The organism is Streptomyces sp. NPDC045026 (assembly GCF_056432625.1).
Map to the genome: position 1 here is coordinate 392,147 of NZ_JBWKIS010000005.1, position 57,671 is coordinate 449,817.

Annotated in this window: 45 protein-coding genes, 1 tRNA gene, 1 pseudogene and 1 riboswitch (1 of these 48 cut by a window edge); of the genes and pseudogenes, 27 read left to right on the plus strand and 20 right to left on the minus strand. The window is 70.7% G+C overall.

Features of this window, described 5'->3' with window-relative positions:
- Positions 1–73 precede the first annotated feature (73 nt).
- The 3 genes from AC07EJ_RS14920 (at position 74) to AC07EJ_RS14930 (ending at position 4,794) form a co-directional block, all read left to right on the plus strand.
- Positions 74–1,873, plus strand: a complete 1,800-nt coding sequence (locus tag AC07EJ_RS14920) for an outer membrane protein assembly factor BamB family protein (RefSeq protein WP_478884354.1) — start codon at positions 74–76, stop codon at positions 1,871–1,873.
- A 73-nt stretch (positions 1,874–1,946) separates the two neighbouring features.
- Positions 1,947–3,845 (plus strand): outer membrane protein assembly factor BamB family protein, encoded by a 1,899-nt coding sequence (locus tag AC07EJ_RS14925; RefSeq protein WP_393583716.1) that lies wholly within the window; start codon positions 1,947–1,949, stop codon positions 3,843–3,845.
- A gap of 247 nt (positions 3,846–4,092) precedes the next feature.
- Positions 4,093–4,794, plus strand: a complete 702-nt coding sequence (locus AC07EJ_RS14930; RefSeq protein ID WP_389477690.1) for a helix-turn-helix transcriptional regulator — start codon at positions 4,093–4,095, stop codon at positions 4,792–4,794.
- A 242-nt stretch (positions 4,795–5,036) separates the two neighbouring features.
- Here the strand turns inward: AC07EJ_RS14930 and AC07EJ_RS14935 are convergent, their stop codons facing one another.
- Positions 5,037–5,318, minus strand: a complete 282-nt coding sequence (locus AC07EJ_RS14935) for a hypothetical protein (RefSeq protein WP_389477688.1) — start codon at positions 5,316–5,318, stop codon at positions 5,037–5,039.
- A gap of 18 nt (positions 5,319–5,336) precedes the next feature.
- Entirely contained in the window at positions 5,337–7,019 is a 1,683-nt protein-coding gene (locus tag AC07EJ_RS14940; protein WP_389477686.1) for a sodium:solute symporter family protein, read from the minus strand.
- Between the two features lie 209 nt (positions 7,020–7,228).
- Here AC07EJ_RS14940 and galT point away from each other — a divergent pair, with 209 nt between their 5' ends.
- The 3 genes from galT to galK are packed head-to-tail and all read left to right on the plus strand — an operon-like array spanning position 7,229 to position 10,428.
- A complete protein-coding gene (gene galT, locus AC07EJ_RS14945) occupies positions 7,229–8,290 on the plus strand; it encodes a galactose-1-phosphate uridylyltransferase (protein ID WP_389477684.1) in 1,062 nt (353 codons plus the stop codon).
- Positions 8,287–9,252, plus strand: coding sequence for a UDP-glucose 4-epimerase GalE (galE, locus tag AC07EJ_RS14950; RefSeq protein WP_389477681.1), 966 nt, complete (start codon positions 8,287–8,289; stop codon positions 9,250–9,252). Before galT ends, galE begins: the two co-directional genes overlap by 4 nt.
- A gap of 3 nt (positions 9,253–9,255) precedes the next feature.
- Positions 9,256–10,428, plus strand: a complete 1,173-nt coding sequence (gene galK / locus AC07EJ_RS14955; RefSeq protein ID WP_389477679.1) for a galactokinase — start codon at positions 9,256–9,258, stop codon at positions 10,426–10,428.
- 88 nt (positions 10,429–10,516) lie between these two features.
- On the opposite strand, the gene AC07EJ_RS14960 is transcribed toward galK, so the two are convergent.
- Entirely contained in the window at positions 10,517–10,972 is a 456-nt protein-coding gene (locus AC07EJ_RS14960; protein ID WP_478884355.1) for a GNAT family N-acetyltransferase, read from the minus strand.
- Positions 10,973–11,237: 265 nt separating this feature from the next.
- On the opposite strand from AC07EJ_RS14960, the gene AC07EJ_RS14965 reads away from it, so the two are divergent.
- Positions 11,238–11,987 carry a LuxR C-terminal-related transcriptional regulator gene (locus AC07EJ_RS14965; protein ID WP_389477675.1) on the plus strand — a complete coding sequence of 250 codons (750 nt, stop codon included), beginning with the start codon at positions 11,238–11,240 and terminating at the stop codon, positions 11,985–11,987.
- Between the two features lie 25 nt (positions 11,988–12,012).
- Here AC07EJ_RS14965 and AC07EJ_RS14970 read toward each other — a convergent pair whose 3' ends face one another.
- On the minus strand, positions 12,013–12,510 hold the full coding sequence (locus AC07EJ_RS14970) for a MarR family winged helix-turn-helix transcriptional regulator (protein WP_389477672.1): 498 nt from the start codon (positions 12,508–12,510) through the stop codon (positions 12,013–12,015).
- An 89-nt stretch (positions 12,511–12,599) separates the two neighbouring features.
- On the opposite strand from AC07EJ_RS14970, the gene AC07EJ_RS14975 reads away from it, so the two are divergent.
- From AC07EJ_RS14975 to AC07EJ_RS14985, 3 genes are all read left to right on the plus strand, one after another.
- Positions 12,600–13,391, plus strand: coding sequence for a trans-aconitate 2-methyltransferase (locus AC07EJ_RS14975; RefSeq protein WP_389477670.1), 792 nt, complete (start codon positions 12,600–12,602; stop codon positions 13,389–13,391).
- Complete coding sequence (locus AC07EJ_RS14980; protein ID WP_389477668.1) at positions 13,391–13,756, plus strand: VOC family protein; 366 nt, start codon at positions 13,391–13,393, stop codon at positions 13,754–13,756. Before AC07EJ_RS14975 ends, AC07EJ_RS14980 begins: the two co-directional genes overlap by 1 nt.
- A gap of 105 nt (positions 13,757–13,861) precedes the next feature.
- On the plus strand, positions 13,862–15,538 hold the full coding sequence (locus AC07EJ_RS14985) for a multicopper oxidase family protein (protein WP_389477666.1): 1,677 nt from the start codon (positions 13,862–13,864) through the stop codon (positions 15,536–15,538).
- 27 nt (positions 15,539–15,565) lie between these two features.
- Here AC07EJ_RS14985 and AC07EJ_RS14990 read toward each other — a convergent pair whose 3' ends face one another.
- Positions 15,566–16,258 carry a TetR family transcriptional regulator gene (locus AC07EJ_RS14990; protein WP_389477664.1) on the minus strand — a complete coding sequence of 231 codons (693 nt, stop codon included), beginning with the start codon at positions 16,256–16,258 and terminating at the stop codon, positions 15,566–15,568.
- Positions 16,255–17,250 carry an acyl-CoA desaturase gene (locus AC07EJ_RS14995; RefSeq protein WP_389477662.1) on the minus strand — a complete coding sequence of 332 codons (996 nt, stop codon included), beginning with the start codon at positions 17,248–17,250 and terminating at the stop codon, positions 16,255–16,257. Before AC07EJ_RS14995 ends, AC07EJ_RS14990 begins: the two co-directional genes overlap by 4 nt.
- A gap of 273 nt (positions 17,251–17,523) precedes the next feature.
- On the opposite strand from AC07EJ_RS14995, the gene ppc reads away from it, so the two are divergent.
- Complete coding sequence (gene ppc / locus AC07EJ_RS15000) at positions 17,524–20,262, plus strand: phosphoenolpyruvate carboxylase (protein WP_389477660.1); 2,739 nt, start codon at positions 17,524–17,526, stop codon at positions 20,260–20,262.
- Positions 20,263–20,288: 26 nt separating this feature from the next.
- On the opposite strand, the gene AC07EJ_RS15005 is transcribed toward ppc, so the two are convergent.
- From AC07EJ_RS15005 to AC07EJ_RS15035, 7 genes are all read right to left on the minus strand, one after another.
- Positions 20,289–20,744 (minus strand): hypothetical protein, encoded by a 456-nt coding sequence (locus AC07EJ_RS15005; RefSeq protein ID WP_389477658.1) that lies wholly within the window; start codon positions 20,742–20,744, stop codon positions 20,289–20,291.
- Positions 20,745–20,850: 106 nt separating this feature from the next.
- A complete protein-coding gene (gene pth / locus AC07EJ_RS15010) occupies positions 20,851–21,447 on the minus strand; it encodes an aminoacyl-tRNA hydrolase (RefSeq protein ID WP_362897688.1) in 597 nt (198 codons plus the stop codon).
- Positions 21,448–21,547: 100 nt separating this feature from the next.
- Positions 21,548–22,132, minus strand: coding sequence for a 50S ribosomal protein L25/general stress protein Ctc (locus AC07EJ_RS15015; RefSeq protein WP_389477656.1), 585 nt, complete (start codon positions 22,130–22,132; stop codon positions 21,548–21,550).
- A gap of 241 nt (positions 22,133–22,373) precedes the next feature.
- Positions 22,374–23,351: a ribose-phosphate diphosphokinase gene (locus AC07EJ_RS15020; protein ID WP_389477654.1), complete on the minus strand. Its 978-nt coding sequence runs from the start codon at positions 23,349–23,351 to the stop codon at positions 22,374–22,376.
- A 119-nt stretch (positions 23,352–23,470) separates the two neighbouring features.
- Positions 23,471–24,967 carry a bifunctional UDP-N-acetylglucosamine diphosphorylase/glucosamine-1-phosphate N-acetyltransferase GlmU gene (gene glmU, locus AC07EJ_RS15025; protein WP_389477651.1) on the minus strand — a complete coding sequence of 499 codons (1,497 nt, stop codon included), beginning with the start codon at positions 24,965–24,967 and terminating at the stop codon, positions 23,471–23,473.
- A gap of 77 nt (positions 24,968–25,044) precedes the next feature.
- A tRNA-Gln gene (locus tag AC07EJ_RS15030) sits at positions 25,045–25,116 on the minus strand.
- 27 nt (positions 25,117–25,143) lie between these two features.
- On the minus strand, positions 25,144–26,001 hold the full coding sequence (locus AC07EJ_RS15035) for a transposase (protein ID WP_478884356.1): 858 nt from the start codon (positions 25,999–26,001) through the stop codon (positions 25,144–25,146).
- 167 nt (positions 26,002–26,168) lie between these two features.
- Here AC07EJ_RS15035 and AC07EJ_RS15040 point away from each other — a divergent pair, with 167 nt between their 5' ends.
- Complete coding sequence (locus AC07EJ_RS15040; RefSeq protein ID WP_478884357.1) at positions 26,169–27,506, plus strand: sensor histidine kinase; 1,338 nt, start codon at positions 26,169–26,171, stop codon at positions 27,504–27,506.
- 356 nt (positions 27,507–27,862) lie between these two features.
- Here AC07EJ_RS15040 and AC07EJ_RS15045 read toward each other — a convergent pair whose 3' ends face one another.
- On the minus strand, positions 27,863–28,348 hold the full coding sequence (locus AC07EJ_RS15045) for an SUKH-3 domain-containing protein (protein WP_389477644.1): 486 nt from the start codon (positions 28,346–28,348) through the stop codon (positions 27,863–27,865).
- Between the two features lie 64 nt (positions 28,349–28,412).
- Positions 28,413–28,985, minus strand: a complete 573-nt coding sequence (locus tag AC07EJ_RS15050) for a YwqJ-related putative deaminase (protein ID WP_389477642.1) — start codon at positions 28,983–28,985, stop codon at positions 28,413–28,415.
- A 222-nt stretch (positions 28,986–29,207) separates the two neighbouring features.
- Here AC07EJ_RS15050 and AC07EJ_RS15055 point away from each other — a divergent pair, with 222 nt between their 5' ends.
- The 3 genes from AC07EJ_RS15055 to AC07EJ_RS15065 all read left to right on the plus strand — a co-directional run bounded on the left by AC07EJ_RS15055 (position 29,208) and on the right by AC07EJ_RS15065 (position 34,367).
- Positions 29,208–30,233 (plus strand): SMI1/KNR4 family protein, encoded by a 1,026-nt coding sequence (locus tag AC07EJ_RS15055; RefSeq protein ID WP_389478074.1) that lies wholly within the window; start codon positions 29,208–29,210, stop codon positions 30,231–30,233.
- A 7-nt stretch (positions 30,234–30,240) separates the two neighbouring features.
- Positions 30,241–33,087: an SUKH-4 family immunity protein gene (locus tag AC07EJ_RS15060; RefSeq protein ID WP_478884358.1), complete on the plus strand. Its 2,847-nt coding sequence runs from the start codon at positions 30,241–30,243 to the stop codon at positions 33,085–33,087.
- A 380-nt stretch (positions 33,088–33,467) separates the two neighbouring features.
- Positions 33,468–34,367, plus strand: a complete 900-nt coding sequence (locus AC07EJ_RS15065; protein ID WP_478884359.1) for a cellulose-binding protein — start codon at positions 33,468–33,470, stop codon at positions 34,365–34,367.
- A 51-nt stretch (positions 34,368–34,418) separates the two neighbouring features.
- On the opposite strand, the gene AC07EJ_RS15070 is transcribed toward AC07EJ_RS15065, so the two are convergent.
- The 3 genes and pseudogenes from AC07EJ_RS15070 to AC07EJ_RS15080 form a co-directional block, all read right to left on the minus strand.
- Complete coding sequence (locus AC07EJ_RS15070) at positions 34,419–36,047, minus strand: sodium/solute symporter (protein ID WP_389477635.1); 1,629 nt, start codon at positions 36,045–36,047, stop codon at positions 34,419–34,421.
- Positions 36,044–36,484 (minus strand): annotated as a pseudogene (locus tag AC07EJ_RS15075) (DUF485 domain-containing protein); the annotation flags it as partial. The pseudogene AC07EJ_RS15075 and the gene AC07EJ_RS15070, both read right to left, overlap by 4 nt.
- A 301-nt stretch (positions 36,485–36,785) precedes the next feature.
- On the minus strand, positions 36,786–38,375 hold the full coding sequence (locus AC07EJ_RS15080) for an MFS transporter (protein ID WP_478884372.1): 1,590 nt from the start codon (positions 38,373–38,375) through the stop codon (positions 36,786–36,788).
- Between the two features lie 370 nt (positions 38,376–38,745).
- Between AC07EJ_RS15080 and AC07EJ_RS15085 the strand changes: the two genes are divergently transcribed.
- The 4 genes from AC07EJ_RS15085 (at position 38,746) to AC07EJ_RS15100 (ending at position 46,684) form a co-directional block, all read left to right on the plus strand.
- Positions 38,746–39,534, plus strand: coding sequence for an ABC transporter ATP-binding protein (locus tag AC07EJ_RS15085; RefSeq protein ID WP_389477633.1), 789 nt, complete (start codon positions 38,746–38,748; stop codon positions 39,532–39,534).
- A complete protein-coding gene (locus tag AC07EJ_RS15090) occupies positions 39,531–42,110 on the plus strand; it encodes an ABC transporter permease (RefSeq protein ID WP_393586817.1) in 2,580 nt (859 codons plus the stop codon). The genes AC07EJ_RS15085 and AC07EJ_RS15090 overlap by 4 nt, the downstream gene beginning before the upstream one ends.
- 224 nt (positions 42,111–42,334) lie before the next feature.
- Positions 42,335–45,865: a transcription-repair coupling factor gene (mfd, locus tag AC07EJ_RS15095; RefSeq protein WP_478884360.1), complete on the plus strand. Its 3,531-nt coding sequence runs from the start codon at positions 42,335–42,337 to the stop codon at positions 45,863–45,865.
- A gap of 105 nt (positions 45,866–45,970) precedes the next feature.
- The gene (locus AC07EJ_RS15100; RefSeq protein WP_389477626.1) at positions 45,971–46,684 is read left to right on the plus strand and encodes an HNH endonuclease family protein; all 714 of its coding nucleotides are present in this window, start codon (positions 45,971–45,973) and stop codon (positions 46,682–46,684) included.
- An 18-nt stretch (positions 46,685–46,702) separates the two neighbouring features.
- Here AC07EJ_RS15100 and AC07EJ_RS15105 read toward each other — a convergent pair whose 3' ends face one another.
- Both AC07EJ_RS15105 and AC07EJ_RS15110 read right to left on the minus strand, forming a co-directional pair.
- Complete coding sequence (locus AC07EJ_RS15105) at positions 46,703–47,467, minus strand: hypothetical protein (RefSeq protein ID WP_389477623.1); 765 nt, start codon at positions 47,465–47,467, stop codon at positions 46,703–46,705.
- A 56-nt stretch (positions 47,468–47,523) separates the two neighbouring features.
- Positions 47,524–48,015, minus strand: a complete 492-nt coding sequence (locus AC07EJ_RS15110) for a hypothetical protein (RefSeq protein ID WP_478884361.1) — start codon at positions 48,013–48,015, stop codon at positions 47,524–47,526.
- A 198-nt stretch (positions 48,016–48,213) separates the two neighbouring features.
- Here AC07EJ_RS15110 and AC07EJ_RS15115 point away from each other — a divergent pair, with 198 nt between their 5' ends.
- From AC07EJ_RS15115 to AC07EJ_RS15150, 8 genes are all read left to right on the plus strand, one after another.
- A complete protein-coding gene (locus AC07EJ_RS15115) occupies positions 48,214–50,307 on the plus strand; it encodes an N-6 DNA methylase (protein ID WP_389477619.1) in 2,094 nt (697 codons plus the stop codon).
- A 112-nt stretch (positions 50,308–50,419) separates the two neighbouring features.
- Positions 50,420–51,079 (plus strand): hypothetical protein, encoded by a 660-nt coding sequence (locus tag AC07EJ_RS15120; RefSeq protein ID WP_389477617.1) that lies wholly within the window; start codon positions 50,420–50,422, stop codon positions 51,077–51,079.
- A 50-nt stretch (positions 51,080–51,129) separates the two neighbouring features.
- The gene (locus AC07EJ_RS15125; protein WP_389478071.1) at positions 51,130–52,614 is read left to right on the plus strand and encodes a serine/threonine-protein kinase; all 1,485 of its coding nucleotides are present in this window, start codon (positions 51,130–51,132) and stop codon (positions 52,612–52,614) included.
- 148 nt (positions 52,615–52,762) lie between these two features.
- Complete coding sequence (locus AC07EJ_RS15130) at positions 52,763–53,443, plus strand: SurA N-terminal domain-containing protein (RefSeq protein ID WP_389477614.1); 681 nt, start codon at positions 52,763–52,765, stop codon at positions 53,441–53,443.
- 47 nt (positions 53,444–53,490) lie between these two features.
- Positions 53,491–54,528 (plus strand): nucleoside triphosphate pyrophosphohydrolase, encoded by a 1,038-nt coding sequence (locus AC07EJ_RS15135; RefSeq protein WP_478884362.1) that lies wholly within the window; start codon positions 53,491–53,493, stop codon positions 54,526–54,528.
- 58 nt (positions 54,529–54,586) lie between these two features.
- On the plus strand, positions 54,587–55,864 hold the full coding sequence (locus AC07EJ_RS15140) for a cytochrome P450 family protein (protein ID WP_478884363.1): 1,278 nt from the start codon (positions 54,587–54,589) through the stop codon (positions 55,862–55,864).
- 139 nt (positions 55,865–56,003) lie between these two features.
- Positions 56,004–56,975, plus strand: a complete 972-nt coding sequence (locus AC07EJ_RS15145; RefSeq protein WP_478884364.1) for a transglycosylase family protein — start codon at positions 56,004–56,006, stop codon at positions 56,973–56,975.
- A gap of 169 nt (positions 56,976–57,144) precedes the next feature.
- Positions 57,145–57,316, plus strand: a riboswitch (cyclic di-AMP (ydaO/yuaA leader).
- A gap of 4 nt (positions 57,317–57,320) precedes the next feature.
- On the plus strand, positions 57,321–57,671 hold the 5' portion of the coding sequence (locus tag AC07EJ_RS15150; RefSeq protein ID WP_389477605.1) for a transglycosylase family protein. The gene runs 339 nt beyond the window's last position; only the first 351 of its 690 coding nucleotides appear in the window; the start codon lies at positions 57,321–57,323; the stop codon falls past the right edge of the window.

Below are 57,671 nucleotides of genomic sequence, written 5' to 3' on the forward strand. Positions count from 1 at the left end.
ATCGACCGGGCGAGATCGATCAGGCGAGATCGACCAGGCGAGCAGACACATCAGTGAAGAGGGGGGAGCGCTGATGACTCAGCCGCCCAACCAGCCGCCGCAAGGCGGCTTCGGAGCACCACAGGATCCGCAGCAGCCTCCGGCGCAGCCGCCGCAGCCTCCGGCCCAGCCGCCGCAGACGCCGCAGCCCGGATACGGCTACCCGCAGCAGCCGGGCCCGTACGGCCAGCCCCCGCAGGGCGGCCCCTACGGTCAGCCCCAGCAGCCGGGTCCCTACGGCCAGCCGCAGCAGCAGCCCGGCCCCTACGGCCAGCCCCCGCAGCAGCCCGGCCCGTACGGCGCGCAGCAGCCCGGTCCCTACGGGCAGCAGCCCCAGTACGGCTACCCGCCGCAGCAGCAGCCCCCGTTCCCCGGTGGCCCCGCGGCCCCGGGCGGCGGCAAGAACTTCTTCAAGGGCCGGACCGGGATCATCGTGGCCGCCGCCGTGGCCGTCGTCGTGATCGCAGGCGGTGTGGTCTGGGCGGTCGTGGGCGGCGGTGACGACAAGAAGAAGGACCCCGTCGCCGACAAGAGCCAGGACCCCAAGCCCACCGGCTCCGCGCCGGTCGACCCGGGTGACGGCTCCGGTGACGGACGCGACGGCAAGGAGGACCTCAACGCGGGCCGCCAGGCCGGTGAGTCGAAGGTCCTCTGGTACAAGACGGCCCCCAAGGCCCCCGGTGACGGCGCGGACGCTCCCGGCATGTGGATCACCGACAGCATCGCGGTGAAGGCGGTCTACAACGAGCTCGTCGCGTACGACATCTCGGGCGGCAAGCCGAGTTGGCCGACCATCAAGCTCCCGCAGAAGATCTGCGGCGCCAGCGTGCAGAAGTCGGACGACGACAAGGTCGCCATCGCGTACATGAGCGGCGTCACCGACCGCGCCAAGTGCAACCAGGTGCAGCAGATCGACCTGAAGACCGGCAAGAAGGACTGGGAGAAGAAGATCCCCGAGGGGGACCTCTTCGACGGCACCGGCACCGGCGTCGAACTGACCTACGCGGGCAGCACGTTGATGGTCGGCCGCCAGATGTCCGGCCTCGGCCTGAGCGTCAGCGACGGCAAGCAGCTCTTCGAGAAGAAGAAGTACGGCGCGGCCTGCTTCCCCGGCGCCTTCGCCGGCGGCGAGCGTCTCCTGGCCGTGTCCTCCTGCGGCGCCTCCACGGACAAGGAGCACGACGAGATCCAGGAGCTGGACCCGGCGACGGGCAAGGCGAAGTGGACCAAGCCGTTCCCCAAGGGGTGGAAGGTCGCCCGCGCCTACTCCGTCTCGCCGGTCGTCCTCTACCTCACCAACGAGGACAAGAAGCAGTGGAACATCACCACGCTGAAGAACGGCAGCAGCGCGGTGCGTTCCGAGGTCTCGGTCGACGAGGACTTCGCCCCCGAGTGCGGCTGGGCCATCCTCGACCGTGACCTCCAGGGCTGCACGGGCGTCGCGGCCGACACCAACACGCTCTACCTGCCGACCAAGGCCACCAGCGGCACCGCCAACGAGGTCGTCGCGATCAGCCTGGAGAACGGCAAGGAGCGCTGGCGCGTGAAGTCGCCGGTGGCGCAGAACATGCTGCCGCTGAAGACCGAGGGCGGCGCCGTGATCGCCTACGTCAACGCCTCGTACGACGCCGGTGGCCGGGTCGTGTCGATCGCGACGGCGGGCTCGCACACGCCGAAGACCCTGCTGCAGAACCCGGCTGGAACCGCGCAGATCGAGAACGGCTTCTACTCCAAGGCGGTCGACTACGTCGACGGGCGCTTCTACATCTCCACGACGCGCCTGTCCGGCACTGCCAAGGGCGAGGAGAAACTGATGCTGGCGTACGGCAAGTGACCGCCGCAGCCCCAGTGGCCGCCCACCGCACCGCCGCCCGCTCCTTCTCCCCGTCACCCGAGGAACAGACGTCATGACGCAGCCGCCCCAGCCGCCCAACGAGCCGCCGCAGGGCCCGCCGCCGGTGGGCTTCGGCAAGCCGCAGGACCCCCCGTCCGGAGGTTTCGGCGCCCCGCAGGACCCCCCGCCCGGAGGTTTCGGCGCGCCCCAGGACCCGCCGCCCGGAGGTTTCGGCGCGCCCACGCCCCCGCCCCCGCAGCAGCCCGGCTACGGCTACCCGCAGGCGCCCCAGACCCCGCCCCCGGCGCAGCCGCCCGCCCAGCCGCCGACGCCCCCGCAGGGCCAGCCCGACTACGGCTACCCGCAGCAGCCCCCGGCCCCCAACTACGGCTACCCGCAGGCCCCCCAGGGCCAGCCGCCGACGCCCCCGCAGGGCTACGGCTACCCGGGCCAGCAGCCCCCGCAGTACGGCGCCTACCCGCCGCCGGGCACCGTGCCCATGCAGACGGCGGGCGGTGGCGTCGGCAAGAAGATCAGCTCCCAGATGATGATCATCATCGGCGCTGTCGTCGCGGTCGCGCTCATCATCGGTGGCGGTGTCTGGTACTCCTCGTCGTCCGGTGACGACAAGACGGACGCCAGCACCGCGGGCCCCACCGGCAAGGGCGGCGACGAGAACAAGGGCGGCACCGGCGGCAGCACCGGCGGTACCACCGGCGGTGCCAGCAAGGAGAAGGTCCCGGGGAACACCAGTTCCCAGGTCCTCTTCCAGGTGCCCCAGCACGAGGTGCCCAAGGACGAGGTGTTCAGCACCAAGGGCTCCTGGCTCACGGACACGACGTACGCCAAGGCGGGCATCGACGAGATCGTCGGCTACGCCGCGGACAGCGGCAAGAAGTCCTGGACGCTCCCGCTGTCCGGCCAGACGTGCGGCAGCGCCCCCGAGGTCACCCAGGACGGCCTGAGCGCGGTCATCAGCGAGGCGGCCCCGCGCAAGCCGAAGGAGTACGACTACCAGCCGTGCACCAAGATCACGGTCTTCAACGTCGACACGGGCAAGAAGCTGTGGACGAAGAGCGTCGGCAGCGGCGGGAATGACATCCCGTTCAAGGAGCTGTCGATCACCGGCTCCACGCTGGCGGCCGGCGGCGGCTACGACGGCGGCGCGGCCTTCGACATCAAGTCCGGCAAGATCCTCTGGCAGCCGCAGGCCGGCTCCTGCGAGGACATCGGCTACCGCGGCGGCGAGCAGCTGGTCGCCGTCCGCAAGTGCGGTGACTACGGCGAGGAGAAGCACCAGGTGCAGCTCCTCGACCCGGCGACGGGCAAGCCGAAGTGGACCTACAAGATCCCGGCCGACGTGAACGTCATCTCGGTCGTCTCCACCAAGCCGGTCACCTTCGTGATCGCCACCGGCGAGGAGGTCGAGATGTCGGACCTGTTCTCCCTCGACGACAGCGGCAAGCTGCGCGCCAAGGTCTCGCTGGAGAAGGACCGGTACGACTTCGACTGCGACGTCTCCGGGGTCCACACCTGCCGGGGGATCACGGTCGGCAACGACCGCGTCTACATGCCGACCCGCGAGCACGACGGCGGCGGCACGTCCGGCCAGACCAACGAGATCGTGTCGTTCTCCCTGGCGAACGGCCAGCTCACCGGTGACCGCGTCGACGGCGGCGAGTACACGCTCTTCCCGGTCCGCATGGACGGCGGGAACGTCCTGGCGTACAAGGACGGCCCCTACGACAAGGGCGCCGAGATCGTCACGATCGACCCGAAGACGCTGAAGCAGAAGACGCTCCTGGTCACTCCGGCGACGGAGACCGTGACCAGCGTCATCAGCAGCATGACCCCCACCCAGTCCGAACTGCTCTACACCAACGGCAGGCTGGCCATGGGCAAGGAACTCATCTCCAAGCCGTACTCGGCGGACGAGAAGGACTACGAGGCCGTGGTCTTCGCGGCACAGTGACACCGGGGCCGCTCCCCGCGGCCCGGCGACGGCCCCGCACCCTCACCGGGTGCGGGGCCGTCGGCTTATGAGCCGCCCGCCGGGAGATTCCGGCATTCCGGGTCACTTCTCATCAGTAGGGGAAGCGCAACGCCGAACGAGCGTGTAGCTTCCGGGAGATGGAGGAGGTCGGGGAGTCGGGGGGCTTTCCGCACCAAGGGGGTTCTGGGGAGTCCACGGGTTCCCGGGGGATGTGGGGGATGGCTCTATGGGTGTGCGGCTCATGGTCGTCGACGACCATCGACTGCTCGCCGAGGCGCTCGCCTCGGCTCTCAAGCTGCGCGGGCACCGGGTGCTCGCGGCGGCCGCGCCTGCCGCGGGAGCGGCCGAGCTGGTGATCCAGCGGGCGCCCGAGGTCTGTCTCATCGGTACGGCGACGCCCGCGGAGCCGGGCATCTTCGACCCGATCGTGCGCATCAAGCGCGAGCGCCCGCAGGTGGCGGTCGTCGTCCTCGGGCCCGTGCCCTCACCCAGGGGCATCGCGGCGGCGTTCGCGGCCGGCGCCTCCGGCTACGTACGGCACGACGAGCGGATCGAGGGCGTCGAGCGCGCCCTGATGAAGGCGCGGGCGGGGGAGACGGCCGTGGCTCCGCAGCTGCTGCAGGGGGCCTTCAGTGAGTTGCTCAACCCGGCCGCGCAGCCCGACGACGAGGGGCAGCGGCTCCTGCAGATGCTGACGCCGCGCGAGGTCGAGGTCCTGGTGCGGGTCGCGGACGGCGAGGACACCCGGCTGATCGCGGCCGGCATGGGCATCGCCCCGAGCACGGCCCGTACGCATGTGCAGCGGGTCCTGATGAAGCTGGGGGTCGGCTCGCGCCTCGAGGCGGCGGCGCTGGCCGCGCGCACGGGGCTCCTCGACCGGGCGGGGCCGGTCCCGGCGGCCCCCGGGCTGCCGGATCCGGATTCCTGAGCTACAGTCGATCTTGCGCTCGTCACCGCGACTCGTGGTGTGCGGGCAGTGCGTCGGTGGTCCAAGGAAAGGCGCCCCGCTTCCTGCGGGGAGATGCAGGTGCAAGGCCTGCTCGGCGCTCCACTCCAAGTCCCGTCCCGCTTCGGCGGGGCGGGACTTGCTGCGTTCACCCGGGCCTTCGGAGCTCGAAGGGCCGGAGGCCATCACCCGTAGGTGATGGCCTCCGGCCTGGGGCAAAAGGCTTACGCCTCCCCGTCCTCCGGCACCGGCGGAGCCGTCGGCCGCAGCTTCAGCCACACCAGGAAGAACAGCCCGAGGGCGAGCATGCCGAGGCCCGTCCACAGGTTGATGTTGATGTTCTCGGCCTTTTTCAGGTCGGCGTCGGACGCCGTGATGCCGGCGATCGTGACGATGACCCCGTACACCACGAACAGTCCGCCGATGATGCGCCGGATGTCGAAGAGCCGCGCCGCGGTCGCGGACTTGCGTTCCAACTCGGTGACTTCGTTCTGGAGTTCAGACATGAGGGTTCGCGCCTCCGATCAGAGGGAGAAGGGGACGTAGCACAGCGCGGCGAGCACGATCGCGCCCCAGCCGAGCAGCGCGGGCTTGCGGTACCAGGCGTCGTCGCCCTCGGCGGGCGGCTCCTCCAGGCCCGGCGCCGTCGTCCCGTACACGAGGCCCGCGAGCTCGGCCTCCGGCTTGGGCGCGGTGAACAGGGTGACGACGACCATGACGACCGCACCGGCGACGAAGCCGACGATCGCGGAGACGAAGTTGGCGCCCTGGTCGGTCGGGATGTCGATGATGCCCTGCTTGTAGATCCAGAAGTAGTTGACCATCGCGGCGGTCGTGCCCGCGAGCAGGCCCCACACGCCGGACTTCACCGAGGCGCGCTTCCAGAACATGCCGATGATGAAGACGACGAACATCGGGACGTTGAAGAAGGAGAACAGCGTCTGGAGGTAGCCCATGATGTTCGAGAACGACGAGGCGATGAACGCCGTACCGATCGACGCGAGGACACCGACCGCCGTGATGAGGCGGCCGAACTTCAGGTAGTACGCGTCGGGCTTGCCGGTCTTCACGTACTTGGCCCAGATGTCGTACGTGAACACGGTGTTGAAGGACGACACGTTCGCCGCCATGCCCGCCATGAACGCGGCGAGCAGACCGGTGACCGCGATGCCGAGCACGCCGTTGGGCAGCAGCTCCTGCATCAGGTAGGGGATCGCGTCGTTGTACGTCAGGTCCGATCCGGCCATGCCGATCTTCGGGACGAGGACGGCGGCGACCATGCCCGGGATCATGACCAGGAAGACGATGAAGATCTTCGGGAACGCGGCGATGAGCGGGGTGCGCTGGGCGGCGGAGAGGTTCTTCGCGGACAGGGCGCGCTGCACCTCGGCGAAGTTCGTCGTCCAGTAGCCGAACGAGAGCACGAAGCCCAGGCCGAGGATGATCGTCAGCCAGTTCGCGCCGAGCGGGTTGGCCTCACCGATGCCCGTACCGCCCCAGGCCGAGAGGAAGTTGTCGCCGTGCGAGCTCTTCAGCGAGTCGGTCATGCCGCCCCAGCCGCCGACCCGCTTGAGGCCGATGATGCACAGGGGGATGAGCGCCGCGAGGATCACGAAGAACTGGAGGACCTCGTTGTAGATCGCCGAGGAGAGTCCGCCGATGGTGATGTACGCGAGCACGAACAGGCCGGCGACGACGATGGCCAGCCACTGCGGCCAGCCGAGCAGCGCCTCCACGACGATCGACAGGGCGTACAGGTTCACGCCCGCGATCAGGATCGCCGCGAAGGCGAAGAGTATGGAACTCAGCAGGTGCGCGCTCTTGTCGAACCTCTGGAGCAGGTACTCGGGGACCGAGCGCACCTTGGAGCGGTAGTAGAAGGGCATCATCACGAGGCCCAGGAAGACCATCGCCGGGATGGCGCCGATCCAGTACCAGTGGACGACCGAGACGCCGTACTGCGCGCCGGTCGCCGCCATGCCGAGGATCTCGGTGGCGCCCAGGTTGGCCGCGACGAACGCCAGGCCGGTGACCCAGGCGGGCAGGGAGCGGCCCGAGAGGAAGAAGTCGAGGCTGGTCTTCACGGAGCGCCGGGCGGCGAAGCCGATGCCGAGGACCACGACGAAGTAGATCGCCAGGATCGCGTAGTCGAGGCCGTTGGTGGGCAGCCGGAGCCCCGCGGCCAGGGTTTGTGTGGGGGACAGCATGAGAACTCGCTTCGTTGCGCGAACTGATCAGACCGGAACCTACGCGTCTATGTTCAATAAATGAACACTCCCGCTGAGGTTCTTTGTTTGATTGTGATGCGAGTGACACGCCACGCACCGGAGATCCGTCCTCGGCCTTGACCATCCCGTTGAACCGTGCTTTGTTATGTTTGATTATGTTGACTTGATGCGAATGAGGAGCATCGGACGTGAAGAAGACGTCGACCCGGCTCGCCGACGGTCGCGAGCTCATCTACTACGACTCGCGTGACGACGTCGTGCGGGACGCGGTGGACCGGCGTCCACTGGACCCCGTCGCCTCCTCCTCGCAGATCCGCCGCGACCCCCTCCTCGGAGACAGCGTCGCCGTCGCCTCGCACCGACAGGGCCGCACCTACCACCCGCCGGCCGACGAGTGCCCCCTGTGCCCCTCCGAGGGCGACCGGCTCAGCGAGATCCCGGACTCCTCGTACGACGTGGCGGTCTTCGAGAACCGCTTCCCCTCGCTCGCCGGGGACGCCGGCCGCTGCGAGGTGGTCTGCTTCACCTCCGACCACACGTCGTCCTTCGCCGACCTCACCGAGGAACAGGCGGGCCTCGTCCTGGACGCCTGGACCGACCGCACCGCCGAGCTGTCCCATCTGGACTCCGTGAAGCAGGTGTTCTGCTTCGAGAACCGCGGCGCCGAGATCGGCGTCACCCTCGGCCACCCGCACGGCCAGATCTACGGCTACCCCTTCACCACCCCGCGCACCGCCCTCATGCTGGGCTCGCTCGCCGAGCACAAGGAGCAGACCGGCGGCCGCAACCTCTTCGACGACGTGCTCGCCGAGGAGCGCACCGGCGAGCGCGTCGTCATCGAGGGCGACCACTGGGTGGCCTTCGTGCCGTACGCGGCGCGCTGGCCCTACGAGGTGCACCTCTACCCCAAGCGCCGCGTGCCCGACCTGCTCGCCCTCGACGACGGCGCGCGCACAGAGTTCCCTCAGATTTATCTGGAACTCTTGAGGCGCTTCGACCGGCTCTTCGGAACGGGCGAGTCCCCGACGCCGTACATCGCCGCCTGGCATCAGGCGCCCTTCGGCACCCTGGACGACTTCCCCGGCCTCCAGCGGGACGACTTCGCGCTTCACCTCGAGCTTTTCACCATTCGCCGCACTGTTGGAAAGCTGAAGTTTCTCGCGGGTTCCGAATCCGGCATGAGCGTGTTCATCAACGACGTGCCGCCGGAGACCGCGGCTGAGCGACTGCGAGAGGTAGCGAGTACATGAGCGGGAAGTACCTGGTCACCGGTGGTGCGGGATATGTGGGCAGCGTGGTCGCGCAGCACCTGGTCGAGGCGGGGCACGACGTCACCGTCCTCGACAACCTCTCGACCGGATTCCGCGAGGGCGTACCCGCGGGGGTGACGTTCATCGAGGGCGACATCCGCGACGCCGCCAAGTGGCTCGACCGGTCCTTCGACGCCGTCCTGCACTTCGCCGCGTTCTCCCAGGTCGGCGAGTCCGTCGTGAAGCCCGAGAAATACTGGGACAACAACGTCGGCGGCACCATGGCGCTGCTCGCCGCGATGCGCGCGGCCGAAGTCCGCAAGCTCGTCTTCTCCTCGACCGCGGCGACGTACGGGGAGCCCGTCAGCACCCCCATCACCGAGTCCGACCCCACCGCCCCCACCTCCCCGTACGGCGCCTCCAAGCTCGCCGTCGACCACATGATCACCGGGGAGGCGGCCGCGCACGGCCTGGCCGCCGTGTCGCTGCGCTACTTCAACGTGGCGGGCGCCTACGGCACCTGCGGCGAGCGCCACGACCCGGAGTCGCACCTCATCCCCCTCGTCCTCCAGGTCGCCCAGGGCCGGCGCGACGCGATCTCCGTCTACGGCGACGACTACCCGACGCCCGACGGCACCTGCGTGCGCGACTACATCCACGTCGCCGACCTCGCCGAGGCCCACCTGCTCGCTCTCGGCGCCGCCCGCCCCGCCGAGCACCTCATCTGCAACCTCGGCAACGGCAACGGCTTCTCCGTGCGCGAGGTCATCGAGACCGTCCGCCAGGTGACCGGCCACCCGATCCCCGAGGTCACCGCACCGCGCCGCGGCGGCGACCCGGCCGTCCTCGTCGCCTCCGCAGCCACCGCGCGCGAGCGCCTCGGCTGGAACCCGTCCCGCGCGGACCTCGCGGGAATCGTCGCCGACGCCTGGGCCTTCGCCCAGGCACGCCAGGAGGGGTAAGTCATGTCCGTCGCCTCGCAGTTCAGCGATCTGTACGGATACGAGCCCGAGGGGGTCTGGGCCGCGCCCGGACGCGTGAACCTCATCGGCGAGTACACCGACTTCAACGAGGGCTTCGTGATGCCGCTCGCGCTGCCGCACACCGCGGTGGCCGCCGTCGCGCGCCGCACCGACGGAGTCCTGCGGCTGCACTCCGCGGACATCGACGCGCCGATCGCCGAACTGCGGGCCGACGAACTGACCCCGCTCTCCGAGTTCGGGCAGGGCGGCTGGGCCGCGTACCTGGCGGGCGTCGTATGGGCGCTGCGCGAGGCCGGACACACCGTCACGGGCGCGGACATCCACCTCGCGTCGACCGTGCCGACCGGCGCGGGCCTGTCCTCCTCGGCCGCACTCGAGGTCGTCACCGCGCTCGCGCTCAACGACCTCTTCGAACTGGGGCTCACCGGGCCCGAATTGGCGCGGATCGCGCAGCGGGCCGAGAACGACTTCGTGCGCGTGCCCTGCGGGATCATGGACCAGATGGCGTCGGCGTGCGCCACCGAGGGCCACGTCCTGCACCTGGACTGCCGCGACCTGTCCACCCGCCAGGTCCCCTTCGACCTGGCCGCGCAGGGCCTCCAGCTGCTCGTCGTCGACACCCGCGTCAAGCACGAGCTCGGCGACGGCGCGTACGCGGAGCGCCGCGCGGGCTGCGAAGAGGGCGCCCGCGCGCTCGGCGTCTCCCATCTGCGTGACGTGCCGTACGCCGAACTGCCCGAAGCGCTGGCCAAGTTGGCGGACCTCACCGACGAGCGGATCGTGCGCTACGTCCGCCACATCGTCTGCGACGACCACCGCGTCGAGCGGGTCATCGAGCTCCTCGACGCCGGCGACGTACGGGCGATCGGCCCGGTCCTCACCGAGGGCCACGTCTCGCTCCGCGACGACCTGCGCATCTCCTGCACCGAGCTGGACCTCGTCGTGGACACCGCGAACGCGACGGGCGCGCTCGGTGCCCGGATGACCGGCGGCGGCTTCGGCGGCTCGGCGATCGTCCTGGTGGAGGAGCCGGACGCGGACGCGGTGACGAAGTCGATCACGGAGGCGTTCGCCGCGGCGGGCTACACGGCCCCGCGCGTCTTCCCGGCGGTCCCGTCGGCCGGAGCCCACCAACTCACGGCGGCCGCTTCGTAAGGGCGAACAACTCCTTGAACTCCTTGATCCCCGGCGGCCGGCCGGGGCTGTGTCCGACAGTGCGCTCCGCGCACGTGCGCAAGAGCGCTCAGCCCAGCCGCTTCGTCAGCGTGAACTCCTTCACCCCCGGCGGGTAGTCGGGGATCACGCTCACGAGCTCGTAGCCGTGCTGGCGGTAGAAGCCCGGTGCCTGGAAGTCCCAGGTTTCGACGCGGGCGCCGTGGCAGGCGCGGTCCTCGTGGGCGATGCGTTCCGCCTCCGCGAGGAGGCGGGAGCCCAGGCCCTTCGCGCGGTGGCGGTCGTCGACCCAGAGCAGGGTCACGTGGAGCCAGGTCGCCCAGGTGTGCCCGTCCAGGCCGCCGGCGATCTCGTCGCTCTCGTCCAACGCCCACACCTGGAGCGGCACTTCGCGGTCCTCGGGCGTGCCCCGCAGTGACCTGAGCTCCGCCGACGCCGCGTTGTTCGCCTCACGCAGCCGGAAGTGAAGAAGATCGCGCCGCTGTTTGTCGACTTCTGTCTCAATACGAAACATACGCCTCACCATAAACGCGCAGGCCAATCAGTTCTGCAAATTGCCTTCCGCTCCTGGCCCGCGGCCCTACTCTGAGGGCAGCGCCGGTGGGGGCCGGTGCTGATCAGGGGGCGAGACAGCCGGGTACGACGCCCGGAGCGGGGGTAGCGGTTCCAGCGCGGCGGCGGCCGTGCGACCGCGATGACCTGCCTCTCCGGGCGCCGTACCCGTGCCGGAAGCCTCCCGGCGCCGGGGAATCCCCTGCTCCGCGAGGAGCGTGGGGGAGGGGGTTATACACGTGGTTCGCATCCGAGTCCTGGTCGTCGACGACCACCGCATCTTCGCCGAGTCGCTCGCCGCGGCTCTCGCCGCCGAGCCCGACGTGGACGTGTCCGCGGCCGGCAGCGGCCCCGCCGCACTGCGCTGCATGGACCGCGCGGCGGCGGAAGGACGCCGGTTCGACGTCCTCCTGGTCGACGCCGACCTGGGAGCGGCCCTGCACGGCCCGCGCCCGCCGACGGCCGTGCCCGACACGGCGCCCGGCCAGGACGGCCTGGTCGACGGCATCTCCCTGGTGGCGGGCGTCCGTTCGGGCCAGCCCACCGTACGGACCGTGGTCCTCGCCGAGAAGGACGACCCGCGCCGCGCGGCCCTCGCGCTCCAGGCGGGCGCCTCCGGCTGGGTGGCCAAGGACTGCTCGCTCTCGCGGCTGCTCACGGTCATCCGGGGCGTCCTGCGCGACGAGACGCATCTGCCGCCCGCCCTGCTCACGAGTGTGCTGCGGGAGCTGACCGCGGCGCGCAAGCACCGCACCGAGTCCGAGCGCCTGGTGGAGTCCCTGACGCCGCGTGAGGGCGAGGTGCTGCGCTGCATGGTCGCCGGCCTCGGCCGCAAGGCGGTCGCCGAACGCCTCTTCCTGTCCCCGCACACGGTCCGTACGCACATGCAGAACGTGCTCGGCAAGCTCGGGGTCCACTCCACGCTCGCGGCGGTGGCCCTGGCGCGCAGGGCCGGGGTCGGGCCCGCGGACCTGGAAGCGGCGTCGTAGGAACGGGATCCGTACGACTGGCTTCTCAACCAGGGATGTTGTCGAACGGCGCGGTCAACTGCCGCAGCAGTCCGGCCAGTTCACCGCGCTGGGTGCGGGACAGCTCGGCGAGGATCGCCCGCTCCTGCTCGAGGAGGCCGGCGAGCGCCTGGTCGGCGCGGTCCTGTCCCTCGGTGGTCAGTCGCACCAGGACACCGCGCCGGTCGCTCGGGTCGGGCAGACGCTCGACGAGACCCTTCTTGGCGAGCCGGTCGATACGGTTGGTCATCGTGCCGGAGGTGACGAGGGTCTGCGTGAGGAGCTGTCCGGGGGAGAGCTGGTAGGGGGCGCCGGCCCGCCGCAGGGACGTCAGTACGTCGAACTCCCACGGCTCCAACTGGTGCTCGGCGAACGCCAGGCGCCGGGCCCGGTCAAGATGACGCGCCAGCCTGCTGACCCGACTGAGCACCTCGAGGGGCTCCACGTCGAGGTCAGGGCGCTCTCGGCGCCACGCTGCGACCAGCCGGTCGACCTCGTCCTCCATGACGATCAGTCTAGTGGGTCCCTCGACATGAAGTCTCTTGAATTCAACTATCTTGACATCGAGATAAATCCGGGAGGATCCTGGCCGCCATGAGCGCACCCACCTGGGACCCCCAGCAGTATCTCCGGCACGCGGACCACCGCACCCGCCCCTTCGCCGACCTCCTCGCCCGCGTCCAGGGCGACCCGGCGAGGATCGCCGACCTCGGCTGCGGCGCGGGCAACGTCACCGCCCTGCTCGCCGAGCGCTGGCCGAAGGCCAGGATCACCGGCTACGACAATTCCCCGCAGATGCTGGAGAAGGCCGCCTCCCACGCTACCGACCTGCTCGACTTCGCACCCGCCGACGCGGCCACCTGGACCCCCGCCGAGCCCTTCGACCTGATCGTCTCCAACGCCCTGCTCCAGTGGGTCCCCGGCCACACCGACCGCTTCCCCGACTGGCTCGCCGGCCTCACCCCCGGCGGCACGTTCGCCTTCCAGGTCCCCGGCAACTTCGACGCCCCCAGCCACGTCCTGATGCGCGAACTCGCCGGATCCGCGCGGTGGCGGGACCGGCTCGGCGACACACTGCGCCACGCGGACGCCGTCCACACCCCGGAGCAGTACCTGAACCGGCTCACCGCGCTCGGCTGCCGCGCGGACGTGTGGGAGACGACCTATCTGCATCTGCTCCAGGGCGAGGACCCGGTGCTGGACTGGGTCAAGGGCACGGGCCTGCGGCCCGTCCTCACCACCCTCGCGGACGACCCGCAGGCCACGGACGAATTCCTGACCGCCTACCGCGCCCTGCTCCGCACCGCCTACCCCGCGACACCGCACGGCACGGTCTTCCCCTTCCGCCGCCTCTTCGCCGTGGCCCGCAAGCCCGCGAGCGCCTGATGCTCCGGGCCCTGGACCACGTACAGCTCGCCGCACCCGCGGGATCCGAGGACGTGCTGCGGCGGTTCTACGGGGACGTGCTCGGCATGACAGAGATGCCGAAGCCCCCGGCGCTCGCGGCGCGCGGGGGCTGCTGGTTCCAGGCGGGGGCCGTGCAACTGCATCTGGGTATCGAGGAGGACTTCCGGCCCGCGAAGAAGGCGCACCCCGGGCTGAGGGTCCGTGACATCGAGGCGTACGCCGCCCGGCTGGAAGCCCATGGGGCCATCGTGACCTGGGACTGCGATCTCCCCGGGCACCGCCGCTTCTACTCCGAGGATCCGGTGGGCAACCGGCTGGAGTTCCTGGAGCCGGTCGCGCCCTGAGCCGGCATGCGCCGCGACCCGGCTCGGTGGCGCGACCCGGCTCGACGGAGGGACACGCCGATTCGGTTCGCAGACATATCATCATAAAAGGTGTGTTATTCAGCTATGCACACACATACGCGGCGCAATTTGCTCGCTGCCTCGATCGCGGCCGCCGGCGCGGGAGCCCTGTCAGCCTGTTCCGGGTCCGGGCCCGAGTCCGAGTCGGGCTCGCACGCGGGTTCCGCTCGCCACTCCGAATCGGCTCGTCCCCCAGAGTCCGCTCCCCCTCCCGAGGCCGGTTCGCACGCGCGGACCAGGGTCCCGGACCACGACGGACGTCCCTTCGTCCCCAAGGGGCCCGAGGGATACGTGAACCCGTCCGATCCCGAGGTCCTCGCCGCCGAGCGGGCCCGCGGGTCCGGCCCCCTCCGCAAGTACCGCTTCACCGCCACCGAGACGTCCCTCGATCTCGGCGGGAAGACCGTCAAGTCATGGGCGTACGGCGACTCGCTGCCCGGCAAGGAGGTCCGCATCACCGCGGGCGACATCCTCGACCTCACCGTCGCCAACCACCTGCCCGTGACGACGACCCTGCACTCGCACGGCGTCCGCATGCGCTGCGACATGGACGGCGTACCGGGCCTGACCCAGTTCTCGATCAAGCCCGGCGCGGACTTCAACTACCGCTTCGCCGTGGAGCACCCGGGCACGTACTGGATGCACTCGCACTCAGGACTGCAGCTCGACCGCGGCCTGTACGCCCCGCTGATCGTCGAGGACCCCAAAGAGCCCCTGTCCTACGACAAGGAGTGGGTCGTCGTCCTCGACGACTGGCTCGACGGCGTCGGCGGCTCCACCCCGGACGACGTGCTCGCACAGCTGCACCACGGCATGGCGCCGATGGACATGGACATGGGGGAGGGCGCCGAGGATGACGGCACCGGCCACGGCAAGGCCGACGGCCCCGACCGCATCCTGCGGAACTCCCACAGCCGCCTCCTGCAAAGTGAGGGCGGCAGCGTCGACTACCCGTACTACCTGGTCAACGGCCGCCTCGCGCACGCTCCTTCGGTCTTCCGGGCCCGCACCGGGGACCGCATCCGGCTGCGCATCATCAACGCCGGGGGCGACACGGCCTTCCGCGTCGCACTGGGCGGCCACAAGATGACGGTCACGCACACCGACGGCTACCCGGTCGAACCCACGGAGACGGACGCGCTGCTGCTCGGCATGGCCGAACGCTACGACGTGCTGATCACCGCACAGGACGGGGTGTTCCCGCTGGTCGCCCTGGCCGAGGGCAAGGACGCGCGAGCTCTGGCAGTCCTGCGTACCGGCGGCGGGGCCATCCCCGGGCCCGACGTGCATCCGCAGGAGCTCGACGGCCAGATCGTGCCGCCCGGCCGCCTCGTGCCCCAGGACTCCGTAGCCCTCTGCTGGCGCCGCCCGGACCGCGAGATGCGCATCAAGCTGACCGGCAGCATGAAACGGTTCAACTGGGGCTTCGACCACCGGCCCTACTCCGTCGAGCAACGCCACCCGATCCAGGAGGGGGAGCGGGTCCGCCTGAGCCTCATCAACACCACCGACATGTGGCACCCCATGCACCTGCACGGCCACACCTTCGCCCTCAGGGGCTTCGGCGACCGCGGAGCCCGCAAGGACACCGCCTACGTGCTGCCGCACCGCAAACTCGTCGTCGACTTCAACGCCGACAACCCGGGCCTGTGGATGCTCCACTGCCACAACCAGTACCACTCCGAATCCGGGATGATGACCATCCTCGGCTACCGAAAATGACGGCCCCTTCCCGGACCGTCACACGGTTCAAGCCTTGCGGTGCCCCATCAGCCGCGGCTTCGGCTCCAGACCGTCGAGGCCGTGCCAGGCCAGGTTCACCAGGTGCGCGGCGACCTCGGCCTTCTTCGGCTTACGGGCGTCCAGCCACCACTGACCCGTCAGCGCGACCATGCCGACCAGCGCCTGCGCGTACAGCGGCGCCAGCTTCGGATCGAAGCCGCGGTTCTTGAACTCGCGGCCCAGGATGTCCTCGACCTGCGTCGCGATGTCGGAGATGAGCGAGGCGAACGAGCCCGTGGACTGCGGGATCGGGGAGTCGCGGACCAGAATGCGGAAGCCGTCCGTGTACTCCTCGATGTAGTCGAGGAGGGCGAACGCGGCCTGCTCACACAGTTCGCGCGGGTGCCCGGCCGTCAGCGAGCCGGTCACCATGTCGAGGAGCTGGCGCATCTCACGGTCGACGACCACCGCGTACAGGCCCTCCTTGCCGCCGAAGTGCTCGTACACCACCGGCTTGGAGACCCCGGCCTTCGCCGCGATCTCCTCCACCGACGTGCCTTCGAAGCCCTTCGCGGCGAAGAGGGTGCGACCGATCTCGAGCAGCTGCTGGCGGCGCTCCGCACCGGTCATCCGGGTGCGGCGCGCGCGCCGGGGCTTGTCGTTGCTTGCTGGGCCCGCTGGGCTCGCAGAGTTCGGATCGGTCGCCACGGGTTCCATCATGCCGCGTCAGCGGCCTGCGGCTTGCGGCGGGACTCGATCCGCTCCTTCGACGGCCAGCGCACGTCGTGCGCCCAGCCCAGCTGTTCGAACCAGCGGATCAGCCGCGCGGACGAATCCACCTGGCCCCGCATCACCCCGTGCCGCGCGGACGTCGGGTCGGCGTGGTGCAGGTTGTGCCACGACTCGCCGCAGGACAGGACCGCCAGCCACCACACGTTGCCCGACTTGTCCCGCGACTTGAAGGGACGCTTGCCGACCGCGTGACAGATCGAGTTGATCGACCACGTGACGTGGTGCAGCAGCGCCACCCGCACCAGTGAGCCCCAGAAGAAGCCCGTGAACGCGCCCCACCACGACATCGTCGCCAGACCGCCGATCAGCGCCGGCAGAGCCAGCGACAGCATCGTCCAGAAAATGAACTGACGCGAGATCGCCCTTATGGCTGGATCATTCACCAGATCGGGTGCGTACTTCTCCTGCGAGGTCTGCTCCTCGTCGAACATCCAGCCGATGTGCGCCCACCACAGGCCCTTCATCAGCGCGGGCAGCGTCTCGCCGAACCGCCACGGCGAGTGCGGGTCACCCTCCGCGTCGGAGAACTTGTGGTGCTTACGGTGATCCGCCACCCAGCGGACGAGAGGACCCTCGACCGCCATCGAGCCGGCGACCGCCAGCGCGATCCGCAGCGGCCGCTTCGCCTTGAAGGAACCGTGCGTGAAATACCGGTGGAAACCGATCGTGATGCCGTGGCAGCCCAGGTAGTAGAAGAACACCAGGAGGCCGAGGTCGAGCCAGCTCACACCCCAGCCCCAGGCCAGCGGCACCGCCGCGACCAGCGCCAGGAACGGGACGGTGATGAAGAGCAGCAGCGCGAGCTGCTCCAGCGAACGCTTCTGCTCACCGCCGAGCGTGGCGGAGGGCAGCGAAGCGCCGGTCGAATCGCCCGACGACGCCTCCGGGGCGTCATCGATCAGATCGGGGCTTGGTGTCATGGGGCGTCCCCTGTGGGGTCGAGGGTTGAGACAGGTTTGAGAACGGGGATGTGAAGCTGAGAGCTTTTACTACGCGTCCGTAACCTACGGCGTCGTAAGTATGGCAGCGCGCAGGCGAGCGGCAAGAGGCCCGGAAACGGCCCAACCGGGCGGACACCTATCCTTGGAAACGGTCGGACAGCGCGGTCCGCTCTGTATCTCCACCCGGGACTCATACCCGGATCCCGGGGTTTCCCTCCCAGACGTGCTTCACCACTGCAAGGAGCCGCACCTGTGAGCAGTGCCGACGACCAGAGCCGCGAGGCCACTTCCAGCGCCGAGCTGCGCGCCGACATCCGCCGCCTCGGCGACCTCCTCGGCGAGACACTCGTACGCCAGGAGGGCCCCGAGCTCCTCGAACTGGTCGAAAAGGTCCGCCGCCTCACCCGGGAGGACGGCGAGGCCGCCGCCCGCCTGCTCGGCGACACGGAACTGGAGACCGCGGCCAAGCTGGTCCGCGCCTTCTCGACGTACTTCCATCTGGCGAACGTGACCGAGCAGGTGCACCGCGGCCGCGAGCTGCGCGCCCGCCGCGCCGCCGAGGGCAGCCTGCTGGCCCGCACCGCCGACCGGCTCAAGGACGCCGACGCCGACCACCTGCGCGAAACGGTCCAGCACCTGAACGTACGGCCGGTGTTCACCGCCCACCCGACCGAGGCCGCCCGACGCTCCGTCCTCAACAAGCTGCGCCGCGTCGCCGAACTCCTCGAGACCCCCGTCATCGAGGCCGACCGCCGCCGCTACGACACCCGCCTCGCCGAGAACATCGACCTCGTGTGGCAGACCGACGAACTGCGCGTCGTCCGGCCCGAGCCCACCGACGAGGCGCGCAACGCCATCTACTACCTCGACGAGCTGCACGCCGGCGCCGTCGGCGACGTCCTCGAAGACCTCACCGCCGAGCTGCAGCGCGTCGGCGTCACCCTGCCCGACGCCAGCCGCCCCCTCACCTTCGGCACCTGGATCGGCGGCGACCGCGACGGCAACCCGAACGTCACCCCCGCCGTCACCTGGGACGTCCTGATCCTCCAGCACGAGCACGGCATCAACGACGCCCTGGAGCTCATCGACGAGCTGCGCGGCTTCCTGTCGAACTCCATCCGTTACACCGGCGCCACCGAGGAACTCCTCACCTCCCTCCAGAACGACCTGGAGCGCCTCCCGGAGATCAGCCCCCGCTACAAGCGCCTCAACTCCGAGGAGCCCTACCGGCTCAAGGCCACCTGCATCCGGCAGAAGCTGGAGAACACCAAGGAGCGCCTCGCCAAGGGCACCGCGCACGTGGACGGCCGCGACTACCTCGGCACCGCCGAACTCCTCCAGGACCTCACGCTCATCCAGACGTCCCTGCGCGAGCACCGCGGCGCCCTGTTCGCCGACGGCCGGATGAACCGCACCATCCGTACGCTCGCCGCGTTCGGCCTCCAGCTCGCCACCATGGACGTACGCGAACACGCCGACGCCCACCACCACGCGCTCGGCCAGCTCTTCGACCGCCTCGGCGAGGAGTCCTGGCGCTACGCCGACATGCCCCGCGAGTACCGCCAGAAGCTCCTCGCCAAGGAACTCAGGTCCCGCAGGCCCCTCGCCCCCTCGCCCGCACCCCTCGACGCCGCGGGCGAGAAGACCCTCGGCGTCTTCCACACCGTCAAGCGCGCCCTCGACGTCTTCGGACCCGAAGTCATCGAGTCGTACATCATCTCGATGTGCCAGGGCGCCGACGACGTGTTCGCCGCCGCCGTCCTCGCCCGCGAGGCCGGACTCATCGACCTGCACGGCGGCTGGGCCAAGATCGGCATCGTGCCGCTCCTGGAGACCACCGACGAGCTGCGCGCCGCCGACGTCATCCTCGACGAGATGCTCGCCGACCCCTCCTACCGGCGCCTCGTCGCCCTGCGCGGCGACGTCCAGGAAGTCATGCTCGGCTACTCGGACTCCTCCAAGTTCGGCGGCATCACCACCTCCCAGTGGGAGATCCACCGCGCCCAGCGCCGACTGCGCGACGTCGCCCACCGCTACGGCGTGCGCCTGCGCCTCTTCCACGGCCGCGGCGGCACCGTCGGCCGCGGCGGCGGCCCCTCGCACGACGCGATCCTCGCCCAGCCGTGGGGCACCCTCGAGGGCGAGATCAAGGTGACCGAGCAGGGCGAGGTCATCTCCGACAAGTACCTCGTGCCGTCCCTGGCCCGCGAGAACCTCGAACTGACCGTCGCCGCCACCCTCCAGGCATCCGCGCTGCACACCGCGCCCCGCCAGTCCGACGAGGCCCTCGCCCGCTGGGACGCGGCCATGGACGTCGTCTCCGACGCCGCGCACGCCGCGTACCGCAAGCTCGTCGAGGACCCGGACCTGCCGACGTACTTCCTCGCCTCCACCCCGGTGGACCAGCTCGCCGACCTGCACCTGGGCTCGCGGCCCTCCCGCCGCCCCGGCTCGGGCGTCTCGCTCGACGGCCTGCGCGCCATCCCATGGGTGTTCGGCTGGACCCAGTCACGGCAGATCGTGCCCGGCTGGTTCGGCGTCGGCTCCGGCCTCAAGGCACTGCGCGAGGCCGGCCTCGGCACCGTGCTCGACGAGATGAGCGAGCACTGGCACTTCTTCCGCAACTTCCTGTCGAACGTCGAGATGACCCTCGCCAAGACGGACCTGCGGATCGCCCGCCACTACGTCGACACACTCGTCCCCGACGAGCTCAAGCACGTCTTCGCCGACATCGAGGCCGAGCACGAACTGACCGTGCGAGAGGTACTGCGCATCACCGGCGGCCAGGAACTCCTGGACACCCAGCCGGTACTCCAGCAGACCTTCTCGATCCGCGACGCCTACCTGGACCCGATCTCGTACCTCCAGGTGGCCCTGCTCAAGCGCCAGCGCGACGACGCGGCCGCCGGCAACGAGCCGGACCCGCTGCTCGGACGGGCACTCCTGCTCACCGTCAACGGCGTCGCGGCGGGACTGCGCAACACCGGCTGATCAACCAGTGGGGACATGACGGCAGTTCACCAGGTGAGCGTCGCGAACGCGGCACTCAGCAACGCGACCCCGGTGGCTGCCGTCACCCATGCCCAGCGCGTCAGGCGCAGCCCACCCGCGATCACCACCGCCGCCAGCAGCAGCGCACCGCCCAGCGGCACCCACGCGTGGAAGAACCCCGCAGCCCCCGTGCGCACCACCTCGTCCGAGCCGGGCTTCACCACCACGGGGATACGCGCGCCCTTGTTCTCCGCGATCGACCGGTCGATGACGACACGGGCGCGCGGCTGCGAACCCGGCGACAGAGGCGCGTAAGGGCCGGTACACGCGTCCTCGGTGCACCGCGTCACCGTCAGCGTGCCGTGCTCACGGCCCTTGGTGAGCATCACGTGCTGCGCCGACGCCCAGGACGCCCGGACGCCCGCGATCAGGATCAGCAGGGCGACGACCGCCATCGCGGCCCGCCGGGTGTACGAGAGCATGGCGGCGATCCTTGGCCATGGCCCCGCGAAGAGTCAAGAAAAGCGGGCGGTTCCCGGTCGAGATGCCCGTGACCTGCCGAGATGCCCGGTCAACTCACACGACACGTCAGGAGTTGTACGCGCTCTGCGCCCGCTCCAGACCCTCCGTGACCAGACACTCCACCGAGTCCGCCGCCCGGTCCACCAGGTAGTCCAGCTCCTTGCGCTCCGTCGACGAGAAGTCCTTCAGCACGAAGTCCGCCACCTGCATACGCCCCGGCGGACGCCCGATCCCGAACCGCACCCGGTGATAGTCCGCACCCATCGACTTCGTGATCGACTTCAGACCGTTGTGCCCGTTGTCGCCACCGCCCAGCTTCAGTCGCATCGTCCCGTAGTCGATGTCCAGCTCGTCATGGACCGCCACGATGTTGCCGACCGGCACCTTGTAGAAATCCCGCAGACCCGTCACCGGACCACCCGACACGTTCATGAACGACATCGGCTTCGCCAGAATCACCCGGCGGTTCTGCGGACCCGGCGCACCGATCCGCCCCTCGAGCACCTGCGCCTGAGCCTTGCCCGCCCGCTTGAACTTGCCACCGATCCGCTCCGCCAGCAGATCAGCCACCATGAAACCCACGTTGTGCCGGTTCATCGCGTACTCGGGCCCGGGATTCCCGAGACCCACGATCAGCCAGGGGGCAGTGGCATCGGTCGTCATCGGGACCTCGTCTCCTCACGTACAACACACGGACGGGAACATGAAAAAACGGGGTGGCGGGCCGCAGTGGCCCGCCACCCCGTCAAGCAGAGCGTACGGCTCAGGCCTCGGCGGCCGCGTCCTCGGTCTCGGCAGCCGGCTCCTCGGCCTGCGCGGCCAGGATCTGGATGACGACGGCGTCGGGGTCGGTGACCAGGGTCGTACCGGACGGCAGCGTGACGTCCTTGGCGTGGATGGCGTCGCCGCCCTCCAGGCCCGCGATCGACACGGTGACGGAGGTCGGGATGTGCGTCGCCTCGGTCTCGACCGACAGCGTGTTCAGCACGTTCTCGACGAGGAAGCTGCCCGGAGCCAGCTCACCCTCGGTCTCGACCGCAACCTCGACCGTGACCTTCTCGCCCTGCTTGACGGTCAGCAGGTCGACGTGGACCAGGTAACCCTTGATGGCGTCACGCTGGACAGCCTTCGGGATCGCCAGCTCGGTCTTGCCGTCGACGTCCAGGGACAGCAGAACGTTCGGCGTACGCAGCGCGAGCAGCAGCTCGTGACCCGGCAGCGTCACGTGAACCGGCTCGGCGCCGTGACCGTAGATGACACCGGGAACCTTGTCCTCACGGCGGACGGCGCGGGCAGCACCCTTGCCGAACTCGGTACGGATCTCGGCGGCAAGCTTGATCTCAGCCATGTGCACTCCTCGTAGAAGAAGGGGAATGGGGGTCCCCCCTGCTCGAGCGAAGTCGAGAGCTTGGGGGCGGTCACCCGGCCACGAACGGGCCTGCTACGAAGAGCGCGTCGATAACGGACCGCCGCACAAAACAGTGCGGCCTCCCTCGCCGAGCAACTCCGTGAGTCTACCCGGCGCGGAAGGCCGCCCAAAATCGATCTAGAAGAGCATCAGCGATCGGTGCAGAAGAGCGTCAGCGCGACTACGCCTGCTCCTCGAACAGGCTCGTCACCGAACCGTCCTCGAAGACCTCACGCACCGCACGCGCGATCGTCGGCGCGATCGACAGCACCGTGATCTTGTCCAGCTCCAGCTCACCCGGCGTCGGCAGCGTGTCCGTGAAGATGAACTCACTCACCTTCGAGTTCTTCAGACGGTCAGCAGCCGGACCCGACAGCACACCGTGCGTCGCCGTCACGATGACGTCCTCCGCACCATGCGCGAACAGCGCGTCCGCAGCGGCGCAGATCGTGCCACCCGTGTCGATCATGTCGTCCACGAGGACACACACGCGGCCCTTCACGTCACCGACGACCTCGTGCACGGTGACCTGATTCGCCACGTCCTTGTCACGACGCTTGTGCACGATCGCCAGCGGCGCGCCCAGGCGGTCGCACCAGCGGTCGGCCACACGCACACGACCGGCGTCCGGAGACACCACCGTGAGCTTGGAGCGGTCGACCTTCGCCCCCACGTAGTCCGCCAGGATCGGCAGCGCGAACAGGTGGTCCACCGGGCCGTCGAAGAAGCCCTGGATCTGGTCCGTGTGCAGATCCACCGTCAGAATGCGGTCCGCACCCGCCGTCTTCATCAGGTCCGCCACCAGACGCGCCGAAATCGGTTCACGTCCACGGTGCTTCTTGTCCTGACGGGCGTAACCGTAGAACGGCACAATCACCGTGATGGAGCGGGCCGACGCACGCTTCAGAGCGTCGATCATGATCAACTGCTCCATGATCCACTTATTGATCGGAGCCGTGTGGCTCTGAATCAGGAAGCAGTCGGCGCCGCGAGCGGACTCCTGATAGCGGACATAGATCTCGCCATTGGCGAAGTCGAATGCCTTGGTCGGAACGATCCCGACGCCGAGAGCGTGCGCGACCTCCTCGGCAAGCTCGGGGTGCGCGCGGCCGGAGAAGAGCATCAGTTTCTTCTCGCCGGTCGTCTTGATCCCGCTCACAGCACTTGTCTCCTCAGACGCGTTCTTCCGCCGCTGCGCCCGCTCGTCCCATTAGCAGCGAGGCAGCCGAATCGTGTGCACCTATCACGGTACGCCGTGTCGGACGCACCTGTTTCCGGTCAGCCTTCGCTACCGGCCTCCCGGGACGCCTCCTCAGCCGCCTTCGCAGCCGCACTCCCCGGACGCTTACGAGCCACCCAACCCTCGATATTCCGCTGCTGGCCACGGGCCACAGCCAACGAACCCGCCGGCACATCCTTCGTGATGACCGACCCCGCAGCCGTGTATGCACCGTCCCCGACCGTGACAGGCGCCACAAACATGTTGTCCGAACCCGTCTTGCAATGCGAACCGACCGTCGTGTGGTGCTTGGCCTCACCGTCGTAGTTCACAAAGACGCTCGCAGCACCGATGTTCGTGTAGTCGCCGATCGTCGCGTCACCGACGTACGAGAGGTGCGGGACCTTCGTGCCCTCACCGATCGTCGAGTTCTTCGTCTCCACGTACGTACCGATCTTGGCCTTCACACCAAGGCGCGTACCCGGCCGCAGATACGCGAACGGACCCACCGTCGCCCCCTCGCCCACCTCGGCACCATCCGCCACCGTGTTGTCGACCCGCGCCCCCGCACCGACCCTCGTGTCCGTCAGCCGCGTGTTCGGACCCACCTCGGCACCCTCACCCAGGTGCGTCGCGCCGAGCAGCTGCGTGCCCGGGTGGACGAGCGCGTCCCGCTCGAAGCCCACCGTCACGTCGATCCACGTCGACGCGGGGTCGACGACCGTCACGCCCGCCAGCATCGCCCGCTCCAGCAGCCGGTCATTCAGCGTCCGACGCGCATCCGCCAACTGCACACGGTTGTTGATACCCGCGATCTCACGATGATCGGCCGCGACCGAGGCGCCGACACGATGGCCCGCCTCCCGCAGGATGCCGAGCACGTCCGTGAGGTACTCCTCACCCTGACTGTTGTCCGTACGCACCTTGCCCAGCGCATCCGCCAGCAACTGACCGTCGAACGCGAACACACCCGAGTTGATCTCACGAATCGCATGCTGCGACTCGCTCGCATCCTTGTGCTCGACGATCGCCGTCACCGCACCGGACGCCCCGTCCCGCACGATCCGGCCGTAACCGGTCGCATCCGGAACCTCGGCCGTCAGCACCGTCACGGCATTGCCGTCACCCGTGTGCGTCGCCGACAGGTGCATCAGCGTCTCGCCCGTCAGCAGCGGAGTATCACCGCACACCACGATCACCGTGCCGTCGACAGCGCCACCGAGCTCCTCGAGCCCCATACGCACGGCGTGCCCCGTACCGTTCTGCTGCTCCTGCACGGCGGTACGGGCGTCCGGATCGATCCCGGCGAGGTGCTCACGCACCCGGTCCCGCTCGTGACCCACGACGACGACGAGATTCTCGGGGCTCAACTCCCGCGCGGCGGCGAGCACATGCCCGACGAGCGAGCGACCACTGATCTCGTGCAGGACTTTGGGCGTGGCCGACTTCATACGGGTGCCCTCACCCGCTGCAAGAACGACGACGGCGGCCGGACGGGGGCTGTTGGCGCTCACGGGTGTGCCCTTCGGCTTCGGATGCTTGTGGGGTGGGGACATCCGCAGGATACCGGGGCGTTGTGGGGCGGAAATGGGGGCGGGCCTCGCCGACCCGCCGGGCCGCGCCACGCCGTGAGCTCCCCCGCCAGGACTTGAACCCGGACAGATGGCACCAAAAGCCACAGTGCTGCCAATTACACCACGGGGGATGGAAACGGCCTAAGTCGGACATTTCGTCAGGCTGTCGGCCGGGCTCCCCACACTATGCCGTACCAAGCGCCTTCCATGCGACGGTACAACTCGGCGCTTTGGCGGACATAGATCACGAGGCAGCCGTGGTAGTTCTCGCCGGTGTTCTTCCGGACGGTTCGAGGGTTGTGTTTCTTGATCGTCGGCTTGCTGAATGCGGAAGCGTCGACGCCAACGACCTCTGCCCAGTGCGCCTCAGCTGCCGCAATGTCGGCCGACTCGTGAATGCTGACTCGCAATGTCAGGCGATCGGTGGTGACGCCGAGCAGCTCGAGCCAGCGCACGAAGACACGGATCACGTTGGGGTCGCTGTTGATGAACTGAAGGGCCTCGGAGCGGCGATAGGGCTTGCTCTTGGCGCCTTCGGCCCAGTAAAGGGTCACGCCGGCCAGGAAGAGTTCGCGATCGGAGAGAGGGCCGACTGCTTCCGCGGCCTCGCGCTTCGCCTCTTGGCGCTCGCTGTCCTGAGTAGCGCGCAGTTGGGCGAGGCCCGCATTCATGCGGGCGCGCTGTTCCTCCGGTGTGCACTTGGCCTCAGGTTTGGGCATGTCCCGTACCCAGAGCGAGACCGAGCTCTTCGAGCAGCCCGCCTCGGCCTGGATCTCGTTGTACGTCCGCCGTAGTCGGCGCAGCTCCCGCGCCTGAGCCCGTAGATCGTCTTTTGCGTCGGGGCGCTTGTTCCGCTCGGCCGGAGGTTCGCCCCTGACGAGGCGGCTCAAGGTCTCCTTGCTGTGGACCCCCAGCTCATCGGCAATCTGGCGGAGGCTCCGCCCTTCGCGCCGCAGCGCGACCGCCTGCTCCCGCAGTCCCTCGAAGTCTGTGTATTTGCCTGTGGTCTGCGTCATAGGCAAAGGCTCGCTCGGGACGTGGGCGGGTGGGTCGTATTTGTATATGAGCCAACAGTTCGAGGGATACCGGTTGGTTTCGCTTCTGTTCGAACGGCGCTCGTGGCAGGGGGCTGTCGCGGAAACTCACCGGAAACGGGGCACCTCGCGCCCGTAGGCTGGACGGCATGACCACGACGGGGGAAACGCACCGGACGGCCGGGGGGCCGTGGTGGTGGGAGCGGCGGCGCAGTGCCGTGCTCGATGTTGGGCTGGCCGTCGCGTCGGCGGTGGAGTGCGGGGTTGAGGGGGTCGGGTTCGCGCGGGACGCCGGGGTGCCGGCGGCCGTGGGGGTTGTTTTCGGGGTGCTCGCCGGGGCCACGCTGGTGTTGCGCCGGCGGTGGCCGATCGCGGTGGTGCTGATCGGGGTCGCGGTGACTCCGGCCCGGATGGGTGTGCTGCTGAGCGTGGTGGGTCTCTACACGCTGGCCGCGTCCGAGATGCCGCGGCGGATCATCGGGGCCCTGGCGGGGATGTCGTTCGTCGGGACGCTGATCGTGTCGGTGGTGCGGGCGCAGCAGGATGTGGGGCACGGGAATCTCGTGCGGGTGGGGGACTGGTTCGTTCCGTTCGTCGCCATCACCACGTCGTTGGGCGTGACCGCTCCGCCGTTGCTGTTCGGTCTGTACGTGGGTGCGCGGCGGCGGCTCATGGAGAGTTTGCGGGAGCGGAACGATTCGCTGGAGCGGGAGCTTCAGTTGCTCGCGGAGCGCGCGGAGGAGCGGGCGGAGTGGGCGCGGGGTGAGGAGCGGACGCGCATCGCGCGGGAGATGCACGACGTGGTGGCGCATCGGGTGAGTCTGATGGTGGTGCATGCGGCGGCGTTGCAGGCGGTGGCCCGTAAGGATCCGGAGAAGGCCGTGAAGAACGCGGCGTTGGTCGGGGACATGGGTCGGCAGGCGTTGACGGAACTGCGGGAGATGCTCGGTGTGATGCGGTCCGGCGGCGGCGGCGGCGGCGGCGGCGGTGGCGGTCGGCGTGAGTCGGGTGCGGGGGTGCCGTTGGCGGCGGTGGGGGTGGCGGCTGCGGCCGCTGCTGCGGCGTCTCGGGTCGTCGATGAGGAGGACGGGCCGTGTCTGCGCGATCTTGATGAGTTGGTGGGGCAGTCGCGGGCGGCGGGCATGGTGGTGGAGCTTCTTGTTGAGGGCGATGCGCGGTCGTATGTCGCGGCGGTCGAGCAGACGGCGTATCGGGTGGTGCAGGAGGCGCTGACGAACGTGCACAAGCATGCGGCGGGTGCGAAGACGTATGTGCGGTTGGCGCATCGGGTGTCGGAGTTCGCGATGCAGGTGGAGAACGAGCCGCCGCCGTCGGATGTGGATGCGGGTGTGGGGGCGCGGCTGCCCAGTGGGGGGAATGGGCTGGTCGGGATGAAGGAGCGGGTGGCGGGGCTGGGTGGGGTTTTTGTGTGCGGGCCTACTGATGCCGGGGGGTATCGGGTTTCGGCGGTTCTGCCTGCTGCGTGAGTTGTGTTGCGTGGGCTGCGCTGGGTGGGTCGTGCTGGGTGGGCTGCGCCGCGTGGGCCGTGCTGCTTGAGCCGCGTGTGTGGGGCGGGCGGGGCCTGTCGGGTGCGGGTGCCGGGGTGGTGCGTCTCGCTGTGCGTGGGTGCGGGGACGCGGCGGGATGTACGTGCTCGCTGTTCTATGGGCTCAGGGGGACGGGGACATTGGTCCGCGCGCTCCCGCACGTGGCTCCGCGCGCACATCCCGCCGCGTCCCCTCCCGTCGGGGGGCGGCTGCGGGAGGCGGGGCTTCCCTCGGGCCTGCGGCTTTGTATGCGGGCGGCCGTCGGTGGTTCGTCTTCGCGGCCTGCGGCTTCGTCTTTACGCCGCTACGAGGCGGGTTGGGGTGGTGCCGGTGATGAGGGTTTCCAGGGCCTGGTCGATGCCGGGGCCGAGGTACCAGTCGCCGCTGTGGTCGAGGGCGTAGACGCGGCCTTCGGTGTCGATGGCGAGGAGTGCTTCGGAGCCGGATTCGGCGCCCAGGGGGCAGACCTCGGTGTCGAGGGCGCGGCCGAGGTCGCCGAGGGTGCGGGCCATGTGGAGGCCGTGCAGTGGGTCGAGGTGGGGCTGGGCGGGGGCTATCTGGCGGCCGGGGCCCTGTGGGGTGAGGTGGAGGCCGCCGAACTCGGCCCAGGCTTCGACGGCGGCGGGGAAGACGGTGTGGCGGTGGCCGGCCGGGGATACGTGGGTGCGCAGGGCGTCGGCCCAGAATTCGGCCTGTTTGATGTCCCAGCGTCCGGGCTGCCAGCCGGCGGCGCGCAGTGCTGCGTCGACGGGGGTGGTGAAGCGGGTGCGGTCGGCGGTCATGGGGTGGCCTCGTCCTGTTCTGCTGCTGCCTGCGGTGGTGCGTGTGTGCTCTGTGGTGTGCGGGTCAGCCGGTGGTGTCCGTGGCCGGGTCCACGACGTGGACGCCGAAGTGGGCGGTGAGTGCTGCGCAGGCGCGGCAGGGGCGGGCGAAGCCGCCGTGCAGGGGGTCGCCGTCCTCGCGGATCCGGCGGGTGGTGAGTTTGGCGTGTTTGAGAGCTTTGCGGGCTTCGCCGTTGGTCATGGGTTTGCGGCGGGCGCGTTTGGAGCGTTCCTCGTCGGCGGCCGTGAGGTGGCGGGAGATGAGGATCGTTTCGGCGCAGCGTCCGGTGAAGCGGTCGCGCTGGGCGCTGGTGAGGGTGTCGAGGTAGTCCTGGACGAGTGGGTGCAGGGTGGGGGCGTGTTCGCCGCGGGCGGCGGTGCTGGTCAGCGTGGTGCCGCGGACGGAGAGGGCGGCGGCGACGGTGGGCAGGATGCCGTCGCGGCGCTGGCGCAGGGCAGGGGCGGGCGCGTCGTCGGCGCTGCTCCAGCCGACGCGTGGGTCGCCGGAGGCGTCGTCGGCGGTGGCCGGGTGTCCGGTGTCGGGCTCCGGGGCCGGTGCGACGGCTGTGTCGGATGACGGTGCGGTGCTGCTCTGCATGTGGTGCTTTCCCCTCCTGCAATCCCCCGGGTTGCGTGCACAGACTGCCAAATGCGGCCGGTGGTGCGGAAGCTGGGGCGCGGCGACACGCGGGAGCGTCGGCTCATCGTCACGGTGGGGTGACTGCTGGTCATGGAACCGGAGGGCCGGTGACCGGTGTCGTACAACCGCATAGGCTGTCGCTATCCGCGATCCATAACAGTGCCGCAGGGGGCAACCGCCATGACGACAGGTCGGCTCGGGCAGCAAGCCGCGCCGCCGAACGCGGCCTACGCCGGGCAGGTCGTGCACTTCCCGGACCCGGTCCGTGCTGCGCGCCATCCCAGGGGCGTACGGATCGACGGGAACGGCTTTCCGGACTTTTCGGCTTACGCGCGTGCCGCGGCGGAGATCGCCGAGCCCCCGGAGGGGTTCGGGGTCGATGAGCTGCGGTTGACGGACTATGTGTCGGCGAACGCGGCGCTGGCTGCCGCCGGGCATGACTTGTGGGACACGATCGTGCCGGTGGCGACGCCGCACGGCTGGACCTGGCATCACGTGCCGGGCAGTCGTCGTATGGAGTTGGTCCCGGTCGAGGTGAAGGCGTTGCTGCGGCATCACGGCGGTCTCGCGACGGCTGCGGTGGACCATGGCAAGCGGGGTACGCGTCCGTTGCAGGAGACGCGGCCGGCGCATTTCGGGCTGCCGAAGTCGTCGGTGGCGGTGACCGAGCAGCAGGTCCTGGGTGCCGAGGAGGATCTGGGGTACCGGTTGCCGGGTGCGTACCGGGCGTTCCTGAAGGCGGCGGGCGGGTGTGCTCCGGTGGGGGCTGCGCTGGACGCCGAGCTGGGGCTTCTGGTGGACCAGCCGTTCTTCACGGTGCGGGACGAGGCCGCGGTCAACGATCTGGTGTACGTGAACAAGTGCCTGCGTGATCACCTGACCAAGGACTATCTGGGTGTCGGGTTCGTGCAGGGCGGCATTCTCGCCGTGAAGGTCAAGGGTGACCGGGCGGGTTCGGTGTGGTTCTGCGCGTATGACGACGCGCGGGACAGCGGGGACACGGCCGGCTGGTCGGTCGCCGAGCGGGTGGAGCGTCTGCTGCTGCCGTGCGGTGACGACTTCGACGCGTTCCTGGCCCGGCTGGCGGGCAATCCGCCGGAGCTGGAGACGGTGGCGAACCTGATGGTGGACGGCGGTTTCGCGAGTGCGGTCGACGCTTCGGGCGCCGCCGTGCCGGCTGCTTCGGCTGTCCCGGACGAGGGGTGAGTGTCCGATGGTGACGTTCGCGCAGGCGCAGGAGCGCGCCGAAGAGTGGATCAACGGGGATGTGCCCGGCTATCAGCACCGTGAGGTGCGGGTGCGGGAGTTCGAGCTGGGGTTCGTGGTGTGGGCCGAGGACCGCGAGGGCGGTCCGGTGTCCGACGGCGGGCGTCAGCGGCTCGTCATCGCGCGTGACAGTGGGGACGCCTCGCTGTGGCCGGGGCTGCCGGTGGGCGAGGTGATCCGGCGGTACGAGGAGGAGTACGGGCTGCCGGACGCTTCGCCGGAGCCGGCGGACGCGCCGCCGGAGCGGGTGGATCTGAATCAGACGTCGTTCCTGTTGAGCCCTCCGGAGTGGCTCCAGGAGGCGGCGGACAAGCTGGGTATTCCGGATCGGCGGGGGGATGCGTCTGCGCCGTCGCCGTCGGCAGCGGCAGCGGTGTCGTCGGCCGGAGGGGCCGCTGGATCCGGCGGGGCGGGTTCGGGTTCGGGCGATGGGTCCGGTGCGGGTGCTTCCGTGCCTGGGCCGGCCGTCCCTGCGCCCGTCGACGCGAGCAGCGGTGCTACGCCGTGGCCCGCTTCGCCCGCGGCTCCTGTCGGGGCGACCCCGTGGGCCGGTACGGACACGAACGCGGATGAGGAGGAGGACCGTTCGGTCGCGCCTCCGGCGACGGTGTTCGCGCCGCCGCTGGTGGACGCGGGCGACGTGCCTGCGCCCACCGCTGCTCCTGAGGCCAAGACGGCGCTGATGTCGGGTGGCAGTCAGCTCCCGCGTACGTCGGTGGCACCGGCGATCGACGGGCAGGCTCCCGCCGCTCCGGGCACGCCGCCGCCCGGTGCTCCGCCTAACTACGGCTATCCGCAGGGACCTGGTGCGCAGCAGACGCCGCCTCCCGGTGCTCCGCCGAACTATGGCTATCCGCAGGGTCCGGGTGCGCAGCAGACGCCGCCGCCCGGTGCTCCGGCGAACTACGGCTATCCGCAGGGACCTGGTGCGCAGCAGACGCCGCCTCCCGGTGCTCCGCCGAACTATGGCTATCCGCAGGGTCCCGGTGCGCAGCAGACGCCGCCGTCGGCGGGCGGGCACGACGCGGCCGGGCGGCCGCTGGCGCCCGGGGCCGGTGACATCGCCGACGCCGCGACCAGTAAGGCGCAGGGCCCGCCCCGCGCCGGGCGTGGTGGTGGCGCGACGACTCCGCCGCCGCCCGGAGCCCCGGGTACTCCCGGTGCGCGGCCCTCGGGTCCCGGCGTTCCCGGTACCCCGGCGGGTGGTTACGTCCCGACGCAGCTCGTCTCGCAGCTGGGCCCCGACGGGCCCGAGGCTCCGCCCGCCCCGGGTGGTACGCCGCCCGGCGGTGTGCACCATGCCGCGACGATGCTGGCCGACCCGAGCATGGGTGGCCCCGGTGTGCCCAAGCCGCCTGGAGCCCCTGGAACTCCGGGGGCTCCCAAGCCTCCCGGTCCGCCCGGCGTGCCCGGTGCGGGTGCTCCCAAGCCGCCCGGCGCCCCCGGAACTCCCGGCGCGCCGCAGCCTCCTGGCCCGCCTGGTGCTCCCGGGGCGCCGCAGCCTCCCGGCCCGCCCGGGGGTACGCCGCCCGGCGGTGTGCACCATGCCGCGACGATGCTGGCCCAGCCGGGACCGGCCGGTCCCGGCGCCCCGCCCCCGCCTGCGCCACCCGGTGCTCCGGGTGCGCCCGGGGCTCCGGGGGGCGGTGTCCATCACGCCGCGACGATGCTGGCCGGTCCGGGTCAGGTCGGTCCCGGCATGCCTCCTCCCGCGCCGCCGCAGGCGCCGGGCGGAATGCCGATGCCGCCGCCGATGCCCGGGCAGCAGGTTCCGGGTGGTCCGCCCCCGGCTTCGTACGGGTATCCGCAGCCGACGGGGCAGCCGACCGTCGGGCCCGGGTATCAGGCCGTGCTGCGCTACCGCGCGCCCGACGGCTCCGAGCAGCAGCTGATCCGCCGCTCGGCGCCCGGCACTCCGCACCCGGAGTGGCAGATCTTCCATGAGCTGCGTGGCATGAACATCCCGCCGGACCAGGTCCTGGAGCTGCACACGGAGCTGGAGTCCTGCGAGCTGCCGGGTGCGTACTGTGCCCGCATGATCCGTGAGCAGTGGCCGCAGGCCAGGATCACGTCCATCGCCCCGTACGGCAGGGACCACGCGTCGCGCCAGCAGGGTATGCAGCAACTGATCGCGCACCAGGGCGAGTTGCATCAGGTGGCGGACGGTCCGGCGCGGCTCGCGCCGGTGCGTGCGCCGCTGCCGCCCGCGCAGCCGATGCCGCCGGTTCCGCCGGAGGCGATCGGGCAGGAGCTGGCGGCGGCGTTCGGGCCCGGTGTGTTCCGGTTCGACCAGCGGGCCGTGTCCCGTCAGGGCGTGCCGGACATCGTGGCGCACACCCTCGTCGTGGCGGGGCTGCCCGCCGACTTCGGGCCGTTCTTCTGGGCGCAGGCCCAGCCGGGCCGCCCGGTGCCGACGCTCGCCGAGCTGGCGCAGGAGCGGGGGGTGCAGCCCGCGTCGGACGCGGGTTCGTACCTCGTGATGGGCAGTGACTTCGGGCGGGCGATCTGTGTCCAGTACGGCACGGCGAACATTGTGGCCGTGCCGGTGGAGGCGGGTCCCGGCGGTGCTCCGGTGCCGCCGCAGTTCGTGAACACGGGCCTGCCCGAGTTCGCGCGCAGTCTCGCGGTGCTCGGCCGGATGTGGCCGCTGCGGTTCGGGCTCAACCAGGAGCAGGCGGGCCGCTGGACCGTCGACTTCCAGGCGCAGCTGGCCGCCGTCGACCCGGCGGCGCTCGCGTCGCCGGAGGGCTGGTGGTCGGTGCTGCTCGAGCAGATGTGGGACGGACTGCTGTAGCCCGTCGGCAGGAGTGAGTGGAGGAGAGGCGCGCGACCGCATCGGTCGCGCGCCTCTCCATCTTTACGGGCTCTCCCGTGTGGGCTTCCGCCGGCGGCTCGACCGAGGCGACCGGTCATCCGCCGGGGCATGGGTGAACCTGTGCCGCACGACGATCGGCGTTCTGGGCTCTGCCGCGCATGCAGTCCGGGCGTCCTTTTCGGCCTGTTCATCTGTTCGTGGGCGTGTGACCTCTCTCGCCTCAAGGTCCTCGATTCCGACTTTCAGCAATATTTGGCGCATCCTTGTCGAGTGGGTTGGGTGGAGTGTCTTGTTTTGAGCGCTTCGGCTCGATCGAGTGCCGGGTAGGAGAGCCGTAGAGGCTAAGAGGGGAATCAAGGATGAGCAGCGGTGCGTCGGTGTCGCCCCATGGCTTCGTCACGGGACGGGGCCGCGGCTACCGTCCCGGCCAGGTGGACGCGCTGGCCGCCGAGCTCTCCCAGGGCCGCGACGACGCCCGCGAGCGCGCCGCCCTGCTGGCCGCCCGGGTCGAGGAGCTGGAGGCCGAGGCGCAGCGGCTGCAGCTGGCCGTGACCCGGCTCGCCCCTCAGACGTACGAGCTCCTCGGCGATCGCGCCCGCGAGATCCTCGCCCTCGCCGAGGAGGAGGCGGACGGGGTACGGGCGGCTGCCGCCGAGGACGTCCGGCGGATCACGCAGGACGCGGAGGCCGCCGCGCGGGAGACGCGTGGGGCGGCCCGCGCCGCGGCCGACGCCGTACTGGCCGCGGCCGAGCAGTGGGCCGGCGAACGGCTGGGCGCCGGGCGGGCCGCGGCGGACGAGGTGCGCGCCGCCGCGCGGGACGAGGCGAAGGAGTGCCGCGAGGAGGCGCTCGGCGCGCTGGACGACGTGCGGGAGCGGACCGCGGCGACCCTCGCCGGGCAGGAGAAGGACCACGCCGAGCGGCGGGACGGGGCCGAGCGGGAGATCGCCGGGCACGAGGCTGCCGCGGACACGCGTGAGGCGGAGCGCCTGGCGCTGGCCGAGGGACGGCTGGCCGAGGCCCGGCGGGCGTTCGCCGGGGCGGAGGAGTCGGCCCGGCACGGCCAGGAGGACGCCGAGGCCCACGCCGCGGAGCTCCTCGCGGAGGCGACCCTGTACGAGGAGGGCGTGAGCCGTGAGACGGAGCGGGTGCTGCGCGAGCACGGCGAGAAGTGGGACGAGGTCCGCGCGCACATGGAACACGTCCGCGCCACCCTGGCCTCCCTCACGGGCCGCAACCCCGCCGGCGAGGCGCCGTAACCGCTGTCGGCCTCGGGAGTCGCTGTCGGTCTCGGGCTACGCCCCGGCGCCCTACCCGCCGCCTTCCCCCCGCGGCACCTGCCGCGTCGCGCCCGCCAGGATCCATGCCTCCACCGCCTCGTACTGGCGGCGTTGGTCGTTCGCTGTGCGGCGGCCCGAGGCCATCGTGCCGAGCCAGCCGAAGAGGAAGCCGAGCGGGATCGAGACGATGCCCGTGGTGGTGAAGGGGAACCAGTTGAAGTCCTGGCCGGGGAAGGCCGAGGCGGGTGAACCGGAGACCAGGTTGGTGCCCGTCATCAGGACGAGGCAGGACGCCGTGCCGCCGAGCAGTGTCCACAGCAGGCCCGTACGCGTGTAGCGGCGCCAGAAGAGGCTGTAGACGAGCGCGGGCGCGAGCGCCGAGGCGCCCAGGCAGAACGACAGTGTGACCAGAGGCTGGAGGTTGTAGTGCTGGACGAGCGTGGCCAGGAGGATCGCGGGCACGCCGACGGACAGCGCCGAGAGGCGGGCGAGGGTCATTTCCCTGCGGCTGGTGAGCGGTGTCCTGCGGTGCGCGAAGACGTCGTGCGCGAGGGAGTTGGCGCAGGCCAGGATCATTCCGGCGACCGAGGCGAGCAGCGTGAGGAAGAGCGCCGTGGTGACCGTGGTGAAGACGAGCGTCTCCGCCGTGGAGGCGTCCGCGCCGAACGCGGCTCGCGCCCCGAGCAGATACGCCGTGTTGCCCTGCGGGTCGGCCGCCGCGACGGCGGCCCGGCCGAGGAGCGCCGTCGCGCCGAACCCGACGACCGCGATGATCAGCACGAAGAGGCCGACCGCCGACACCGCCCAGGACATCGAGCGGCGCACCTCACGCGCGCTGCGCGCCGTGTACATGCGCATGGTGACGTGGGGCAGGCAGGCGCCGCCCAGGACGACGGTCAGCTCCGAACTGATCATGTCCAGGCGGGGGTTGGCGGTGCCGGTGAACTGGAGGCCGGAGTGCAGGAAGGCGGTTCCCACGCCGCTGGCCTGGGCGGCCTGTGAGGCGAGTGCGCCCGGGTTCCAGTCGAAGCGGTAGAGGATGACGAGGGCTACGGCCAGGCCCGATCCGAGCAGCATCACGGTCTTCATGATCTGGATGAGGGCGGTGCCCTTCATGCCGCCGATCGCCGCGTAGCTGATCATCAGGGCGCCGAGCGCGATGATGCAGCCCGTCTTGAACCCCTCGCTGGTGAAGCCGAGGACGAACGCCAACAGGTCGCCCGCGCCCGCCAGTTGGACGAGCATGATCGGGAGCAGTGCCGCGAGGGTGGTGGCGCACGCGGTGATGCGTACGGCGCGCCCCGGCAGCCGGCGGGCGATCACGTCGCCCATGGTGAACCGGCCCGCGTTGCGTAGGGGTTCGGCCAGCAGGAACATCAGGAGCATCAGGGACAGGGACGTGCTCAGGGCGAGGACGATCCCGTCGTAGCCGGTGAGTGCGATGACGCCGCCGGTGCCGAGGACCGTCGCCGCGGAGATGTAGTCGCCCGCGATGGCCAGGCCGTTGCGTATCGGGGTGAGGGAGCCGAAGCCGGTGTAGAACTCGTCGAGGTTGTCGCGGTCGGGGCCGGTCATCACGCACAGGAGCAGGGTGATGGTGGCGACCGCGGTGAAGGCGACCAGGGACATGCCCTGGGCCGAGCTGCTGAAGTCCGTCATCGGAAGTTCCCCCCGGCCGTTGTGGGAGCCGGACGCCGGTCCAACTCGGCTTGTCTGCGCAGCCGGTGGGCGAGCGGGTCGACGCGGCGCCGGGCGGTGTACTCGTACAGGCAGAGCGCGAGCCCGGTCACGGGGAGCTGGCACAGGCCGAGGAAGAGGCCGGTGGAGAAGCCGCCGGGGAGTGTGCCCGTCATGAGGGAGGGCGCGAACGCGGACAGGACGAGGAAGAGGGTGAAGTAGCCGAGCGCGGTGAGCGTGGCGACGCGGCGCTGCCAGCGGTAGGCGCTGCGCAGGAGCCGCAGGTCGCTGTGGTGGCCGAGCGCGGGGTGGCGGGGGAGGCGGCGCGCGGGCGGGGGCGGTGGGGGAGGGGGCGCCCAGGGGTAGGTGAGGGCGGGGTCGGGTTGCTGTCGGGGGTGCGGCGGTTGCTGGGGGTACGGCTGTTGGTGTTCGCCCGGGTACTGGTTCCCGTACTGGCCCTCGCCCTGGTCGCCGTACTGACCCTGGCCCTGATTGCCGTACTGGTTCCGGTTCTGGGTTCGGTACTGGCTGCGGCCCGTGGGGATGGGGCCCTGCCATGGCTCGTTCTGGTGGTCGGAATATGAGCGGTGCGGTGTGTCGGACATCCCGGTTCTCCTTGCGCGGCTTGGGTCCGCCGGGGATTGCGGACGCAGGGAGCGAGAGGGGAGCCGGAACGTTACTCGTAGGTAGGCGCTTTCCGCGATGGTTCTCGTGAACTGTTCAGTCGGTTTGTTGTGAGAGGGGTGAGTGATGCTGATGAGCATCTTGTGAGCCAGCTGAGTTGCCGGCAGCCCCAGATGTCGCCTTGGCGCCCCGCTCGTCTCCCCGTTCGCCGTCCTGGTCGATCACCGGGAAACGTCGCGGCGCGAGGCACAGCAGGACGACCAGGGCGAGCGCTGCCGCGCAGGCCGCGCCCACGTAGACGGAGTCGACGGCCGCCGCCACGGCGCGCCGCAGCCGGTCCGGGTCGGCCACGGAGGCGGGGTTCTCCAGGGCCTTGGCCACCGCGTCGAGAGAGCCCGCGCCGCCGAGGCGACCGGCGAGCACGGTGTTGGCGACGGCGCCGAACACGGCGGCGCCGAGTGTCTGGCCTATCTGCCGGCAGAACAGGACGGATGCGGTCGTCGTGCCGCGCTCGGCCCACCCGACGGTCGACTGGACGCCGATGATCAGGGGCAGTTGGAAGAGGCCGAGTGCCCCGCCGAGCAGCAGCATGACCAGCGCGGGCTGCCAGGCGGCCCCGGGGTAGGGCAGCAGCGGGAACGCGATCAGGACGAGGAGCGCGGCCGCGATGCCGACGACGGCCGTGTTGCGGAAGCCGATCCTGCGGTACACGTGCTGGCTGAGCGCCGCGGAGACGGGCCAGCTCAGCGTCATCACGGAGAGCACGAACCCGGCGGCCATGGGCGCGAGTCCGAGGACGGCCTGCGCGTACGTGGGCACGAACACGGTGGGCGCGACCATCAGGAGGCCGAGCGCGCCGAGCGCGAGATTGACGGCGGCGATGGTGCGGCGGCGCCAGACCCAGCCGGGGATGATCGGCTCGGCGGCGCGCCGCTCGATGGCGACGACGGCGCCGACCAGCGCAACTCCCGTACCGAACAAGGCGACCGAGGGCGCCGAGAGCCAGCCCCAGGCGACGCCGCCCTGGACGAGCGCGGTCAGGAGCACCCCGCCGCACGCGAACACGGCGAGCGCTCCGGCCCAGTCGATGCGGGCGCGCGGCCCCTTCTCCCGTACGGGTTCGTGGAGATGGCGTGCGAGGAGCCAGAGGGCGAGCGCGCCGACCGGGAGGTTGATCAGGAAGATCCAGCGCCAGCCCGCGTACGAGGCGAGCAGTCCGCCGAGCGCAGGGCCCGCGACGGCCGAGGTCGCCCAGACCGTCGACAGCTTGGCCTGGATGCGGGGGCGTTCGTCGAGCGGGTAGAGGTCGGCGGCGAGGGTCTGGACGGTGCCCTGGATGGCGCCGCCGCCCAGGCCCTGGACGACGCGGAAGGCGATGAGGGCGCCCATGTTCCAGGAGCTCGCGCACAGGAGCGAGCCGGCGAGGAAGAGGATGCTGCCGCTGATGAGGACGGGCTTGCGGCCGAAGGTGTCCGACAGTTTCCCGTAGACGGGCAGGGTGACCGTGACGGCGAGCAGATAGCCCGAGAAGAGCCAGGAGAAGACGGAGAAGCCGCCGAGGTCGCCGACGATCTGCGGGACCGCCGTCGAGACGATGGTGGAGTCGAGTGCCGCCAGTGCCATGGAGAGCATCAGTGCGGCGACGACCGCGCCCCGGCGCCGGTCCTTCCCCGTGCCCGTCCGCATGCCCGCCTGCGATGTCGCGCCGCCCACCGGATTCCTTCCCCCTGCATCTATCCCGCCTCCGACACCTTCTCACCTGACCCTGTCGCGGCGGCAGGGTGGAGCGTGACTGCGCAGGAAGGTGGAGCGAACCCTTAGAGCAGCTCCACCGTTGGGTGGACTCCCCCTAGGGGGACCTCCGTACTGCGGACAGGGGACGGTTCGTCCCCCCGGAGGACGAGGGGAGTGGGGGGTTCTTCCTACCTTCAAGGGGTGGGGTTTTCCCCCGGGAAAGAGGGCGACCTGCACCAGGGCGCCGGGGCACCCCTCGCCAGCAGACTGAAGCGCGTCGCACACACCTGACATTCCGCATGACCGACATAGGAGACTTACCGTGACAACGGCTGTGACCATTCCCAGGACCGGGGGCACTGGAGGGCAAACGGCCGTCGCCGCACGGGCGCGGCAGGTCGTCAAGGCCTACGGCTCGGGGGAGACCCGCGTAGTCGCGCTCGACCACGTCGATGTGGACATCGCCCGCGGCGGGTTCACCGCGATCATGGGCCCCTCGGGGTCCGGCAAGTCCACGCTGATGCACTGCCTCGCCGGCCTCGACAACGTCACGTCCGGGCAGATCTACCTGGACGAGACCGAGATCACCGGCCTCAAGGACAAGAAGCTCACGAAGCTGCGCCGGGACCGGATCGGCTTCATCTTCCAGGCGTTCAACCTGCTGCCGACGCTGAACGCGCTCGAGAACATCACGCTTCCCATGGACATCGCGGGCCGCAAGCCGGACCGGCAGTGGCTGGACCGCGTCGTGCAGACCGTGGGTCTGGCCGAGCGCCTGAAGCACCGGCCCACCGAACTCTCCGGCGGCCAGCAGCAGCGCGTCGCCGTGGCCCGCGCGCTCGCCGCCCGACCGGAGATCATCTTCGGTGACGAGCCGACCGGGAACCTGGACTCGCGCGCCGGCGCCGAAGTGCTCGGCTTCCTTCGGCAGTCCGTCGACGAGCTGGGCCAGACCATCGTGATGGTCACCCACGACCCGGTCGCCGCCTCGTACGCGGACCGCGTGCTCTACCTCGCCGACGGCCGCATCGTCGACGAGATGCTCCGCCCCACCGCGGACGCCGTCCTCGACCGCATGAAGGACTTCGACGCGCGGGGGCGCACCTCATGAGTGCGAACACCGTGCTGAAGACGTCCCTGCGCAACTTCTTCGCGCACAAGGGGCGCATGGCCCTGTCGGCCGTGGCGGTCCTGCTGTCGGTGGCTTTCGTGTGCGGCACGCTCGTCTTCACCGACACGATGGACACGACGTTCGACAAGCTGTTCGCGGCGACCTCGTCCGACGTGACCGTCAGCCCGAAGGCCGCCAAGAGCGAGGGCAGCGACACCGGTCGCCCCGAGTCGATGCCGGCCTCCGCCCTGACACAGGTCAAGCGGGCCGACGGAGTCAAGTCGGCCGAGGGCGCGGTCAGTTCGATGAACGTGACCGTCGTGAACTCGGACAACAAGAACATGGGCTCCGAGAACGGCGGCCCCACGATCGCGGGCAACTGGACGCAGAACGACCTGCGTTCCATGGACATCACCTCCGGCCACGCCCCGCGCGGCCCCACCGAGGTCATGGTCGACTCCGACACCGCCGGCAAGCACCACCTGAAGATGGGCGACGAGCTGCGCACCATCGCCGCCACCGGCGACTTCAGGGCGAAGATCGTCGGCATCGCCTCCTTCAAGGTGACCAACCCGGGCGCGGCCGTCGTCTACTTCGACACGGCCACCGCCCAGCGCGAACTCATCGGCCGGAGCGGCCGGTTCACCCAGATCAACGTCGCCGCCGCCACCGGCGTCAGCGACACCGTGCTCAAGAAGAGCGTCGCGGCGTCCCTCGACGGCCCGTACAAGTTCCAGACGCAGAAGGAAGCCGCGGACGCCAACCGCAAGGACGTCGGCTCCTTCATGGACGTCATCAAGTACGCCATGCTCGGCTTCGCCGGGATCGCCTTCCTCGTCGGCATCTTCCTGATCATCAACACCTTCTCGATGCTGGTCGCCCAGCGGACCCGCGAGATCGGCCTGATGCGGGCCATCGGGTCGAGCCGCAAGCAGGTCAACCGCTCGGTCCTCGTCGAGGCGCTGCTGCTCGGCATCGTCGGGTCGGTCGTCGGCGTCGTCGCGGGCGTCGGACTCGCAGTCGGCCTGATGAAACTGATGTCCGCGGCGGGCATGGACCTGTCCACCGACGACCTGACCGTCAACTGGACGACCCCCGTGGTCGGGCTGCTCCTCGGCATCGTCGTCACCGTCTTCGCCGCCTACGTTCCGGCCCGCCGCGCGGGCAAGGTCTCGCCGATGGCGGCCCTCAGGGACGCCGGCACCCCCGCCGACGTCAAGGCGGGCGTGGTCCGTGCTCTGATCGGTCTCGTCCTCACGGGCGGCGGCGGCTTCGCGCTCTACACCGCCTCGCAGGCGGCCAAGGCGAGCGAGGGCTCGCTGTGGCTCGGCGTCGGCATCGTCGCCACGCTCATCGGGTTCGTCGTGATCGGACCGCTCCTTGCGGGCGGTGTGGTCCGCGTCATCAGCGCCGTACTCCTGCGGATGTTCGGCTCGGTCGGCCGCATGGCCGAGCGCAACGCGCTGCGCAACCCGCGCCGCACCGGCGCCACCGGCGCGGCCCTGATGATCGGCCTCGCGCTCGTCGCCTGCCTGTCCGTCGTCGGCTCCTCGATGGTCGCCTCGGCCACCAGCGAGCTCGACAAGTCCGTCGGCGCCGACTTCATCATCGAGGGGCAGAACGGGCTGAAGCCGCAGGCCGCCGAGGCACTGAAGAAGACGGGTGAGTCGGGGTATGTCTCCCACGTCACGGAGGTCAAGTTCGTCAAGGCGAAGCTGACCACGCCGGGCGGCACGAAGGAGGACGAGGAGCTCGTCGCCGCGACGCCCTCGTACGCCCAGGACCTGCGGCGCGAGACGACCGCCGGTGAGCTGTCGGCGGCGTACGGGAAGAACGCGATGTCGGTCGGCTCGGAGTTCGCCAGGAAGAACCACCTCGAGGTCGGCGACACCATGAACGTCGCCTTCGAGCGCGGCCGCACCGCCGATCTGAAGATCGCGGCGATCACGTCGGACGACACGGCGTTCGACAAGGGCGCGATGTACGTCAACCTCGCGACCGCGAAGCAGTACGTGCCCGCCGGCCGGCTGCCGCTCAACGGGATGATGTTCGCCAAGGCGGAGTCCGGCAAGGCCGACCAGGCCTACAAGGCGCTGAAGTCGTCGGTCGCGTCCGACCCGACGGTCCACGTCAAGGACCAGACCGACTACAAGCAGACCCTGAAGGACCAGATCGGCCAGCTCCTCAACATGATCTACGGCCTGCTGGCCCTCGCGATCATCGTGGCGGTCCTGGGCGTCGTGAACACGCTGGCTCTCTCCGTGGTGGAGCGCACCCGCGAGATCGGCCTGATGCGGGCCATCGGCCTCTCGCGCCGGCAGCTGCGCCGCATGATCCGCCTGGAGTCCGTGGTCATCGCCCTCTTCGGCGCCCTCCTCGGCCTCGGCCTGGGCATGGGCTGGGGCGCGACAGCCCAGCAGCTCCTCGCCCTGGAGGGGCTGAACGTCCTGGAGATCCCCTGGCCGACGATCATCGGCGTCTTCATCGGCTCGGCCTTCGTGGGCCTGTTCGCGGCGCTGGTGCCGGCGTTCCGGGCGGGGCGGATGAACGTACTGAACGCGATCGCGACGGAGTAGCCGCGCGGGGCGATGCGAACGGGGGAACGTGGAGAAAGGGGACGGCGGCCCCGGAGTGTCCTTCCCGGACACTCCGGGGCCGCCGTGTGCCCTGGGGACCATGAATGTGATCCGCGAATGATCCGCACGCGGGTGTCGGCGGCGCGTCGTAGTCTGGAAGACCCCCGGCCCGTTCGACGTGTCGGGCGGTTCGCGTTGCCCACTCCCCGGGATGGAAACCCTTCATGAGCCTGCACGGTCTGCTGGACGCCGTAAGCCGAGACCCGGCGCTCGCCGAAGCGGTGAAGGCCGCCACCGACGGGCACCGCCCCCACGTCGACATCGTCGGCCCGCCCGCCGCCCGGCCCTTCGCCGTGGCGGCCCTCGCGCGGCGGACCGGGCGCACCGTGCTCGCCGTGACCGCCACCGGGCGGGAGGCCGAGGACCTGGCCGCGGCGCTGCGCTCGCTGCTGCCCGAGGACGGGGTCGCCGAGTACCCCTCGTGGGAGACGCTGCCGCACGAGCGGCTCTCCCCGCGCTCCGACACCGTGGGCCGCCGCCTCGCGGTCCTGCGCCGCCTCGCGCACCCCCGCACCGACGACCCCGAGACCGGCCCGGTGTCGGTGGTCGTCGCGCCCATCCGTTCCGTGCTCCAGCCGCAGGTCAAGGGGCTCGGTGACCTGGAGCCCGTGGCGCTGCGCACCGGGCAGAGCGCCGATCTGAACGAGATCGTCGAGGCGCTCGCCGCGGCCGCCTACGCCCGGGTCGAACTCGTCGAGAAGCGCGGCGAGTTCGCTGTGCGCGGCGGCATCCTCGACGTCTTCCCGCCGACCGAGGAACACCCTCTGCGCGTCGAGTTCTGGGGCGACGATGTCGAGGAGATCCGCTACTTCAAGGTCGCCGACCAGCGCTCCCTGGAGGTCGCCGAGCACGGCCTGTGGGCGCCGCCCTGCCGAGAGCTGCTGCTCACCGACCAGGTGCGCGAGCGGGCCGCCGCCCTCGCCGAGGAACACCCCGAGCTGGGCGAACTCCTCGGCAAGATCGCCGAAGGCATCGCCGTCGAGGGCATGGAGTCCCTCGCCCCGGTCCTCGTCGACGACATGGAGCTGCTGCTCGACGTGCTGCCCGAGGGGTCCATGGCCGTGGTGTGCGACCCGGAGCGGGTGCGCACGCGCGCGGCCGACCTGGTGGCCACGTCGCAGGAGTTCCTCCAGGCGTCGTGGGCGGCCACGGCCGGCGGCGGCGAGGCCCCCATCGACGTGGACGCGGCGTCCCTGTGGTCCATCGCGAGCGTCCGCGACCGGGCCCGTGAGCTGGACATGATGTGGTGGTCCGTCTCCCCGTTCGCGGCCGACGAGGCACTCGGCTCGGACACCCTGAAGCTCGGCATGCACGCCCCGGAGTCGTACCGCGGCGACACCGCGCGGGCGCTCGCCGACACCAAGGGCTGGCTGTCCGACGGCTGGCACACCATCTACGTCACCGAGGGGCACGGCCCCGCGGCCCGCACCGTCGAGGTGCTCGGCGGCGAAGGCGTCCCGGCCCGCCTCGACCAGGACCTCACCGAACTCACCCCGTCGGTCGTGCAGGTCGCCTGCGGCTCCATCGACTACGGCTTCGTGGACCCGGGCCTGAAGCTGGCGGTCCTCACCGAGACCGATCTGACCGGCCAGAAGGCTGCGGGCAAGGACGGCCAGCGCATGCCGGCCCGCCGCCGCAAGACGATCGACCCGCTCACCCTCGAATCCGGCGACTACATCGTCCACGAGCAGCACGGCGTGGGCCGCTACATCGAGATGGTGCAGCGCACGGTCCAGGGCGCGACCCGCGAGTACCTCGTCGTCGAATACGCGCCCGCCAAGCGCGGCCAGCCCGGCGACCGCCTCTACATCCCCACCGACCAGCTGGAGCAGATCACCAAGTACGTCGGCGGCGAGGCCCCGACGCTGCACCGCCTGGGCGGCGCGGACTGGACGAAGACGAAGGCCCGCGCGAAGAAGGCGGTCAAGGAGATCGCCGCGGACCTGATCAAGCTGTACTCGGCGCGCATGGCGGCGCCCGGCCACGCCTTCGGCGCGGACACGCCCTGGCAGCGCGAGCTGGAGGACGCGTTCCCGTACGTGGAGACCCCCGACCAGCTCACGACGATCGCCGAGGTCAAGGAGGACATGGAGAAGACGGTCCCGATGGACCGCCTCATCTGCGGCGACGTGGGCTACGGCAAGACGGAGATCGCTGTCCGCGCGGCCTTCAAGGCCGTCCAGGACGGCAAGCAGGTCGCCGTCCTCGTGCCCACGACCCTCCTCGTCCAGCAGCACTTCGGGACGTTCTCCGAGCGCTACTCCCAGTTCCCCGTGAACGTACGGGCGCTGTCGCGCTTCCAGACGGAGACCGAGTCCAAGGCCACCCTGGAGGGCCTGCGCGAAGGGTCGGTCGACATCGTCATCGGCACGCACCGCCTGTTCTCCTCCGAGACGAAGTTCAAGGACCTCGGTCTGGTCATCGTCGACGAGGAGCAGCGCTTCGGCGTCGAGCACAAGGAGCAGCTGAAGAAGCTCCGCGCGAACGTCGACGTCCTGACGATGTCCGCGACCCCCATCCCCCGTACGCTCGAAATGGCCGTCACCGGCATCCGCGAGATGTCGACGATCACGACGCCGCCGGAGGAGCGCCACCCGGTCCTCACCTTCGTCGGCCCGTACGAGGAGAAGCAGATCGGCGCGGCCGTCCGCCGCGAGCTGCTGCGCGAGGGCCAGGTCTTCTATATCCACAACCGCGTCGAGTCCATCGACCGCGCGGCGGCCCGCCTGCGCGACATCATCCCCGAGGCGCGCATTGCGACGGCCCACGGCCAGATGTCCGAACAGGCCCTGGAACAGGTCGTCGTGGACTTCTGGGAGAAGAAGTTCGACGTCCTCGTCTCGACGACGATCGTCGAGTCGGGCATCGACATCTCGAACGCGAACACGCTCATCGTCGAGCGCGGCGACAACTTCGGCCTCAGCCAGCTCCACCAGCTGCGCGGCCGCGTCGGCCGAGGCCGCGAGCGCGGTTACGCGTACTTCCTGTACCCGCCGGAGAAGCCGCTCACCGAGACCGCGCACGAACGCCTCGCCACGATCGCCCAGCACACGGAGATGGGCGCGGGCATGTACGTGGCGATGAAGGACCTGGAGATCCGCGGAGCGGGCAACCTGCTCGGCGGCGAGCAGTCGGGCCACATCGCGGGCGTCGGCTTCGACCTCTACATCCGCATGGTCGGCGAGGCGGTGGCCGACTACCGGGCCGCCGTCGAGGGCGGTGTCGAGGAGGAGCCGCCCCTGGACGTCAAGATCGAGCTCCCGGTCGACGCGCACGTCCCGCACGACTACGCGCCCGGCGAGCGCCTGCGCCTGCAGGCCTACCGCGCCATCGCCTCCGTGAACACGGAAGCGGACGTCAAGGCGGTCCGCGAGGAGCTCACCGACCGCTACGGCAAGCTGCCCGAGCCGGTCGAGAACCTGCTGCTCGTCGCCGGCCTGCGCATGTTCGCGCGGGCGTGCGGCGTCGGCGAGATCGTCCTCCAGGGCAACAACATCCGCTTCGCGCCCGTGGAGCTGAGGGAGTCGCAGGAGCTGCGCCTCAAGCGCCTCTACCCGGGCACGGTCATCAAGGCGGTGGCGCACCAGGTGCTCGTCCCGCGCCCGAAGACCGCGAAGGTGGGCGGCAAGCCGCTCGTCGGCCGCGAACTCCTGGGCTGGGTCGGGGAGTTCTTGACGTCGATCCTGGGGTCGTAGAGTCTCGCGGGAGGGACCCGGGGGCCTGTTCGGGGCGCCCGGGTCACGGGCGCGTTCACCCGATACGGTGACACCGGGACCGGACTAGCAGGGGGGAGCGTCGTGATGCGAGGCGCTGGGCGGACAGTCGCCGCCGTAGTGGTGACCGTGGCCGTCGCCACCGGCTGCACCGTGGAGCAGCAGGGCGGGTCGGGGTCCGGGCCCGAGTACAAGGCGGGCGGTGCGCTCGATGCCGTGAACTCGCTGACCGTCAAGGGGCGGGCGCCCAAGACCGGTTACGACCGGGGCCGGTTCGGCAGTGCCTGGGCCGACACCGATTCGAACGGCTGCGACACCCGGGACGACATACTCAAGCGGGACCTGACGGGGGTGAAGTTCCGCGGCGGGCGGTGCACGGTCGTGTCGGGGACGCTGGCCTCCGACCCGTACACCGGCAAGGAGATCGCGTTCGTGCGCGGCCGCAGCCAGGTCGACATCGACCATCTGGTGGCGCTCTCCGACGCCTGGCAGAAGGGCGCGCAGGGGTGGGACCCGAGCAAGCGCATCGCCCTGGCCAACGACCCGCTCAACCTCCTCGCGGTCGACGCGGGCCCCAACCGCAGCAAGGGTGAGGGCGATACGGCGACCTGGCTGCCGTCCCGCAAGGGGTACCGGTGCACCTATGTCGCCGGGCAGGTCGCCGTGAAGAAGAAGTACGGGCTGTGGGTGACGGCCGGTGAGCGGGACGCCATGAAGCGCGTGCTGTCGGGCTGCCCGGACCAGGCGCTGCCCACGGGCGGGAACCCGACGTCGGCGCCGGAGCGCTTCCACGCCGACTGACCGTCCGCTCGGGCTCGTTCAGCCGCCCAGCTTGTCCAGGTCGACGACGTCCTTGTCGGCCGGCGGCGCGGCCTTGACCGGCTTGTCGTAGTCGGTGAACGTGAGCGCGGCGGGCTCCTTGGCGGACTTGGTGACGAGCTTGAGCACGTACGGCTTGCCCTCGGTCGCGACGTAGAGCGTGTACTCGTCCTTGCCGTCCGTCTCGGTGACCGTGAACGCGGGCGTGCCGTCGACCGTCGTCGCCCTGCCCTTGCGGGCGAGGGTGTCGTTGCTCTTGAAGTCGGCGAGCAGCGAGTCGAGGTCGCAGAACTCCGCCATGTCCTTGGCGTCGGGGCTGTCCGCCTTCGACTTCATCCAGCGTCCCGCGAGCATCTTCACGACGGCGTCCGTGTCCGCCTTGGACTCGCCCTCGCTCTGGGCGCGCAGGAACGCCTCGTCGGACTTGAGGTACACGGTCGGGCCCGTCTTGATCAGGTCGACCTTGCCCTGCCCGTTCATGCCCATCGAGCCGGTGCACTCGCCCCGTCTGTCGAGGGCGACGTCGAGAGCGATCTGCCCGCCCTCCCCGTCGGCCGCGTCGCCCTTGATGGTGAGGGACGAGGCGCCGCGGGTGGCCTTCATGGCCTTGTTGGCGATCTGCGGTCCTGACAGGTCGGCGAAGGGGGCCTTGGGCTTGTCGCCCGAGCCCGATGCCTCGCCGGGGCCGCCGGGTCCGCACGCGGTGAGGGAGACGGCGGCGGTGACGAGGGTGAGGCAGAGGGCGGCAAGTGTGCTGCGGCGCATGGGAGTTCCCCGGGAAGTGGTTGAGGTGGTGGAGGCGGAGCGGTGGTGCGCGGCCGTCAGAAGTTGCCGTTGGTGATGATCTCGCCGTCGGCGTCGTAGACCGTGACGAGGCCGTTCTTGCTGTCCTTCCAGTCCGCGAACGCGGAGGCGATCAGCTTGGAGGGGCCGGAGCCCTCGCCCATCAGGCCGCCGGTGAAGTCGGTGTAGACGTCGGCGCTGTCGAGGATGTCGTTCTGCTGGTCGGCGCCCTGGATCTTGAGGACGTGGGCGACGGCGTCCTTCTCCTTGGGCGTGCCGTTCTTCGCCACGAAGGCCTTGAACTGCTCGGCCTGCGAGGCCTTCGACGCGCCCTTGTCGCCGGCGGACGACTTCTCACCGCTCCCGGCCGAGCCGCCCGCGTTCTTGTCCGCGGCGGCGGAGGTGCCGCCGCCCTTCCCTCCGTTGCCGTTGCCGTTGCCGTCGTCGCCGGAGCCCGAGTTCGCCGATACGACGCCGATCACGACGATCCCGACGACCGCACCCAGCGCGACCTTGGTCTTCATGCCCATGGCTGATCCCCCCACAGAAGGCGGCCCCTCGATTCCGGCGGCCGCTCGTTTCGATGAGTCAATAAGAACAGAGCTTGTGAACCGAGTCAACACGGTTCACAAAGGCGAGTGTATACACGTCCGTGAATGGGGCGCTTACGCGTTCGCGGGTATGCTCGGCGCCACAGTCATGTGGGGGAGCCGAGGGGAGCACGCCGGGTGCAGGACAACGCCACAGAAGTGACCGCGGCCGGGATCGCCCGGCTCGCGGGGGTCGGCCGCGCCGCCGTCAGCAACTGGCGCCGCCGCCACCCCGACTTCCCCAAGCCCGTCGGCGGCACCGAGACCAGCCCCTCCTTCGCCCTCGCCGACGTCGAGAACTGGCTCCGGGAGCAGGGCAAACTCGCCGAGGTGCCCCTGCGTGAACGCGTCTGGCAGCAGCTCGCCGGACACCCCGCGGGCCCCGGCGTCGCCCTCCTGCACACCGGCTGCGTCCTGCTCCTCGTGCACGACCGGCCCACCGACTGGCTCGAACTCGCCGCGGTCTCCGACGAACAACTCGCAGCCCGCCTCCCGGCCGCCCTCGACGACGTCCTGACCCCGCGCTTCGGCCCCCGCGACGAGCGCGCCGTCCGCCTGCCCGACGCCGTGCTCCCGCCCTCCGTCCCGCTGCTGCGCGGCGCCGCCGAACTCGCCGCGGAACTGGGCGCCCGCCAGACGTACGAGTTCCTCCTCGGCCGCCATCTCGACGCCAACCCGCGCCAGTACACGCTCACGCCCGCGGGCCCCGCCCAGCTCATGGCCGCCCTCGCCGGACCCGCCCGCACCGTCCTCGACCCGGCCTGCGGCACCGGCGCCCTGCTGCGCGCCGTACGCGACCTCGCACCCGAACCGGACCAGCGCCTCTACGGCCAGGACAGCGCCCCCGACCTCGCCGCCCTCACCGCGCTGCGCCTCGCCCTCGGCACCCCGGCCACTGACGGCGCCACCGTGCGCACGGCGGCCGGCGACACCCTGCGCTCCGACGCGTTCCCCGACGTCCGCGCCGACGCCGTCCTCGCCCACCCGCCGTTCAACGAACGCAACTGGGGCCACGACGAACTCGCCTACGACGCCCGCTGGGAGTACGGCTTCCCGGCCCGCACCGAGTCCGAACTCGCCTGGATCCAGCACGCGTTGGCCCGACTGCGCGAGGGCGGGAGCGCCGTCCTGCTGATGCCGCCCGCCGCCGCGTCCCGCCGCTCGGGCCGCCGCATCCGCGCCGACCTCCTGCGCCGCGGCGCCCTGCGCGCCGTGATCGCCCTGCCCGCGGGCGCCGTCCCGCCCAACAACATCCCGCTGCACCTGTGGGTCCTGCGCAGGCCCGGCGCGGGCACATCACCCGCGCCCGAACTCCTCCTCGTCGAGACGACCGGGGGCGGCCCGGCCGGCTCCGGCGACGGACGCGACAAACTGCCGTGGGAGCAGGTCCAGCAGAGCGTCCTCGACGCCTGGCGCCCCTTCGACCGCGACGGCACCATCGAGGAACTGCCCGGCATCGCCCGCTCCGTGCCCGTGATCGAGCTGCTCGACGACGAGGTCGACCTCGCGCCCGCGCGCCGGCTGCCGCCCCCGGCCGCGGGCGGCGGCGCCGAGGAGCTCGCCGCGGTCCGCACCCGCCTCGGCGACACCCTGCGCCTCACCGCCGACCGCGCCCCCGACACCCCGCCCGCCGCGCAGTCCCCGACCCGCTGGCCCCGGACGACGGTCGGTGAACTCGCCCGCGCGGGCGCCCTGTTGCTGCGGACCACCACGGCGACGGCGGCGGCATCGGGTCCCGCCACCGGCGGCTCCGCACGCGTGCCCGTCCTCACCGACCACGACGTCCTCGCCGGAACCGCGCCCTCCGGCTCACCCCAGGGCGGGGACGAGGAACCCGTACTCGTCGAAGCGGGCGACGTCGTCGTCCCCCTGGCCGGCGGCGGCGCGGTCGTCCGCGTCGTGGACGAGGCCACCGCGGGCGCCGCACTCGGCCGCGGCCTGACCCTGCTGCGCCCCGACCGGGCAGCCCTCGACCCCTGGTTCCTCGCCGGGTTCCTGCGCGGCACCGCCAACAACCGGCAGGCCAGCAGCTACGCGTCCACCGCCACGCGCCTGGACGTGCGCCGCCTCCAACTGCCGCGCCTGCCGCTGGCCGACCAGCACCGCTACGGCGAACGCTTCCGCGCCCTGGCCGAGTTCGAGGACGCCCTGCGCCAGACCGCGCGCCTCGGCGAACAGCTCGTACGGGGCCTGCACGACGGACTGACGGACGGCACGCTCGGCCCCGAGTGACGCGATCGGCATCCGTACGACAACGGTTCCGTACAACCCGGCGCGGGTTGTCGGAGTCGGCCTATACGCTCGACACACAAAGGACCCGTCAGCAGGAACAGCAGGAGAAGCCATGCACGGCCAGGGCTACATGCCACCGCCACAGCGCCCGTCGCATGGCGTGCAGATCGCGTTGCGCGTCCTGTTCGTGGCGCTCGCCGTGCTGAGCATCGGCTTCCTCGCGTGGACGGCGCTGCTGCGCCTCGCGCTGACGACGCGCAGCAGGACGGACTGGATCATCTTCGCGTCCGTCGCCGCGCTCCAGGCCGGCACGATCTCGCTGCTCGCCACGGACCCGGGCGGCGACGAGTTCACGACGTGGCGGGGCGACGCGGGCATGACGATCCTCCTGATCACGCTCGCCGGAGTCGTCTCGTACTACCTGGTGGCCGACATCCGCCACGGCCGCAAGGAGCGCCTCGCGTTCTACAGCGGTTACGCGAGCGGATACCAGCCGCAGCAGCCGCCACTCCAGCAACCCGCGTACGGATATCCGCAGCGGCAGCCACAGGCACAGCCGCAGCATCAGCACTACGTGCCGCCCGCGCCGCCGACCGCGCCCCCGTCGTCGCCCGTGCACGACCAGCTCACCCAGACCGCGGGCCCGGCCCCCACGCCCGTGCCCACCCCCGCACCGCAGCCCCAGGCGCCGCCGCCCCACCGCATCGACCAGGTCCGCGCGGAGCTCGACGAACTCAGCGACTACCTGCGAAAGCAGGAAGGCGGACGGTGACCCACCCCCTGAACGCGTCCGGCGGACAACTCGTCGCCGGGCGCTACGAGCTGTCCACCCTCATCGGCCAGGGCGGCATGGGCCAGGTCTGGACGGCGTACGACCAGCGGCTCGACCGGCGCGTAGCCGTGAAGCTGCTGCGCCCCGACCGCGTCGCCGGCCAGGAGGCCGACGAGCTGCGCCGCCGCTTCGTGCGCGAGTGCCGCGTCACCGCCCAGGTCGACCACCCCGGCCTGGTCACCGTCCACGACGCGGGCACCCAGGGCGAGGACCTCTACCTCGTCATGCAGTACGTCGACGGGGCCGACCTCTCCGACCACCTCGCCGAACACGACCCCTACCCATGGCAGTGGGCGGTCTCCGTCGCCGCCCAGCTGTGCGCCGTCCTGTGCGCGGTGCACGCCGTGCCGATCGTGCACCGCGACCTCAAGCCGCGGAACGTGATGGTCAAGCAGGACGGCACCGTCACCGTCCTCGACCTCGGCGTCGCCTCCGTGCTCGACACCGACACCACCCGCCTCACCCACACCGGCTCCCCCATCGGCAGCCCCGCCTACATGGCGCCCGAACAGGCCATGGGCGGCGCTGTGGGCCCCTACACCGACCTGTACGCGCTCGGGGTGCTGCTGCACGAACTCCTCAGCGGAGACGTCCCGTTCGCGGGCTCCACCGCCCTCGGCGTCCTGCACCGCCACCTCTACGAGCCGCCCCTGCCGGTCCGCCGGCTGCGCCCCGAGGTCCCCGAAGCCCTGGAGGCGCTCGTCCTGCGCCTCCTCGCCAAGGACCCGCAGCACCGGCCCGCCTCCGCCCAGGAGACGTACGAGGCCCTGCTCCCGCTGCTGCCCGCGCGCGGCGTGCCCAGCGGCGGCCCCCTCGACCCGACCCGCCCCTTCCTGCGCCCGCACGCCCCCTGGCCCGACCGCGCCCGCACCCCCGCCCCGCAGCCCGCCGCGCCCACACCCCACACCGACAAGCCGGACGTCGCGGGCGCCGTCGACGAGGTCAAGCGCCTCCTCGGCGAGGGCCGCATCACCCAGGCCGTCGACATCCTCGGCGCGATCCTGCCCGCCGCCGCGGCCCAGCACGGCGAGCACTCACCGGTCGTCCGGACCCTGCGCAAGCAGTACGCCGCCACGCTCATGGACGACGGCCAGTACCGCCGCGCCCTGCCCGAACTGCGCCGCCTCGCCGACGAGCGGGCCGCCGAGGCGGGCCAGGCCGACCCTCAGTCCCTCCAGTTCCGCTACGAGGCCGCGCAGTGCCTGGAACAGCTGGGCGAACCGGCCGCCGCACTAGCCGAGTACCGCGCGCTCCTGCCGTACTACGAGAACCAGTACGCGACGACGGACCTCACGTTGCCCCTCGAAGTCCGGCGCCGCATCGGCCACTTGCTCCTCGCCCTCGGCGACCGGGCCGCCGCGCACGACACCCTCGTACGCCTTCTGCACGACGCGGAGCGCGTGCACGGGCCCGGACACCCGATCCCGGCCGAAATCCGCCGCACCTTGCAGTGGCTGGGGCAGGTCCGGGGCTGAGCCGGGGCGGGCCGGGAGCGGGGGAGTGCCTCAACTCCCGGCGAATCGTTGGGTCGAATAGGTGGCCGAGAGCACGGCCACTGCCTAACATCGATCACCGCCGGACTTTGTGCACCGACGCACAAACTCTTCGCAGGGAGGCCCTACCTTGCACCGCAGCAACAGCCGCCGCACCGCACTCGTCCTCGCCACCGCCGCCGTAGCCGCGGTCCCCCTCCTCACCGCCTGCGGCAGCGACGCGCATCCCGGCGCCGCGGCCGTCGTGGGCAGCGATCGCATCAGCGTCTCCCAGCTGGAGAACCGGGTGAACGAGGTGCGCGACGCCCAGCAGGCCGCCACCAAGGACGACCAGCAGTACGAGCAGGCCATCGCCAAGTCAGGCACGCTCACCCGGAACACGCTGCACTCCATGGTCTTCGACCGTGTCCTGCACCGGGCGGCCGCCGACGCGGGCGTCACCGTGACCCGCAGGCAGATCCAGGAGCGGGAAGCCGCTATGAGGCAGCAGGCCGGCGGCGCCCGGCAGCTTGAGCTCGCCCTGCTCGAGCAGTACAACATCGCGCCCGAGCGCATCGCGGACAGCGCCCGCACCGACCTTGAGGTGATGGGCCTTGCCCAGAAGGTCGGCGCGAACATGCAGTCCCAGTCCGAGACCGACCAGGCCCCCTTCTGGAAGGCGCTCGACCAGGCCTCCAAGGAGCTGAACGTCGACCTGAACCCGCGCTACGGCACCTGGGACATCGCCAAGAGCCACGGCCGCGCCGACGCGAAGACCCCGTGGGTGCGCGAGGTCACGTCCCCGAAGACGGGGGACCAGCAGACGGCGTAGGGCCTCTCGCCCGATGCGCGGCAGGCGGCCTGGGTTACGTTCGAGACGTGAACCCCGAGAACCCCGAAAACGCTGCGAACGCTGCGAACGCAGAGAACGCTGCGAACGCACCCGCCGCCGCCCCGACCGGCCGCATCGTCCTGCTCACCACGAGCCACCGGGTCGCGCCCGGCCTGCTGTCCTGGTCGGCCTGGCAGCTGCTGCACGCCGCCGACGACGTGCTGTGTGCCGACGCCGCGCACCCGCAGCTGCCGTATCTGCGGGAGGCCGGCATCGAGGTGCGGGAGGCGGCGCCGAACGCCCACGAGCTCGTCGACGCCTGCGCCGGGGGCCGCACCGTCGTGGTCGTCGCCACCGCCGAGGGCGACCGGCGCCTGACCGACGGTCTGGCCACCCTCGCCGGGTCGGGCCGCGTCTCGATGCCCGACCTGGAACTGCTCCCGGCCTCCTACGACCTGCCGGGCGCCCGCCTCCTCGATCTGGTCCAGGTCATGGACCGCATCCGCCGCGAGTGCCCGTGGTCCTCGCAGCAGACCCACAAGGGACTGGCGAAGTACGCGATCGAGGAGGCGTACGAACTCGTCGAGGCGATCGAGGACGGCGACCGGGACGAACTGCGCGAGGAGCTCGGGGACGTACTCCTCCAGGTCGTCTTCCACGCCCGCATCGCCGAGGAGGCGTCCGGTGAGGAAGGGGACGAGGCGTTCTCCGTGGACGACGTCGCGGGCGGCATCGTCGAGAAGCTCATCCACCGCCACCCGCACGTCTTCGGCGACGACACGGCCCTCACCCCCGAGGACGTGAAGGAGCACTGGCTGCGCACGAAGGCCGTCGAGAAGCAGCGCGAGTCCGTCACGGACGGCGTACCCGTCGGCCAGCCCGGCCTCGCACTCGCGGCGAAGCTCGGCTCCCGCGTCCGCACGGCCGGCCTCGACGTGCCGACGCCGGGCGGCGAGGGCATCGGCTACGAACTGCTCGCACTCGCCCTGCGCGCCGAGGCCGACGGAGTCGACCCCGAGGCGGCCCTGCGAGCGGCGGCCCGCGCGTACCGGGACGCGATCCGCGGCGCGGAGGGGCTGGGCTAGAACCGGTCGGCGGTGGGGCCCGGCAGGAGTGGCGCGCCGCGCCGGATACCGTCGACGCGTGACCGACAAGCCCGCGCAGCGCACCGCTCCCGAACTCTTCACCTGGGAGTTCGCCACCGATCCGTACCCGGCCTACGCCTGGCTGCGCGAGCACTCGCCCGTCCACCGCACCACGCTCCCCAGCGGTGTCGAGGCGTGGCTGGTCACGCGGTACGCGGACGCGAAGCAGGCGCTGGCCGACCAGCGTCTGTCCAAGAACCCGGCGCACCACGACGAGCCCGCCCACGCCAAGGGCAAGACCGGCATTCCGGGCGAGCGCAAGGCCGAACTGATGACGCATCTGCTCAACATCGACCCGCCGGACCACACCCGCCTGCGCCGCCTCGTCTCGAAGGCGTTCACCCCGCGTCGGGTGGCCGAATTCGCCCCCCGCGTGCAGGAGTTGACGGATCAGCTCATCGACCGGTTCGCGGCCGAGGGTGAGGCCGACCTGATCCACGACTTCGCGTTCCCGCTCCCCATCTACGCGATCTGCGACCTGCTGGGCGTCCCGCGCGAGGACCAGGACGATTTCCGCGACTGGGCGGGCATGATGATCCGCCACGGCGGGGGCCCGCGAGGGGGCGTCGCGCGCTCCGTCAAGAAGATGCGCGGCTATCTCGCCGAACTCATCCACCGCAAGCGCAACGACCCGGGTGACGACCTCATCTCCGGCCTGATCCGCGCCTCCGACCACGGCGAGCACCTCACCGAGAACGAGGCCGCCGCGATGGCCTTCATCCTTTTGTTCGCCGGGTTCGAAACCACCGTCAACTTGATCGGCAACGGCCTGTACGCCCTGCTCACGCACCCCGAGCAGCGCGAGCGGCTCCAGCGGTCGCTCGCCCCGGGCGCCGCCGAACCCGGGCTCCTGGAGACCGGCATCGAGGAACTCCTGCGCTACGACGGCCCGGTGGAGCTGGCCACCTGGCGCTTCGCGACGGAGCCGCTGACCGTCGGCGGCCAGGACATCGCCGCGGGCGACCCCGTCCTCGTTGTCCTCGCCGCCGCCGACCGTGACCCGGCGCGCTTCGACGAGCCCGACACCCTCGACCTGTCCCGGCGTGACAATCAGCACCTCGGATACGGGCACGGCATTCACTACTGCCTCGGCGCGCCCCTCGCGCGCCTCGAGGGGCAGACCGCCCTCGCGACGCTTCTGACGCGCCTTCCGGACCTGCGACTCGCGGGGGAACCTGCCGATTTGCGCTGGCGTGGCGGGCTCATCATGCGGGGATTGCGCACGCTTCCGGTCGAGTTCACGCCGCATCAGGCGGGCCCGGACAAAGCCTCGTAGCTGACGGATCGTCAAGACTGTGACTTTCACGTGATCTCCGCTGCATCGACTTGTGACAAGCGTTCGACTCCCGCTACGTTCACCAGTCATCGCGGCACCACCCGCCGCAGCATTCCCCCAGCCCCCGAAAGGCGCCTCCATGCTCACCGGGAACGGTCGTCACCGTCGCCCCCGCCAGGCTCCCGCGCTCATCGTCGCCGCAGGAGTGGCCGGCTCCGCCATCGCGATCCCTCTGCTTGGCGCGACCAGCGCGAGCGCCGCGTCGACGGCCACGTGGGACAAGCTCGCCGAGTGTGAGAGCGGCGGCTCCTGGAGCGCCGATCCGGGCAACGGCTATTACGGCGGGCTCCAGTTCTCTCAGGAGACCTGGGAGAACTACGGCGGCCTCGACTTCGCGCCGCGCGCCGACCAGGCCAGCCGCTCGCAGCAGATAGCCGTCGCCGAGAAGGTCCTCGACGACCAGGGCCCGCGGGCGTGGCCGGTCTGCTCGGTCACCTCGGGGCTCACGGCGGACGACGCCGCGGCCGAGGTCGACCCCGGTGCGGCCCTGCCGACCCCGTCGGCGTCGGCCGGTGACTCCGGGAGCGACGACGCGGCGAAGGGCGACGCGAGCGACGAGCCGTCGGACTCCGCGTCCTCGGACGCGAAGGACGACTCCCGAGAGAAGAATCACGACAAGTCGGGCGATACCGCAGGTAACGCCACGGATGTCGCTGAAGCTGACAAGTCCGGCCAGGACGGCTCGACTTCGACCCCCGACGAGTCCTCCCCGGAGGCCTCGGGCGGCTCGGACTCCGCCACGCCGCCCGCCGCCGGCCGGCACCGCGGCGGCGCCGCTAAGGACGACACCGCCGGCTCCTCGCGCGCCGACGACGGCGCGGGCCGCCACGCCTCGCGCGGTGACGAAAACGGTCGTAAGGCCGCAAATCCGGACGAAGATACCTATACGGTGCGCGCCGGTGACAACCTCTGGGACATCGCCGACACCCATGACGTGGACGGCGGATGGGCCGCTCTGTACGCCGGGAACAAGGAGGCGGTGGGTGCCGACCCGGACCTCATCCTTCCTGGTCAGAGTCTGGATCTTGGGCTCGAATCGGGCGAAAAGTAGCGGCAGTTCGGGCTGAATGTCCGCTTTGGTGAGAGTGAGAGATGGGTCTCAAAGGCCCTGATCGTCTTTGAAATTAGGGCGATCCGCTGCTTACGGTCATCACCGCTCGCCACAGCGGGCCCCGTCGGATGTCACGCCGAATCCTGCCAATGTCCGTACGGGAACAGTCGTCGCGTAAGCGCCGTAGGCAGGAGCGGGGGACCCAAGGTAAGTGCCGGTCCCGGCCGTTGAGAGACGGCCGGACGACCGGCTTGGGGTTAAGTCGCACGCAAGACGTGCGACCGGGCACTCATCCGGCCCGAACCCGACAGCTCACCTCGTAGGCGTCGGTGAGGGGATCTCTCGATGCTGTTTTCCAGCAAGGGCAAGCACCGCCGCCCGTCCAAGGCCGTCCGTGTCGCCACGCTCGCCGGTGTCACCGGTGCCGCTGTCGCCGTCCCGCTGATGGGTGCCACCGGTGCCTCCGCCGCCACCGCCTCCGAGTGGGACGCGGTCGCGCAGTGCGAGGCCGGCGGCAACTGGTCGATCAACACCGGGAACGGCTACTACGGCGGCCTCCAGTTCTCCTCGTCCACGTGGGCCGCGTACGGCGGCACCGCGTACGCCTCCACTGCCGACAAGGCCTCCAAGGCGCAGCAGATAGCCGTCGCCGAGAAGGTCCTGGCCAGCCAGGGCAAGGGTGCCTGGCCGAGCTGT

What these genes read in the sequence shown, in the direction of transcription:
- AC07EJ_RS14920 (WP_478884354.1), top strand. Translation starts at nt 74, where the DNA reads ATGACTCAGCCGCCCAACCAGCCGCCGCAAGGCGGCTTCGGAGCACCA.
- AC07EJ_RS14925 (WP_393583716.1), top strand. Translation starts at nt 1,947, where the DNA reads ATGACGCAGCCGCCCCAGCCGCCCAACGAGCCGCCGCAGGGCCCGCCG.
- AC07EJ_RS14930 (WP_389477690.1), top strand. Translation starts at nt 4,093, where the DNA reads ATGGGTGTGCGGCTCATGGTCGTCGACGACCATCGACTGCTCGCCGAG.
- AC07EJ_RS14935 (WP_389477688.1), bottom strand. Translation starts at nt 5,318, where the DNA reads ATGTCTGAACTCCAGAACGAAGTCACCGAGTTGGAACGCAAGTCCGCG.
- AC07EJ_RS14940 (WP_389477686.1), bottom strand. Translation starts at nt 7,019, where the DNA reads ATGCTGTCCCCCACACAAACCCTGGCCGCGGGGCTCCGGCTGCCCACC.
- galE (WP_389477681.1), top strand. Translation starts at nt 8,287, where the DNA reads ATGAGCGGGAAGTACCTGGTCACCGGTGGTGCGGGATATGTGGGCAGC.
- galK (WP_389477679.1), top strand. Translation starts at nt 9,256, where the DNA reads ATGTCCGTCGCCTCGCAGTTCAGCGATCTGTACGGATACGAGCCCGAG.
- AC07EJ_RS14960 (WP_478884355.1), bottom strand. Translation starts at nt 10,972, where the DNA reads ATGGTGAGGCGTATGTTTCGTATTGAGACAGAAGTCGACAAACAGCGG.
- AC07EJ_RS14970 (WP_389477672.1), bottom strand. Translation starts at nt 12,510, where the DNA reads ATGGAGGACGAGGTCGACCGGCTGGTCGCAGCGTGGCGCCGAGAGCGC.
- AC07EJ_RS14975 (WP_389477670.1), top strand. Translation starts at nt 12,600, where the DNA reads ATGAGCGCACCCACCTGGGACCCCCAGCAGTATCTCCGGCACGCGGAC.
- AC07EJ_RS14980 (WP_389477668.1), top strand. Translation starts at nt 13,391, where the DNA reads ATGCTCCGGGCCCTGGACCACGTACAGCTCGCCGCACCCGCGGGATCC.
- AC07EJ_RS14985 (WP_389477666.1), top strand. Translation starts at nt 13,862, where the DNA reads ATGCACACACATACGCGGCGCAATTTGCTCGCTGCCTCGATCGCGGCC.
- AC07EJ_RS14990 (WP_389477664.1), bottom strand. Translation starts at nt 16,258, where the DNA reads ATGATGGAACCCGTGGCGACCGATCCGAACTCTGCGAGCCCAGCGGGC.
- AC07EJ_RS14995 (WP_389477662.1), bottom strand. Translation starts at nt 17,250, where the DNA reads ATGACACCAAGCCCCGATCTGATCGATGACGCCCCGGAGGCGTCGTCG.
- AC07EJ_RS15005 (WP_389477658.1), bottom strand. Translation starts at nt 20,744, where the DNA reads ATGCTCTCGTACACCCGGCGGGCCGCGATGGCGGTCGTCGCCCTGCTG.
- pth (WP_362897688.1), bottom strand. Translation starts at nt 21,447, where the DNA reads ATGACGACCGATGCCACTGCCCCCTGGCTGATCGTGGGTCTCGGGAAT.
- AC07EJ_RS15015 (WP_389477656.1), bottom strand. Translation starts at nt 22,132, where the DNA reads ATGGCTGAGATCAAGCTTGCCGCCGAGATCCGTACCGAGTTCGGCAAG.
- glmU (WP_389477651.1), bottom strand. Translation starts at nt 24,967, where the DNA reads ATGTCCCCACCCCACAAGCATCCGAAGCCGAAGGGCACACCCGTGAGC.
- AC07EJ_RS15035 (WP_478884356.1), bottom strand. Translation starts at nt 26,001, where the DNA reads ATGACGCAGACCACAGGCAAATACACAGACTTCGAGGGACTGCGGGAG.
- AC07EJ_RS15040 (WP_478884357.1), top strand. Translation starts at nt 26,169, where the DNA reads ATGACCACGACGGGGGAAACGCACCGGACGGCCGGGGGGCCGTGGTGG.
- AC07EJ_RS15045 (WP_389477644.1), bottom strand. Translation starts at nt 28,348, where the DNA reads ATGACCGCCGACCGCACCCGCTTCACCACCCCCGTCGACGCAGCACTG.
- AC07EJ_RS15050 (WP_389477642.1), bottom strand. Translation starts at nt 28,985, where the DNA reads ATGCAGAGCAGCACCGCACCGTCATCCGACACAGCCGTCGCACCGGCC.
- AC07EJ_RS15055 (WP_389478074.1), top strand. Translation starts at nt 29,208, where the DNA reads ATGACGACAGGTCGGCTCGGGCAGCAAGCCGCGCCGCCGAACGCGGCC.
- AC07EJ_RS15060 (WP_478884358.1), top strand. Translation starts at nt 30,241, where the DNA reads ATGGTGACGTTCGCGCAGGCGCAGGAGCGCGCCGAAGAGTGGATCAAC.
- AC07EJ_RS15065 (WP_478884359.1), top strand. Translation starts at nt 33,468, where the DNA reads ATGAGCAGCGGTGCGTCGGTGTCGCCCCATGGCTTCGTCACGGGACGG.
- AC07EJ_RS15070 (WP_389477635.1), bottom strand. Translation starts at nt 36,047, where the DNA reads ATGACGGACTTCAGCAGCTCGGCCCAGGGCATGTCCCTGGTCGCCTTC.
- AC07EJ_RS15080 (WP_478884372.1), bottom strand. Translation starts at nt 38,375, where the DNA reads ATGCGGACGGGCACGGGGAAGGACCGGCGCCGGGGCGCGGTCGTCGCC.
- AC07EJ_RS15090 (WP_393586817.1), top strand. Translation starts at nt 39,531, where the DNA reads ATGAGTGCGAACACCGTGCTGAAGACGTCCCTGCGCAACTTCTTCGCG.
- mfd (WP_478884360.1), top strand. Translation starts at nt 42,335, where the DNA reads ATGAGCCTGCACGGTCTGCTGGACGCCGTAAGCCGAGACCCGGCGCTC.
- AC07EJ_RS15100 (WP_389477626.1), top strand. Translation starts at nt 45,971, where the DNA reads ATGCGAGGCGCTGGGCGGACAGTCGCCGCCGTAGTGGTGACCGTGGCC.
- AC07EJ_RS15105 (WP_389477623.1), bottom strand. Translation starts at nt 47,467, where the DNA reads ATGCGCCGCAGCACACTTGCCGCCCTCTGCCTCACCCTCGTCACCGCC.
- AC07EJ_RS15110 (WP_478884361.1), bottom strand. Translation starts at nt 48,015, where the DNA reads ATGGGCATGAAGACCAAGGTCGCGCTGGGTGCGGTCGTCGGGATCGTC.
- AC07EJ_RS15120 (WP_389477617.1), top strand. Translation starts at nt 50,420, where the DNA reads ATGCACGGCCAGGGCTACATGCCACCGCCACAGCGCCCGTCGCATGGC.
- AC07EJ_RS15145 (WP_478884364.1), top strand. Translation starts at nt 56,004, where the DNA reads ATGCTCACCGGGAACGGTCGTCACCGTCGCCCCCGCCAGGCTCCCGCG.